Origin of the sequence: Marinomonas sp. 5E14-1 (genome assembly GCF_039939215.1) — a bacterium.
In the GTDB taxonomy this organism is placed as follows: domain Bacteria; phylum Pseudomonadota; class Gammaproteobacteria; order Pseudomonadales; family Marinomonadaceae; genus Marinomonas.
On record NZ_JBDXMW010000003.1, the window covers coordinates 115,344 to 173,014 of the forward strand.

General features: G+C 41.5%; 61 protein-coding genes. 20 read left to right on the top strand and 41 right to left on the bottom strand.

Features of this window, described 5'->3' with window-relative positions; translation table 11 throughout:
* Positions 1 to 16: 16 nt before the first annotated feature.
* From ABFY09_RS03515 to ABFY09_RS03525, 3 genes are all read right to left on the bottom strand, one after another.
* Positions 17 to 397, bottom strand: coding sequence for a VOC family protein (locus ABFY09_RS03515; RefSeq protein WP_347982910.1), 381 nt, complete (start codon positions 395 to 397; stop codon positions 17 to 19).
* 123 nt (positions 398 to 520) lie between these two features.
* Positions 521 to 1,012, bottom strand: a complete 492-nt coding sequence (gene ilvN, locus ABFY09_RS03520; RefSeq protein ID WP_347982911.1) for an acetolactate synthase small subunit — start codon at positions 1,010 to 1,012, stop codon at positions 521 to 523.
* 2 nt (positions 1,013 to 1,014) lie between these two features.
* On the bottom strand, positions 1,015 to 2,727 hold the full coding sequence (locus ABFY09_RS03525) for an acetolactate synthase 3 large subunit (RefSeq protein ID WP_347982912.1): 1,713 nt from the start codon (positions 2,725 to 2,727) through the stop codon (positions 1,015 to 1,017).
* A 441-nt stretch (positions 2,728 to 3,168) separates the two neighbouring features.
* On the opposite strand from ABFY09_RS03525, the gene ABFY09_RS03530 reads away from it, so the two are divergent.
* The 5 genes from ABFY09_RS03530 (at position 3,169) to ABFY09_RS03550 (ending at position 7,378) form a co-directional block, all read left to right on the top strand.
* On the top strand, positions 3,169 to 3,429 hold the full coding sequence (locus ABFY09_RS03530) for a hypothetical protein (RefSeq protein WP_347982913.1): 261 nt from the start codon (positions 3,169 to 3,171) through the stop codon (positions 3,427 to 3,429).
* A gap of 9 nt (positions 3,430 to 3,438) precedes the next feature.
* Positions 3,439 to 4,518: a tRNA epoxyqueuosine(34) reductase QueG gene (gene queG / locus ABFY09_RS03535; protein ID WP_347982914.1), complete on the top strand. Its 1,080-nt coding sequence runs from the start codon at positions 3,439 to 3,441 to the stop codon at positions 4,516 to 4,518.
* A gap of 102 nt (positions 4,519 to 4,620) precedes the next feature.
* Positions 4,621 to 5,631: a GTP 3',8-cyclase MoaA gene (gene moaA / locus ABFY09_RS03540; protein ID WP_347982915.1), complete on the top strand. Its 1,011-nt coding sequence runs from the start codon at positions 4,621 to 4,623 to the stop codon at positions 5,629 to 5,631.
* 12 nt (positions 5,632 to 5,643) lie between these two features.
* On the top strand, positions 5,644 to 6,183 hold the full coding sequence (gene moaB / locus ABFY09_RS03545; RefSeq protein ID WP_347982916.1) for a molybdenum cofactor biosynthesis protein B: 540 nt from the start codon (positions 5,644 to 5,646) through the stop codon (positions 6,181 to 6,183).
* Position 6,184: 1 nt separating this feature from the next.
* Positions 6,185 to 7,378: a molybdopterin molybdotransferase MoeA gene (locus tag ABFY09_RS03550; protein WP_347982917.1), complete on the top strand. Its 1,194-nt coding sequence runs from the start codon at positions 6,185 to 6,187 to the stop codon at positions 7,376 to 7,378.
* 60 nt (positions 7,379 to 7,438) lie between these two features.
* Here the strand turns inward: ABFY09_RS03550 and ABFY09_RS03555 are convergent, their stop codons facing one another.
* Both ABFY09_RS03555 and serB read right to left on the bottom strand, forming a co-directional pair.
* Positions 7,439 to 8,353: a LysR family transcriptional regulator gene (locus ABFY09_RS03555; RefSeq protein WP_347982918.1), complete on the bottom strand. Its 915-nt coding sequence runs from the start codon at positions 8,351 to 8,353 to the stop codon at positions 7,439 to 7,441.
* An 83-nt stretch (positions 8,354 to 8,436) separates the two neighbouring features.
* Positions 8,437 to 9,348, bottom strand: coding sequence for a phosphoserine phosphatase SerB (gene serB / locus ABFY09_RS03560; RefSeq protein WP_347982919.1), 912 nt, complete (start codon positions 9,346 to 9,348; stop codon positions 8,437 to 8,439).
* Between the two features lie 145 nt (positions 9,349 to 9,493).
* Here serB and ABFY09_RS03565 point away from each other — a divergent pair, with 145 nt between their 5' ends.
* Positions 9,494 to 10,945 carry an AhpA/YtjB family protein gene (locus ABFY09_RS03565; RefSeq protein ID WP_347982920.1) on the top strand — a complete coding sequence of 484 codons (1,452 nt, stop codon included), beginning with the start codon at positions 9,494 to 9,496 and terminating at the stop codon, positions 10,943 to 10,945.
* An 80-nt stretch (positions 10,946 to 11,025) separates the two neighbouring features.
* On the opposite strand, the gene rpoS is transcribed toward ABFY09_RS03565, so the two are convergent.
* The 11 genes from rpoS to ABFY09_RS03620 form a co-directional block, all read right to left on the bottom strand.
* Complete coding sequence (rpoS, locus tag ABFY09_RS03570) at positions 11,026 to 12,024, bottom strand: RNA polymerase sigma factor RpoS (RefSeq protein WP_347982921.1); 999 nt, start codon at positions 12,022 to 12,024, stop codon at positions 11,026 to 11,028.
* Between the two features lie 31 nt (positions 12,025 to 12,055).
* The gene (locus tag ABFY09_RS03575) at positions 12,056 to 12,922 is read right to left on the bottom strand and encodes a peptidoglycan DD-metalloendopeptidase family protein (RefSeq protein ID WP_347982922.1); all 867 of its coding nucleotides are present in this window, start codon (positions 12,920 to 12,922) and stop codon (positions 12,056 to 12,058) included.
* 16 nt (positions 12,923 to 12,938) lie between these two features.
* Entirely contained in the window at positions 12,939 to 13,859 is a 921-nt protein-coding gene (locus ABFY09_RS03580; protein ID WP_347982923.1) for a DUF368 domain-containing protein, read from the bottom strand.
* Positions 13,852 to 14,538 (bottom strand): protein-L-isoaspartate(D-aspartate) O-methyltransferase, encoded by a 687-nt coding sequence (locus ABFY09_RS03585; RefSeq protein WP_347982924.1) that lies wholly within the window; start codon positions 14,536 to 14,538, stop codon positions 13,852 to 13,854. The genes ABFY09_RS03580 and ABFY09_RS03585 overlap by 8 nt, the downstream gene beginning before the upstream one ends.
* Positions 14,514 to 15,260, bottom strand: coding sequence for a 5'/3'-nucleotidase SurE (surE, locus tag ABFY09_RS03590; protein ID WP_347982925.1), 747 nt, complete (start codon positions 15,258 to 15,260; stop codon positions 14,514 to 14,516). Before surE ends, ABFY09_RS03585 begins: the two co-directional genes overlap by 25 nt.
* Positions 15,238 to 16,332 carry a tRNA pseudouridine(13) synthase TruD gene (locus ABFY09_RS03595; RefSeq protein ID WP_347982926.1) on the bottom strand — a complete coding sequence of 365 codons (1,095 nt, stop codon included), beginning with the start codon at positions 16,330 to 16,332 and terminating at the stop codon, positions 15,238 to 15,240. The genes surE and ABFY09_RS03595 overlap by 23 nt, the downstream gene beginning before the upstream one ends.
* Entirely contained in the window at positions 16,329 to 16,850 is a 522-nt protein-coding gene (ispF, locus tag ABFY09_RS03600) for a 2-C-methyl-D-erythritol 2,4-cyclodiphosphate synthase (RefSeq protein WP_347982927.1), read from the bottom strand. Before ispF ends, ABFY09_RS03595 begins: the two co-directional genes overlap by 4 nt.
* Positions 16,851 to 16,868: 18 nt before the next feature.
* Positions 16,869 to 17,582 carry a 2-C-methyl-D-erythritol 4-phosphate cytidylyltransferase gene (ispD, locus tag ABFY09_RS03605; RefSeq protein WP_347982928.1) on the bottom strand — a complete coding sequence of 238 codons (714 nt, stop codon included), beginning with the start codon at positions 17,580 to 17,582 and terminating at the stop codon, positions 16,869 to 16,871.
* Positions 17,579 to 17,857: a septum formation initiator family protein gene (locus tag ABFY09_RS03610; RefSeq protein ID WP_347982929.1), complete on the bottom strand. Its 279-nt coding sequence runs from the start codon at positions 17,855 to 17,857 to the stop codon at positions 17,579 to 17,581. The genes ispD and ABFY09_RS03610 overlap by 4 nt, the downstream gene beginning before the upstream one ends.
* A 107-nt stretch (positions 17,858 to 17,964) precedes the next feature.
* A complete protein-coding gene (gene eno, locus ABFY09_RS03615; RefSeq protein ID WP_347982930.1) occupies positions 17,965 to 19,260 on the bottom strand; it encodes a phosphopyruvate hydratase in 1,296 nt (431 codons plus the stop codon).
* Positions 19,261 to 19,311: 51 nt separating this feature from the next.
* Positions 19,312 to 20,946 (bottom strand): CTP synthase, encoded by a 1,635-nt coding sequence (locus ABFY09_RS03620; RefSeq protein ID WP_347982931.1) that lies wholly within the window; start codon positions 20,944 to 20,946, stop codon positions 19,312 to 19,314.
* Between the two features lie 351 nt (positions 20,947 to 21,297).
* Between ABFY09_RS03620 and ABFY09_RS03625 the strand changes: the two genes are divergently transcribed.
* Positions 21,298 to 21,975, top strand: a complete 678-nt coding sequence (locus ABFY09_RS03625; protein ID WP_347982932.1) for a P-loop NTPase fold protein — start codon at positions 21,298 to 21,300, stop codon at positions 21,973 to 21,975.
* Positions 21,976 to 22,015: 40 nt separating this feature from the next.
* Here ABFY09_RS03625 and ABFY09_RS03630 read toward each other — a convergent pair whose 3' ends face one another.
* Positions 22,016 to 22,306 (bottom strand): DUF6482 family protein, encoded by a 291-nt coding sequence (locus tag ABFY09_RS03630; RefSeq protein WP_347982933.1) that lies wholly within the window; start codon positions 22,304 to 22,306, stop codon positions 22,016 to 22,018.
* Between the two features lie 127 nt (positions 22,307 to 22,433).
* Here ABFY09_RS03630 and ABFY09_RS03635 point away from each other — a divergent pair, with 127 nt between their 5' ends.
* Positions 22,434 to 22,619: a hypothetical protein gene (locus tag ABFY09_RS03635; RefSeq protein ID WP_347982934.1), complete on the top strand. Its 186-nt coding sequence runs from the start codon at positions 22,434 to 22,436 to the stop codon at positions 22,617 to 22,619.
* A 213-nt stretch (positions 22,620 to 22,832) separates the two neighbouring features.
* On the opposite strand, the gene ABFY09_RS03640 is transcribed toward ABFY09_RS03635, so the two are convergent.
* Positions 22,833 to 23,477, bottom strand: coding sequence for a hypothetical protein (locus ABFY09_RS03640; RefSeq protein WP_347982935.1), 645 nt, complete (start codon positions 23,475 to 23,477; stop codon positions 22,833 to 22,835).
* Positions 23,478 to 23,592: 115 nt separating this feature from the next.
* Complete coding sequence (locus ABFY09_RS03645; protein ID WP_347982936.1) at positions 23,593 to 24,399, bottom strand: Bro-N domain-containing protein; 807 nt, start codon at positions 24,397 to 24,399, stop codon at positions 23,593 to 23,595.
* 346 nt (positions 24,400 to 24,745) lie between these two features.
* Between ABFY09_RS03645 and ABFY09_RS03650 the strand changes: the two genes are divergently transcribed.
* Both ABFY09_RS03650 and ABFY09_RS03655 read left to right on the top strand, forming a co-directional pair.
* Positions 24,746 to 25,081, top strand: a complete 336-nt coding sequence (locus tag ABFY09_RS03650; protein WP_347982937.1) for a site-specific integrase — start codon at positions 24,746 to 24,748, stop codon at positions 25,079 to 25,081.
* Positions 25,066 to 25,725 carry an integron integrase gene (locus tag ABFY09_RS03655; protein ID WP_347982938.1) on the top strand — a complete coding sequence of 220 codons (660 nt, stop codon included), beginning with the start codon at positions 25,066 to 25,068 and terminating at the stop codon, positions 25,723 to 25,725. Before ABFY09_RS03650 ends, ABFY09_RS03655 begins: the two co-directional genes overlap by 16 nt.
* 158 nt (positions 25,726 to 25,883) lie before the next feature.
* On the opposite strand, the gene tilS is transcribed toward ABFY09_RS03655, so the two are convergent.
* From tilS to rpsB, 18 genes are all read right to left on the bottom strand, one after another.
* Entirely contained in the window at positions 25,884 to 27,194 is a 1,311-nt protein-coding gene (tilS, locus tag ABFY09_RS03660) for a tRNA lysidine(34) synthetase TilS (RefSeq protein ID WP_347982939.1), read from the bottom strand.
* A gap of 86 nt (positions 27,195 to 27,280) precedes the next feature.
* Entirely contained in the window at positions 27,281 to 28,228 is a 948-nt protein-coding gene (gene accA / locus ABFY09_RS03665) for an acetyl-CoA carboxylase carboxyl transferase subunit alpha (protein ID WP_347982940.1), read from the bottom strand.
* Between the two features lie 87 nt (positions 28,229 to 28,315).
* On the bottom strand, positions 28,316 to 31,792 hold the full coding sequence (dnaE, locus tag ABFY09_RS03670; RefSeq protein WP_347982941.1) for a DNA polymerase III subunit alpha: 3,477 nt from the start codon (positions 31,790 to 31,792) through the stop codon (positions 28,316 to 28,318).
* Positions 31,793 to 31,796: 4 nt separating this feature from the next.
* Positions 31,797 to 32,384 (bottom strand): ribonuclease HII, encoded by a 588-nt coding sequence (gene rnhB / locus ABFY09_RS03675; protein ID WP_347982942.1) that lies wholly within the window; start codon positions 32,382 to 32,384, stop codon positions 31,797 to 31,799.
* Positions 32,385 to 32,395: 11 nt separating this feature from the next.
* Complete coding sequence (gene lpxB / locus ABFY09_RS03680; protein ID WP_347982943.1) at positions 32,396 to 33,550, bottom strand: lipid-A-disaccharide synthase; 1,155 nt, start codon at positions 33,548 to 33,550, stop codon at positions 32,396 to 32,398.
* A gap of 64 nt (positions 33,551 to 33,614) precedes the next feature.
* Positions 33,615 to 34,391 (bottom strand): acyl-ACP--UDP-N-acetylglucosamine O-acyltransferase, encoded by a 777-nt coding sequence (gene lpxA, locus ABFY09_RS03685; protein ID WP_347982944.1) that lies wholly within the window; start codon positions 34,389 to 34,391, stop codon positions 33,615 to 33,617.
* Positions 34,392 to 34,397: 6 nt separating this feature from the next.
* Positions 34,398 to 34,829, bottom strand: a complete 432-nt coding sequence (gene fabZ, locus ABFY09_RS03690; protein ID WP_347982945.1) for a 3-hydroxyacyl-ACP dehydratase FabZ — start codon at positions 34,827 to 34,829, stop codon at positions 34,398 to 34,400.
* Positions 34,830 to 35,867, bottom strand: coding sequence for a UDP-3-O-(3-hydroxymyristoyl)glucosamine N-acyltransferase (gene lpxD / locus ABFY09_RS03695; RefSeq protein WP_347982946.1), 1,038 nt, complete (start codon positions 35,865 to 35,867; stop codon positions 34,830 to 34,832).
* A 3-nt stretch (positions 35,868 to 35,870) separates the two neighbouring features.
* Positions 35,871 to 36,365: an OmpH family outer membrane protein gene (locus tag ABFY09_RS03700; protein WP_347982947.1), complete on the bottom strand. Its 495-nt coding sequence runs from the start codon at positions 36,363 to 36,365 to the stop codon at positions 35,871 to 35,873.
* A gap of 22 nt (positions 36,366 to 36,387) precedes the next feature.
* Positions 36,388 to 38,703, bottom strand: a complete 2,316-nt coding sequence (gene bamA, locus ABFY09_RS03705) for an outer membrane protein assembly factor BamA (RefSeq protein WP_347982948.1) — start codon at positions 38,701 to 38,703, stop codon at positions 36,388 to 36,390.
* Between the two features lie 10 nt (positions 38,704 to 38,713).
* A complete protein-coding gene (gene rseP / locus ABFY09_RS03710) occupies positions 38,714 to 40,060 on the bottom strand; it encodes an RIP metalloprotease RseP (RefSeq protein ID WP_347982949.1) in 1,347 nt (448 codons plus the stop codon).
* Positions 40,057 to 41,232 (bottom strand): 1-deoxy-D-xylulose-5-phosphate reductoisomerase, encoded by a 1,176-nt coding sequence (gene ispC / locus ABFY09_RS03715; protein WP_347983064.1) that lies wholly within the window; start codon positions 41,230 to 41,232, stop codon positions 40,057 to 40,059. Before ispC ends, rseP begins: the two co-directional genes overlap by 4 nt.
* On the bottom strand, positions 41,232 to 42,035 hold the full coding sequence (locus ABFY09_RS03720) for a phosphatidate cytidylyltransferase (protein WP_347982950.1): 804 nt from the start codon (positions 42,033 to 42,035) through the stop codon (positions 41,232 to 41,234). The genes ispC and ABFY09_RS03720 overlap by 1 nt, the downstream gene beginning before the upstream one ends.
* A 2-nt stretch (positions 42,036 to 42,037) precedes the next feature.
* Complete coding sequence (locus tag ABFY09_RS03725) at positions 42,038 to 42,769, bottom strand: isoprenyl transferase (RefSeq protein ID WP_347982951.1); 732 nt, start codon at positions 42,767 to 42,769, stop codon at positions 42,038 to 42,040.
* Between the two features lie 49 nt (positions 42,770 to 42,818).
* Positions 42,819 to 43,376, bottom strand: coding sequence for a ribosome recycling factor (gene frr / locus ABFY09_RS03730; RefSeq protein WP_347982952.1), 558 nt, complete (start codon positions 43,374 to 43,376; stop codon positions 42,819 to 42,821).
* A gap of 7 nt (positions 43,377 to 43,383) precedes the next feature.
* On the bottom strand, positions 43,384 to 44,106 hold the full coding sequence (pyrH, locus tag ABFY09_RS03735) for a UMP kinase (protein WP_317003301.1): 723 nt from the start codon (positions 44,104 to 44,106) through the stop codon (positions 43,384 to 43,386).
* 129 nt (positions 44,107 to 44,235) lie between these two features.
* Positions 44,236 to 45,096 carry a translation elongation factor Ts gene (gene tsf, locus ABFY09_RS03740; protein WP_347982953.1) on the bottom strand — a complete coding sequence of 287 codons (861 nt, stop codon included), beginning with the start codon at positions 45,094 to 45,096 and terminating at the stop codon, positions 44,236 to 44,238.
* 84 nt (positions 45,097 to 45,180) lie between these two features.
* Positions 45,181 to 45,915: a 30S ribosomal protein S2 gene (rpsB, locus tag ABFY09_RS03745; protein ID WP_347982954.1), complete on the bottom strand. Its 735-nt coding sequence runs from the start codon at positions 45,913 to 45,915 to the stop codon at positions 45,181 to 45,183.
* Positions 45,916 to 46,234: 319 nt separating this feature from the next.
* Here rpsB and map point away from each other — a divergent pair, with 319 nt between their 5' ends.
* The 5 genes from map (at position 46,235) to ABFY09_RS03770 (ending at position 52,589) form a co-directional block, all read left to right on the top strand.
* Complete coding sequence (map, locus tag ABFY09_RS03750) at positions 46,235 to 47,092, top strand: type I methionyl aminopeptidase (RefSeq protein ID WP_347982955.1); 858 nt, start codon at positions 46,235 to 46,237, stop codon at positions 47,090 to 47,092.
* 82 nt (positions 47,093 to 47,174) lie between these two features.
* A complete protein-coding gene (gene glnD / locus ABFY09_RS03755) occupies positions 47,175 to 49,868 on the top strand; it encodes a [protein-PII] uridylyltransferase (RefSeq protein ID WP_347982956.1) in 2,694 nt (897 codons plus the stop codon).
* A 6-nt stretch (positions 49,869 to 49,874) separates the two neighbouring features.
* Entirely contained in the window at positions 49,875 to 51,071 is a 1,197-nt protein-coding gene (gene dapC / locus ABFY09_RS03760) for a succinyldiaminopimelate transaminase (protein WP_347982957.1), read from the top strand.
* 32 nt (positions 51,072 to 51,103) lie between these two features.
* Positions 51,104 to 52,141: a 2,3,4,5-tetrahydropyridine-2,6-dicarboxylate N-succinyltransferase gene (gene dapD / locus ABFY09_RS03765; RefSeq protein WP_347982958.1), complete on the top strand. Its 1,038-nt coding sequence runs from the start codon at positions 51,104 to 51,106 to the stop codon at positions 52,139 to 52,141.
* 103 nt (positions 52,142 to 52,244) lie between these two features.
* Positions 52,245 to 52,589: an ArsC family reductase gene (locus ABFY09_RS03770; RefSeq protein ID WP_347982959.1), complete on the top strand. Its 345-nt coding sequence runs from the start codon at positions 52,245 to 52,247 to the stop codon at positions 52,587 to 52,589.
* Here ABFY09_RS03770 and ABFY09_RS03775 read toward each other — a convergent pair.
* Positions 52,586 to 52,783, bottom strand: coding sequence for a hypothetical protein (locus ABFY09_RS03775; protein WP_347982960.1), 198 nt, complete (start codon positions 52,781 to 52,783; stop codon positions 52,586 to 52,588). The genes ABFY09_RS03770 and ABFY09_RS03775 overlap by 4 nt on opposite strands.
* 79 nt (positions 52,784 to 52,862) lie before the next feature.
* On the opposite strand from ABFY09_RS03775, the gene dapE reads away from it, so the two are divergent.
* The 4 genes from dapE (at position 52,863) to panD (ending at position 55,154) form a co-directional block, all read left to right on the top strand.
* On the top strand, positions 52,863 to 54,008 hold the full coding sequence (dapE, locus tag ABFY09_RS03780; RefSeq protein ID WP_347982961.1) for a succinyl-diaminopimelate desuccinylase: 1,146 nt from the start codon (positions 52,863 to 52,865) through the stop codon (positions 54,006 to 54,008).
* A gap of 12 nt (positions 54,009 to 54,020) precedes the next feature.
* On the top strand, positions 54,021 to 54,287 hold the full coding sequence (locus tag ABFY09_RS03785) for a hypothetical protein (protein ID WP_347982962.1): 267 nt from the start codon (positions 54,021 to 54,023) through the stop codon (positions 54,285 to 54,287).
* Positions 54,288 to 54,291: 4 nt separating this feature from the next.
* Positions 54,292 to 54,666, top strand: coding sequence for a hypothetical protein (locus ABFY09_RS03790; protein ID WP_347982963.1), 375 nt, complete (start codon positions 54,292 to 54,294; stop codon positions 54,664 to 54,666).
* 107 nt (positions 54,667 to 54,773) lie between these two features.
* Positions 54,774 to 55,154, top strand: coding sequence for an aspartate 1-decarboxylase (gene panD / locus ABFY09_RS03795; RefSeq protein ID WP_347982964.1), 381 nt, complete (start codon positions 54,774 to 54,776; stop codon positions 55,152 to 55,154).
* Positions 55,155 to 55,232: 78 nt separating this feature from the next.
* On the opposite strand, the gene tpx is transcribed toward panD, so the two are convergent.
* Complete coding sequence (gene tpx, locus ABFY09_RS03800; RefSeq protein ID WP_347982965.1) at positions 55,233 to 55,730, bottom strand: thiol peroxidase; 498 nt, start codon at positions 55,728 to 55,730, stop codon at positions 55,233 to 55,235.
* A 42-nt stretch (positions 55,731 to 55,772) separates the two neighbouring features.
* Positions 55,773 to 56,243, bottom strand: a complete 471-nt coding sequence (locus tag ABFY09_RS03805; RefSeq protein WP_347982966.1) for a cold shock domain-containing protein — start codon at positions 56,241 to 56,243, stop codon at positions 55,773 to 55,775.
* A gap of 279 nt (positions 56,244 to 56,522) precedes the next feature.
* On the opposite strand from ABFY09_RS03805, the gene ABFY09_RS03810 reads away from it, so the two are divergent.
* Positions 56,523 to 56,735, top strand: coding sequence for a SlyX family protein (locus ABFY09_RS03810; protein WP_317003289.1), 213 nt, complete (start codon positions 56,523 to 56,525; stop codon positions 56,733 to 56,735).
* A gap of 54 nt (positions 56,736 to 56,789) precedes the next feature.
* On the opposite strand, the gene ABFY09_RS03815 is transcribed toward ABFY09_RS03810, so the two are convergent.
* Positions 56,790 to 57,584, bottom strand: coding sequence for a class I SAM-dependent methyltransferase (locus ABFY09_RS03815; RefSeq protein WP_347982967.1), 795 nt, complete (start codon positions 57,582 to 57,584; stop codon positions 56,790 to 56,792).
* Between the last annotated feature and the right edge of the window lie 87 nt (positions 57,585 to 57,671).

Genomic DNA, 57,671 nt, shown 5'->3' on the forward strand with positions numbered 1-57,671 from the left:
AACTCGTTTTCAAAACCTATTTAGAGGAGTGCAAACCAAACCTATTTCCTTCTGTATCAAAAGCCATAGAGATAAAACCATATTCATCAATAGACATCTTAGTTTGATTTACCTTACCGCCAGCGCCTTCCACTCTGGCTTCTTCTATAGAGCAGTCTTCACATGCAAAATAGATCAAAGTACTGTTTTGTCCAACAGGAGCGCCATCCATTTTGACCAACGCCCCTGTGGCACCATAACCTTCCATATTAGAAGGAAAAGCGAGCATCTTGATATTCTGATTATTTGGATCACCTAATACTTCTAACTCGACATTTAAAACCGACTCATAAAAGGCTTTTGCTCTCGACAAATCATCTACATAGATTTCGAACCAAGCCACTGGATTCTTCTTCATAATGCGCCCCAACTGTTTTAATGGTTCATTTATTCTAGAAGGCTTTTCTGTCTTCCGACAAAAATGGACACAAAAAAGGCCGCTCAATGAGCGGCCTTTCATTATCATCTCTGGTAAAAGTGATTACAGAGACAAGATTTTTTCACCACGAGCAATTCCTGAAACACCGGTACGAACTACTTCAAGTAAGTGTGTTCCACCAAGTGCTTGTAGGAAGCCGTCTAGTTTGTCGGATTCACCAACGATCTGAACAGTGTAGATAGATGGTGTCATGTCAACAATGTTGCCACGAAAGATGTCTACTGTACGTTTAATCTCAGCACGTTGTGCACCTGTAGCGCGGACTTTAACGAGCATCATTTCACGTTCAATATGTGCGCCTTCGGTCAGGTCTACCAGCTTCACAACGTCAATAAGTTTATTCAATTGCTTAGTGATTTGCTCCACAACTTGATCTGAACCAAACGTTGTCAAAGTCAGACGAGACAAAGTTGGGTCATCTGTTGCTGCTACGTTCAAAGATTCAATGTTAAAGTTTCGTTGAGAAAACAAACCAACAACGCGCGACAAAGCACCAGGCTCGTTTTCCATTAGTACAGAAATAATATGTCGCATAATTAGGTTCGCTCCGTTTTGCTCAAGAACATATCGCGCATTGCACCTCGTGGTACTTGCATTGGATATACATGCTCGTCTGGATCTACATAACAATTAATGAAGACAAGCTGGTCTTCCATTGCAAACGCTTCTTCCATTTTTGCATCTAACTCGTCTTTTCCACGGATCTCTACGTACTTATGACGATAAGCGTCCATCAATACTTTGAAGTCAGGTAATGATTCCATATAAGAATTTGAGTAACGACCCTCATAGTTCATGTCTTGCCATTGGCGAACCATGCCTAAGTAACCATTGTTCAAACATAGAATTTTCACCGGCAAACCGTATTGCAAGCAAGTCGACAGTTCTTGAATGTTCATTTGGATACTGCCTTCACCTGTGACACAAACAACGGTTTCTTTAGGGAAACTCATTTTTACGCCCATAGCCGCAGGAAGACCAAAGCCCATTGTTCCTAAGCCGCCGGAATTGATCCAACGATTTGGCTTGTCGAATTTGTAATATTGCGCTGTAAACATCTGATGCTGACCTACATCAGAAGCCACATAAGCATCACCGTTTGTTGCTCTCCAACAAGCCTCGATAGCCGCTTGTGGTTTGATTTTTTCACTCTCGGTATCGTAACGACCGCCATGAACAGCCCGCCACTCTTCAATTTGTTTCCACCAAGTAGCTAGAGTTTCTTCATTAAGACTTTTACCTGATACCAACGACAGCATTTCTTCTAACACTTGCGTAACTGGTCCAACAATTGGCACATCCGCACGAATCGTTTTAGAAATGGCAGCAGGATCAATATCAATGTGAATGATTTTCGCACCCGGACAGAACTGATCTGGATCATTTGTTACACGGTCATCAAAGCGTGCGCCAACAGCAAGGATCACATCGCTGTGATGCATAGTCATGTTGGCTTCATAACTGCCATGCATACCAAGCATACCGACAAATTGACGGTCTGTTGCAGGGTAGCAACCCAACCCCATTAAGGTATTAGTCACAGGAACATTTAATGATTTTGCAAGATTCACTAATAATTCAGATGCACCGCCCATAATTACGCCGCCACCGGCATAAACAATTGGACGTTTGGCTGCTAGCAGAAGCTCCATGGCTTTTTTGATTTGCCCACTATGACCTTTTGTTGGCGGTACATAAGAACGCAAAGCAACCGTTTCTGGATAAGTGTATTCGTATTTTTCATTTGGCATACACATGTCTTTTGGCACATCAATAACAACAGGACCAGGGCGACCACTCGTTGCGATGTAATAAGCTTTTTTCATGATACTAGGAATTTCAGAAGGATGCTTCACAGTAAAGCTGTGTTTCACGATAGGACGTGACACGCCAACCATGTCTGTTTCTTGGAAAGCATCTTCGCCGATCAGGTAACTCATAACCTGACCACAAATAATTACCATGGGAATGGAATCCATATACGCCGTCGCAATACCAGTTACAGTATTCGTCGCACCAGGACCGGAAGTTACCAGTACGGTTCCTGCCTTACCTGTTGCACGGGCATAACCATCTGCCATGTGAGTTGCCGCTTGTTCATGTCGAACTAAAACATGTTTCACATCTGACTGACGATGCAGGGCATCATAAATGTGTAATGCGGCACCACCTGGATAACCATAAATGTATTCTACTCCCTCATCTTTGAGAAAGCGGGCGATCATTTCACCACCGGATAATAACTCCACCTTGTTACCCTCTATAGTATTTATCTGTCTTATATTTTATGAGTGCGCGTATTGTAACCGCATACGATAGACAGATTAAAGTTGATAGAACGAAGTTTGCTGAACTAACTGAGGTAACTTGTAAAAAAAGCACGCTCAAAATGCAAGAAATCGCAGTTTTTACACTGTCCGCGTGTTTTCGCGAGGGAAAGTAAAAAATAACCGCATTAGGCAATTTTCTACTTGTGTGTTTCAGAATCATTCTGATTGAAATGAGCTAGTGGCTCAAAAAGACTTATCGACGGGGTGTTGTCGATTTTATTAACGGCCAATTTTCCCTGTATCCTGATAACTTGTCAACCGAATGTACGCAAAATAACAATCCATAAAAGCACGATAAAAACTTGCTCTAGGCTAGACTTCATGGTGTCATAATCAAATATTTTATTGAGGAGTTTTATCATGGCGAATGAGCTAAACCAACAACGCATTATTGACGAGTTCTTACGCTGTTTTCGTAAACTACTTATGGATCCTCAACTGGCAGGTGAATTGGTTCGTATTGCCAAAGAAAACATCAATGAGCCAGATGCTTACCAAAAAATTGCTGAGGAAGTCTCTAACCAAACGACCCTGAAAATTCAGGAAAACCATACGGAAGCAGATCGTATGTTCATCAAGCTTCTTATGGATGTCGTCAAAGGAGACGCGTTACTTTACTAAGGCATTCCCTTGTTACCTTCATCTTTTTCCAGCCCCAATGACCTAAAAACTCTCGTCGACGACATAAAAACGTGGGCGCAAGAGTTAGGTTTTGCCGAAGCACGCATTGTAGAACCTGAGTTAAGCCAATATAAAGACGACTATAAAAAGTGGCTTGCTCAGGATTATCACGCTGGCATGGATTATCTTGCCAACCATGGCGATATGCGTTTTCACCCTGAACAACTTCACCCCGGCACGCGCCGTGTTATCTCTTTGCGCATGCACTATTTGCCACAGTCTGTAGAAACGGTTGAACGCTTAAAAACCAAGAACAAAGCTTATGTGGCACGCTATGCATTGGGCCGTGATTATCACAAATTAATTCGTAAACGCTTAACTCAATTAGCCAAGAAAATTGAACAAACGGTTGGTGAACATGGTTATCGTGCTTTTGTCGACAGCGCACCCATTCTAGAAAGACAAATTGCTGAACAAGCGGGTATGGGATGGATTGGTAAAAATACTTTATTACTCACTCCAAAAGCCGGTAGCTGGTTTTTATTAGGCGAAGTGTTCACAAACTTACCACTTCCAGTCGATCCACCGACTCAGACTCGCCATTGTGGAAGCTGTACCGCTTGCTTAACTCAGTGCCCTACCGACGCCTTTGTTGAACCTTGGGTTTTAGATGCGGGCAAATGCATTTCTTATTTAACAATTGAACATTCCGGCCCAATTCCAGAAGAATTAAGAAGTAAAATGGGGAATCGTATTTTTGGTTGTGACGATTGTCAGTTGGTTTGCCCTTGGACAAAATTCGCCAAATACACAGGAGAAGATGACTTTCAGCCAAGACACAATTTGGATTCAGCGGATCTTGTTACTTTATTTAGGTGGGACGAAGCAACTTTCCTAAAAAATACAGAAGGCTCACCTATTCGACGCACAGGTTATGAAAACTGGCAACGCAATATCGCCGTTGCTTTAGGCAATGCGCCTACCAGTGAGCTAACGATTAGTACATTACAAAACGCTCTTTCCACCTCATCTGAGCTGGTAAAAGAGCATGTTATTTGGGCACTTCAGCAACATCAAAGCTCGCTTTAATCTTTTGAAATAACGACAAAAAATAACGCCTATATCCTTCTACATCTTTGCTTAATCAGCCGTTTTTTGCTTTGATAGAAGCTTATATTGTGAGGTATTTTTTTGATAACGGACGCCCTTATCGATCCCTTTGGTCGAAAAATCGATTACTTACGCATTTCGGTCACCGATAAATGTGATTTTCGCTGCACCTACTGCATGGACGAAGACGTGACTTTCCTCTCAAAAGAGCAAGTTTTGTCTTTGGAAGAAATCGTACATGTAGCAAAAACTTTTATTCGTATGGGAACCAAACACATTCGAATTACTGGCGGCGAACCTTTAGTTCGAAAGAATGTACTTTGGGCGTTAGAGCAAATTGCCAATACTGAAGGTTTAGAGGAACTAACCATCACAACCAATGGCTCTCAGCTTTATAAAATGGCACAGAGTCTTTACGACATTGGCGTTTCACGTATCAACATTAGTTTGGATACCTTAAAAGCAGACCGCTTTTTCACCTTAACCAGAAAAGCCAAATTCCAACAAGTTATTAAGGGAATAGAAGCTGCGAGCAAACTCCCTTTCAAACGGTTAAAAATCAACAGCGTCATGATGAAGAATCATAACGATGATGAGCTGTATGATCTCACCAAATTTGCACTAGATCACAACATGGACATCAGTTTCATTGAAGAAATGCCTCTTGGTGTTATTACTGACCACAATCGTGCTGAAACCTATTTATCCAGCGATGATGTTATCGACGCATTAAGCAAGCATTACACATTAACGCCAAGCAATATCAAAACAGGTGGTCCTACTCGCTACTATCACGTTGCTGGATCAAGCCATAAAGTCGGTGTAATTTCACCTCACAGTCATAACTTCTGCGATACCTGTAATCGAGTTCGGCTCACTGTCGAAGGCCGTTTATTACTTTGCTTAGGCAACGAACACTCAAAAGATCTAAAAAGCGTCATTCGCAGCAGCATGCAAAATGACGCATTAGACAGTTCAAAAGAATTAGAGAGCGCCATTATTGAAGCATTGGCACTCAAACCCCAACAACATCATTTCAACCTAAATGAAGCCCCTCAAATATTGCGTTTTATGAGCGCAACAGGAGGCTAAAGAAGGAATCTCATGGCTAAGACACCCACTCCATTTCGTCCATTAAACATCAGCGTGTTAACCGTATCTGACACTCGAACTATTGCCGAAGACACGTCCGGCAATGCACTTATTGAATTACTCACAGAAGCTGGCCACACACTTGCAGAAAGAAAGCTGGTAAAAGACGACGTTTATCAAATGCGTGCGGTTGTTTCCAATTGGATTGCAGATAAAGGCGTTCACGCTGTCTTGATCACTGGCGGCACTGGTTTTTATTCACGAGACAGCACACCGGAAGCCATGACGCCATTATTCGATAAAACCATCGAAGGTTTCGGAGAGTTATTCAGACACATTTCTTATGGCGAAATCGGCACCTCCACGATTCAATCTCGCGCAGTGGCCGGACTAGCAAATCAAACACTTGTTTTTTGTTTACCCGGCTCTACAGGCGCCTGTAAAACAGCTTGGAATGGCATTTTAAAAGAGCAACTTGATGCTTCTCACAGACCTTGTAACTTTGTCAGTATGCTAATCGGGCCTTATGAGTCCGCTCAACACGGGGCTTAATATGTCGACTTTACTCGCCTTCGAAGAAGCACTTAAAGCCATCGAAGACAGCGCAAGCCTGCGTGTTTCAGATGAAGTGATTACTTTGCCTAATGCAACAGGCAGAATCCTCGCTAAAGATATTGTCGCCCATATTTTTGTGCCGCCTTATGACAACAGCGCAATGGATGGCTATTCATTGGCGGCTAAAGACTGGCAAGTAGGCAAAAGCTTTGTGATTAGCCAGCGAATTCCTGCAGGGCAACACCCAACACCTCTTGAGGCAGGTACATGTGCACGTATTTTTACTGGTGCAAGCATTCCTGAAGGTGCGGATACTGTTGTCATGCAAGAAGAGACTCAAACAGTTAACGGTAAAGTTATTTTTAACCAGCAACCGCCGAGCCAAGATAATATTCGTCCAAAAGGCCAAGACATCAAAGCAGGACAAACAGTCGCTAAAGCAGGTCAGAAATTAACGCCGATGCATATTGGCTTGCTTTCCAGTTTAGGTATTACGGAAGTCAGCGTATATAAACCGCTGCGTGTGGGCATACTCACGACCGGAGACGAGCTTATTCCTGCTGGAGAAAACTTAGCACCAGGGCAAATTTTTAACTCGAATGGGCCAATGTTAAACGCTTTGGTCACTCAAGCTGGCCACCTAGTTTCTCAATGCCTTCATGCTGCCGATACACCAGAAGACACAGAAGCAACACTTAAAACCTTAATGGCTTCGTCTGATGTGATTCTATCTTCAGGAGGTGTTTCCGTTGGTGAAGAAGATCATGTAAAAACGGTGCTTGAAAAGCTGGGCACAGTGCATCTATGGAAAATAGCGATTAAACCGGGCAAACCTTTGGTTCATGCTTCGCTTGATGGTATTCCCTTTATTGGTTTACCTGGCAACCCTAGTTCAACACTTGTGACTTTCCACTGGTTTGCAAGGGTGCTACTTTCTGTCTGTTCTGGGCAAGTTGCTAACCGTCCTCAACCTTATTTGGTTGATGCAGGCTTCAACCGTACAAAAATCATCCAGCGAGATGAATTCATACGTGTTGCTATAGGCGATGATGGCTTAGCTTATGCTCATCCACAACAAAGTTCTGGTGCTTTGCTGGCGGCTTGTGAAAGCATAGGCTATCTGCATATTAAAGCCAACACGCCGATTGAATACGGGTGTTCATACTCATTTTATCCCTTCAATGGTTTTTAATTCATCATGCAAACCGAACCAAACGCCTATCAAGTGAAACTCACTAGGCGTTTGTATCACTCAAACATCTATAAAGGCTTGTCTTAATAATCCTCTAAACCAGATATGAGCGGCATCATTTTGAAAACGCTCATGCCAAATCATCGAATAGTCAAATTTTCGTGTTGCGAATGGCAATTCATAGAGAGTCATTTCAGAAGTGCCTTCCACCATATCTTCTGCAAATAGTCGCGGCACAGTGAGCAATAAGTCACTGCCCATTACCATTCTTGCAGCAGGAACAAAGTTGGGTAGATGAACGGCTACATTTCGCTTGTGGCCCATTTTATCCAACTCTCTGTCCACCGCAAAAGACTCTCGACGACCCAATACAACTTGCACATGATTCGCTTCTAAGTAGTTATCCATGGTCAATTCCCCTTGTATAGCAGGATGCCCTTTACGAGCTAAACAAACCATTTTGTCACTTTGCAAACGCATGGCACGGATGCCAGCTGGCGGCTCTTTTGAGAGCACCGAAACAGCAAGGTCAATGTTTATTTGATCCAAATCCATTACCATCTCTTCATTCCAAGACTTCACATCTAGGATCGCGTCTGGTGCTTGTTGGCGGAATTGATCAAGAATTTTAGGTAGCACCGTTAAGGTACCAAAATCTGTGGTTGATAAAACGAATCGTCTCTGGCTGGTATGCGACACAAACTCGCTAGGTTGAATTAGGCTTTCTAAGCCTTTTAGCATTTCTTTTAAAAGCGGCGCTAAAGTTTGTGTTTTAACCGTGGCAGATAAACCGTGGGATGTTCTTGTGAATAAAGGATCGTCAAATACTTCTCTTAAACGGGACAAAGAACGACTCACCGCAGGCTGAGACACCTTAAGCCGAGTCGCTGCTTTTGTCACATTGAGCTCTTCAGTTAATACTTGAAAAACATACAACAAATTCAAATCAATATCAGATAGCTTTATCTCCGACACAGTATCACCTCAACTCATATTGTTATCATTATAACTAAGAATCATAACAAGCTTTTCAAGGTGACACTAACAGAAGCAAAGGTTTAGGCTAATACAGCTCGAATCTCTTCAGATGTCATGCCTAATAAGTACAAAATGCCATCCAAACCAAGATTATTCATTGGGCACGGCGCTTGTTTACGAACCAAAGGTTTCGCGTGCAAAGCAACACCTAACGCAGCATGATTCAACATTAAAAGATCGTTCGCGCCATCACCACAGGCAATGGTTTGGTCCCAGCTCACTTTTTGCTGCTCAACAATATTCGTCAAGAGCAACTTTTTACGCTCGCCATCAACAATTGGCCCCAAGTGCTTACCCGTTAGGGCATTATCTTGAATTTCTAATACGTTAGCGTGCACTTCTGACATGCTATATTCCGCCTGAACTCGATCGGCAAAATAGGTAAAACCACCCGATAAAATAGCAGTATGCCAGCCATAGTAATTCAATACCTTCATCAAAGACGAAATACCATCCATGTGTTGAATTCTCTTGTAAACACCGTCCATCACATCACTACTTAAACCCTTTAAAAGCGCAAGACGCTGGACAAAGCTTTCTACGAAATCAATTTCACCACGCATTGCACTTGCTGTTACTGTTGCTATTTGCTCACCAATGCCAGCATCCACAGCCAATTCATCCATCACTTCAGCTTTAATTAAGGTGGAATCCATATCAAATACCGCAACACCCGCTTTGCGTATATCTAAAAATATGGATTGGAAAATATGATCTACACCCGTTTCATCAGACAAAGCCAACAGTTCAGCTTGCAGAATCGCCTTGTCTGCAACAGAGCCTTGTAACGCGATTTGAATTACTGAGATAAGGTCTTGATCGTCAGTTAATACTTTTGGCGCTCCCGCCAATCCACGCTTACCTAACCATGCGCTAAATTGTTCTAGATATTCAGGGTTCAAAGAACCAATAAGTGTGATACTGGCAGACATAAGCGCTCCTAATTCAATAAGACGCCTACTATAACAAATCGTTTTCTTTTCGCTAAGCACCTGTTCTACTTTAAAGAATTCAGAAAATAGCCGTTATGATGTGTATACTTTAAACATTGTTCTATGAGTTGCCTAAAGGAAGTGAATGGACACCCAACCTAAAACCAGAGTAATTGCTGCATTAATTCATAAAAAACTGAGCGCCACCATTGTTAATGTTGCCGCATTTGTTTCTCTTATGATTCTGACAGTGTGTATTTTTTGGTACACCATGACTCACGCTCTAGGTAATTATTTATCTCAGCAAACTGAGGTCTTAGGTAGTAGTTTAGCCACTCAGGCGGCTTTCAACGCGACACAATCCATCCTGACGAATGACCTATTAAGCTTAAATGTGCTGCTAAATCGATTAGTCGTCGACGACAATATCCTTAGCGCTCGTGTTTATAACAAAAAAGATGAACTCCTTGCAGAAGCCAACAGCGGTTCGGCATCCAGCTTATCTGAGCAAGATCTCCGTCCAAATGAGCAACGCAGAGTGTACAGCTCCAGCATCAAATTCAGAGATGAGATTGTTGGGCACGTTTTAATTACTTTGGATAAAACCCCAGCACAAGCGACACTACAACATCTCAACAACCTATTAATTGGTGTGGCTATTTTCACCAGCGCCATTGCCCTATTATTCGTCACCCTATTAACTCGATGGCTATTTGCTCCGGTTAATCATGCAAAAGAAGCTCTAAACTCCTATCAGCGGGGAGAAAACACATACCCTCTTCCATCGCCAATTTATATAGAAGCAAGAGAATTGTGCGAAACCATTCATCAAGTTCAACAAATGAAGCACTCTAAAAAATCACTTGAGAAAGCCGCTAAAACCAATACAACAGAACAAGACAGTAACCCAAAAACTGAGTCTGTAGTGGAAGCCGAGAAAAAGGCACAATTTGAAATCAACTTCGACGCTATATTTGAAGAATCAAAACAACGCAGCTGCTTGCTTTATTTTAATATTATCAATATTGAAGAATGGCACGAAAATATGACGCCATTACAGGTCGCTAATCTATTAACGCCAATCTACCGTGCAATTTTTCAAGCAAGTGAGGCTTATCAAGGTCAGGTTCATCAATATGAAAATGACTCGGCCATCATACTTTTCAGCGCCATCAACAGTGAAGATAACCTCTACACAAACGCGGTAAGCTCAGCACAGCTCTTCTTAGAGCTCATCGGAAAGTTACTGGAAAACGAATTGTATTCAGACACACCAAAGCTGAATTTCCACCTAGGTCTTCATCAAGGCAACCCACATATCACAACCATGGTAAAAGAAAATGTTTTTGAACCTGAGAAGATTGAAACACTATTGAAGAGTGTTCGTCAGCTTAGCCAATCAGAAAGCATGAACAAGCTTGTTGTCAGTGATGATATTTTCACCTTGTCCTACATTCAAAACAGAGTGTTTACCGGGCTTCCTGAAATCATAGAAGTGGATGACAGCGAAGTATTGGCGTATGAAGTGAAAGGCATGTCAGATAAATACAAAAAACAGATTCAAGCCCATGTAGAAAAAATAACCCATGTAGAGTAAGTTTTAAAATAAAAAACCACATGATGAAAGACTCTAAAAGAATATTCCATCATGTGGTTTTTCGGTTTTAGCTTAGAAAATTAATGATCTAAGCTAATCACATCATCTAAAGAAAGACCTTCTTTATCCATTATTGAACGAAGTTTTCGTAGGGCTTCCACTTGAATTTGACGAACTCGTTCACGAGTTAAACCTATTTCAACACCCACATTTTCAAGTGTGCTTGCTTCATGACCACGTAAGCCAAAGCGACGAGTAATCACATCTCTTTGTTTTTCACTCAACTCATCCAACCAATGTTCGACGCCTTGTAATACATCACCGATTTGTCGTTCCGCTTCAGGGGTTTGCTGATGCTCATCAGCCAAAACATCTACAAGACTCTTATCATTGTTTTCTCCACCAAATGAAGAATCAATAGAACTAACACGCTCATTAAGACGTAACATCTTCTGAACGTCCTCAACAGGACAATCAAGCATAGCCGCAATTTCTTCTGGGCTTGGTTCATGGTCAAGCTTCTGGGTTAGCTCACGAGCTGCTCTTAGGTAGACATTGAGTTCTTTTACCACATGAATAGGCAATCGAATGGTTCTGGTTTGATTCATGATGGCGCGTTCAATGGTTTGACGAATCCACCAAGTAGCATAAGTTGAGAAGCGAAAGCCACGCTCAGGATCAAACTTTTCAACACCTCGAATCAGCCCTAAGTTACCTTCTTCAATAAGATCTAATAACGACAGGCCTCGATTAAGGTAACGACGAGAAATCTTTACAACAAGACGTAGATTACTTTCGATCATACGCTTACGGGCTTTCTCATCCCCTTTTAACGCAAGACGAGCATAGTAAACTTCTTCCTCAGCGGTTAACAGAGGCGAAAAGCCAATCTCGCTCAGATACATCTGAGTCACATCTAAATTTCGTCCGCTATCTGTCTCTGCATATCGAGAGTTAACAGCTGACTCAAATTCTTCATCAATGGCATTTTCATCATAATTATCAACAGACGTATTAAAATCAAAATCTGCTGAACCAATTACTTTTTGAGTTTCCTTTTCTACATTTGCCAATTTCATGTCCCCTCCTTAATTCGCTTACACCGCTTAATTATTTTTTGGGTAAAACACTTACTGGATCTATTGGCTGTCCATCTCGACGCACTTCAAAATGAAGCAAAGGTCGATCCTCACCTTTACCACCAATCACTGCCAAAGAATCACCAGCCTTAATATTCTGTTTTTCCTTAACCAGAATTCTTTCGTTGTAGGCGTATGCACTCAAATAAATATCGTTGTGTTTAACAATGACTAAGTTCCCATATCCTATTAAACCACTGCCAGCATAAACAACCGTACCACTGGCTGCGGCTTTTACCAAAGCTCCCTTTTCTGCTTTGATGTCTATACCTTTACTACTAACACCGGCATTTGAAAACCCTCTTATTACAGACCCATCGACAGGCCACGACCAATCACCTACAGGTTTGTCATCTTTTGTATCTGTAATTGGCTCTCTGACCACGGCTTTAGGTGTACCTGTTGTTGCCGTTTTCGACGGTGTTTTTTTCACTTCTGTAGGAGTTGATGTCCTTGTTTTTGCAGTGCTATTTGATACTTCAGCAATAGCACTCTTAGCACCTGAAAGTTTAATTTTTTGATTAGGGTAAATTACATATGGAGCGTCAATTCGGTTGAATCGCGCCAGTTCTCGATAATCCAAACCGTAGCGGAAAGCTATAGAAAACAAGGTATCCCCGCCTTGCACTCGGTGATATCCAGAAGAAGGAACGGAAGCAACTCGTGCATTATTTGAGGAGTAAGATGCGTTATTTTTATCTGAATAGTGCAGTACTTCATAAGAGCACCCCGTTAATAAAAAGCATAACAAAACCAGCTGATAAAAAATATTTATCCGCTTTATTTCGCCACATTTTTTAAAAGAAACACCTAAGATATTTTTTACCTCAATTATCATTTTCGGTTAAATATTTCTATTTGTCCGAGTTTCGTAAAAATATGTAAGAAATAAGAATCACGCTCAAAAAGCCTACCAAAACAAACAGCACCGGATACGCAAAACTTGTCAAAAAATGAAAATTTGGAACATCCCAAGGTAATACTAAACAATCTTTAAGTGGTATTTTTTTACCAGAAAAAAGCCCCCACTCCGTCACTACTTTCCACGGCCACACCTTTACCAGCGCCCCAAGCATAACACCAGTAAGAGCAGCCAAAGTCATGAACCGCACCCTATTCAGCAAATAATTCAATATTTTAGAGAAGCTTAGCAAGCCAATTAATGCTCCTGCAGAGAAGACACTGATAACAAGTAAGTCAAAACTCTTAATAGCAGACAAAATAAAACCATACATACCCATTATTAACAGTAAAAAGCTCCCTGAAATACCAGGTAAAATCATTGCGCAAATCGCCACCATTCCTGAGAAAAACACCATTGAGAGCGATGTATCAAATTGCGTCGGAACTAATAAGGAAAGACTCATACCAACGCCAGCACCTAGCATCATTATTAAAAAGTGCCGCCAGTTAAACTCCTGTATTTGATTGATAAGTAACTTTGCAGAAGCCAAAATAAGACCAAAGAAAAAACTCCATAAATAACTTGGATAAACATCTAATAAATAGGTTACGAGCCCGGCCAATATAAAAACACTGGTTAAAATCCCACTTCCAAGTAACACTAAAAAAATGCCATCAAAATACAACCAAAGCGCTTTAAAATCTGCCTTTAAAAGCAGTTTTACACTGTCTTTATTCACTCTACTTAACGCTGAAATTAAACGATCATAAACACCTAAAATAAAAGCAATCGTACCACCGGATACACCAGGTACAACATCGGCAGCTCCCATAAGCAAGCCACTCAGATAAATTTTTAGCCCTTTAGGCATGTTCCGTTCCTTCTAGTAAAGGCACAAAGTGTGCTGACTCTGTACCTAGGCATTTCCAACGATCACCTTCTTTTCTCCAACAACCTATTTGTGGCGTTGGGTGATCAATTGGCATAATTAAAATACCTTTTTGTTTTAAGCAATTAGTTAACGGGAGCGGTATTTTACTTGCCATTGCAGTAATAATAACGGCATCCATTTCAACTTTATTAGGCCAACCTGCCTGTCCATCACCAAATAAATATTCGACATTGTTCACTCCCATCAAAGAGAGTCGTCCTTTGGCTTGTTCGTGAAGACGTTTCTGACGCTCAACCGTATGCACTTTATTGAAAAAATGAGCCAGAATGCGAGTCTGGTAACCAGAGCCTGTCCCCACTTCTAATACGCGACCAAGGCGCGCATAAGACAATAACCATTCAGTCATTCTCGCCACAGTGAGTGGTTGGCTGATGGTTTGGTTGCGCCCAATTGGCAAAGAGGTTGCAGAATAAGCAAGATGAGAAAAAGCAGGTTCGACAAATTCATGTCTAGGAATGGCTTCCATTAAAGACAACAAGGCTTCATGAGAAATCCCTTCATCCTTAAGTTGCTGAACCATTTTAGAAGCCCTAGGTTCGGTATGTGTAATTAATCCATTAAGATCATGTTGGCTCATAACGCTAATGTGTCTGTCCATTTTTTAAGAGGTGATTGTGCATCATAGCAAGTCATATCCGTATGAATTGGAGTAATCGAAACATAACCATTTTCGACAGCCCAAAAGTCTGTGCCATCAGAGCTATCATGAGGCTCAGATAACGCACCAATCCAAAAACTAGGCAAACCTCTAGGATGTTGTGCCGAAATCGGTGCTTGAGCTTGATGACGATAACCAAGACGAGTTACCTGCAAGCCTTTCAGTTCTTCGTAAGGAAGATCCGGGACATTGATGTTCAGCAAAATGCCCGCTGGCAATACAAGAGTATGTGAATCGTCTAGTAACTGAAGAATCACCTTCGCAGCCGTATCGAAGTGTTGATTCCCCACTAAAGAAACCGCCAACGCAGGACGCCCAAGATGACGCGCCTCCATTGCCGCCGCAACTGTCCCTGAATAAATAACATCATCTCCTAAATTAGGCCCATGATTGATACCCGACACAACAAGGTCGACATGACCATCAATCATGCCAGACAAAGCTAAGTTCACACAGTCCGTTGGCGTTCCATCAACTCGATAGCTGTGCTCTGCCACTTCTACTGGCTGTAAAGGTCGCGTTAGCGTTAATGAATTACTCGCACCACTACGGTTGCGATCTGGTGCTACGGTTAAAACTTCATATTGCTGCTCTAGATTTTTTACTAATGTTTGTATGCCAAGAGCATCAATACCATCATCATTCGCGATCAATATTCTCATGGTGTTTCTCTATCGACTTATCGGTAAAATCTATCATTTCGCGCAATATACTAGTCGCAAAACAGCCTTTAGGTAACGAAAACTCCACGATCAATTGTGTATTTTCTTCTGTTTCTTTAAGCAGTTCCCAAGCCATATTCATGGGCACAAGGCGAGCCAAGCGGCTATCTCTTGAAAGATCAAAACCCAACAGAGCCTCAGCTAAATCCCAATTATCAGCTAAAGAGTCTTTAATGGCTTTCTCTCGTTGAGGGCCCGTTCCTGCTTCCCAGCCTTCACTGATTAATGGCAGAACAGGGCTAATTTCCCCTCGCATCACACTTAGGTAAATTAGCGCACTTAAATCTTTCGCGCGGAACTGCTCATCTTTACGCTGAAATTGCGCGATATCGCCATCACATAAACGAGACCACATACCATTTTCAACTTGATCACTTAACGCTTGGTTAAAGCACCAAGAACGTATGGCGGATAACCAAAACGATTCAGTCTTGGAAAGTTTCCGACGACTTTGTCGCCCCTTTAATACAAAGCTCTTACCGTTAACTAAATTATTACCGCTAATACCAAAACGCTGAGGGCCGTAATAATTAGGGACACCACCTTCTTTTATTAGATGTAAACGGCTTTCAAGATCATTCAAGTCGCCAGCGATGCCGCGTAAGCGAATCACAAAACGGTTTGACGTATGCGCTCCTGTACGAAGTTTTTTGGAATGCCTAAGCTGTGCAATAACACGCACATTTTCCGGTTCTCTAAAGGCTTCTTGAATACTGGAAAGATCAGGTTCTTCATTCAATACATGCAAGCAGAACCATTGACGCGTACAAGCATGACGATCTTTCACGCCACTGTAAGTCACTTTATTGGCTGCAATGCCAGCAACCTGAGCTAGTCGTTTGGCAAGGAAGTCTGTATTAACACCTTCTTTTTCGACGAAAACAAAGCAGAATTCACCTTTTCCATCTGGCTCGAAACCTAATTGCTCTTCTACATAAAAATCCTGAACATGTGCCTTCAGGTCACCTGTCGCAATAGGTTTAGACCAAGCATATCGCCATTCAGTGTTCATACTTTACCTTGACTAGAATGCTCTAGATTAAATTGAGCTTGTTGGAAAATGAGCGCAACCGCTTCAACTGCGATGCCTTCTTTGCGCCCTGTAAAACCAAGCTTTTCTGTTGTGGTTGCTTTGACATTAACAACACCAATATCTATCGCTAAATCTTCCGCAATATTAGCTCGCATCGCATCAATATGAAGACGCATTTTAGGAGCTTCAGCAATAATAGTAATGTCTACATTACCAACTAAAAAGCCTAATGCCATCACTTCCTGATAAGCACATTTTAATAATACACGGCTGTCTGCTCCAGCAAACTCAGCATCAGTATCAGGAAAAAGTTTACCTATATCACCCAAAGCCGCAGCACCAAGCAAAGCATCGGTTAGCGCATGCAAAGCCACATCGCCATCTGAATGAGCAACCAAACCTTGCGAATAAGGAATCGAAACACCACCTAAAACGATATGGTCACCTTCACCAAATTTGTGAACATCAAAACCATGACCAATTCGAAATGGCATCATAATAACAACTCCTGAAAATTAACTGTCTTTTGTATTGGAAGAATGAAGATAAGAAAATAGTGCTTCAGCAATTAATAAGTCTTCTGGCAAAGTCACCTTAATGTTACTATTTTCTCCCATTAAGAAATCTGGATGATACCCCATAAACTCCATTGCAGAACATTCATCTGTCACAGCAAGGCCTTTTCTCTGAGCTTCTAGTAAAGCCTGTCGAAGTGCGTCTATGGGGAATTTTTGAGGCGTCTGAGCCAACCATATTGAGTTCCTATCTAATGTTTTATCAATAGACAAAGACTCGGCCAATTGCAGTTTAACTGTGTCTCTTGCTGGCATAGCCAAAAGTGCGCCCTGCTCAGATTTATGAGCGATCACCCTATCTAATGCAGCATGAGTTAATAAAGGTCGAGCAGCATCATGTACTAGAACGTCTTGCGTGGCATCAGTAAGATTCGATAAAAAATCCAAACCTTTTAATACAGTATCACTGCGTTCTTTACCGCCCACAAACGAATGCACACCCGTATGATGAAACCACTTAGATTCCGACCAATAAGCATCATTCTGACCTATGCCGACGGCCACGCCTGAAATGGCGGGGTGCGATAAAAAAATAGTAATGGTTCGATCTAAAATACTTTGCCCAGCAAGCGGTAAATATTGTTTAGGGCAATCGGCCTGCATGCGTTGCCCAACACCTGCGGCGGGAATCACTACCCATAAAGATTGCGTCATTTTTTATTCACCATCCGATAAAAAACCTCACCATCTTTAATGTATTGCAGCTCTGTGCGAACATGCTCTTCCACCGCTTCTTCACCAAGACGAAGGTCTTCGACTTGGGCTCTAAGCGCATCATTTCGATGTTTCAAACGCTGATTTATGCGTTCTTGGTAAGCAATTTGTTTTGCCAATTCCTCTTGTCTCTTTATCCCTTGATCACCAAAGTACAAATGATAGGCTTGGTAACCAACAGCACAGGCAAAAAAGGCCAGTAACAAACGCGTCATAACATCCTCAATGACTAAAAAAAGATTCCCTTATATTAAGGGAATTGAGTTAAAAAAATATAAAAAAAGGGAGAACAAAGTTCTCCCTTTTTCAAATCAAGGTAATGTTACGCCTGACCTTTGATCTCAGAAAGACCTTTATAAGGAGCTTTGCCACCTAATTGCTCTTCGATACGCAACAATTGGTTGTATTTAGAAACACGGTCTGAACGGCATAGAGAACCCGTTTTAATTTGACCTGCTGCTGTACCAACAGCCAAATCAGCGATAGTCGCGTCTTCAGTTTCACCAGAACGGTGAGAAATAACCGCAGTGTAACCTGCAGCTTTCGCCATTTTGATCGCTTCTAGTGTTTCAGTCAAAGAACCAATTTGGTTAAATTTGATCAAGATAGAGTTTGCGATACCTTCATCAATACCACGCTTAAGGATCTTAGTGTTCGTTACGAACAAATCGTCACCTACTAGCTGGATTTTGTCGCCAAGAATTTTAGTTTGGTAGGCAAAACCTTCCCAGTCAGATTCATTCAAGCCATCTTCGATAGAAACAATTGGATAAGCTTCACAAAGCTCAGCCAAGTAATCAGAGAAACCTTCTGAAGTGAATACCTTACCTTCACCTTTTAGGTTGTACTGGCCATCTTCGTAGAATTCAGAAGCCGCACAGTCCATCGCTAATGTGATGTCTTTACCAAGCTCGTAACCAGCTGCAGATACTGCTTCTTTGATAACAGCCAATGCTTCTGCGTTGGAAGCAAGGTTGGGTGCAAAACCACCTTCATCACCAACCGCTGTATTCAAACCACGAGCACTTAATACTTTTTTCAATGCGTGGAAGATCTCTGCACCATAACGCAATGCTTCGCGGAAGTTAGGCGCACCAACTGGCTGAACCATAAATTCTTGAATATCAACATTGTTGTCCGCGTGCTCGCCACCATTGATGATGTTCATCATAGGAACAGGCATGGAATAAACACCTGGTGTGCCGTTGATGTCAGCAATATGAACATATAAAGGTACTTTCTTAGAAACTGCTGCTGCTTTTGCTGCCGCTAAAGAAACCGCCAAAATAGCATTTGCACCAAATATAGATTTGTTTTCTGTGCCATCTAGATCGATCATGATCTTATCAAGCTCAGCTTGAGCAAGTGCATCTTTACCAATCAAAGCGTCACGAATTGGACCATTTACAGCCGCAACCGCTTTTAATACGCCTTTACCTAGGTAACGACTTTTATCACCGTCACGTAATTCCAAAGCTTCACGAGAACCTGTAGATGCACCAGATGGAGCACACGCAGAACCCACAGAACCATCCGCTAGAATTACGTCTGCTTCTACTGTTGGGTTACCACGAGAATCTAGAACTTCTCTGCCTTTAATATCAACGATCTGACTCATAACAAACCTCTTTAAATATATGAAAAATCACAAACTGCTTGTTTGATCTGTTTATTTTTCTTTTCCTGCATACTTCAACGCTGCATGAACAAAGGCGCTAAATAAGCCATGTCCATATCGTGGGGTTGAAGTAAACTCTGGATGAAACTGGCAAGCAACAAACCAAGGATGATCAGCAATTTCCACCATCTCAACCAATGAGTTATCTTCTGAACGACCAGAAATCGTTAAACCTGCTTTCTCTAATGCAGAAATATAGAAGTTATTTACTTCATATCGATGACGGTGACGTTCTTTAATCACAGCTTCACCATAAGCTTCAAACGCTTTAGTGCCTTCTGCTAGATTACAGTTCTGTGCGCCAAGACGCATCGTACCACCTAGATCAGATTGCTCTGACCGGATTTCTTTAGAGCCTTCTGAGTTCGTCCATTCTGTAATCAGACCAACAACAGGGTTCTCTGCTTTTAAGTTAAATTCTGTACTGTGAGCGCCAGCCAGTTTTGCAACATTACGAGCAAACTCGATAACCGCAACCTGCATCCCCAAACAAATGCCTAAGTAAGGCACTTTGTTTTCACGAGCATATTGGGCTGTAAGGATCTTACCTTCTACACCACGTTCACCAAAACCACCAGGAACAAGAATCGCATCCATTCCTTTTAGGCATTCAGTGCCATTTTCTTCAATGCTTTCAGAATCAATGTAATGCAGCTTCACTTTCGTTCTAGCATGAATACCAGCGTGATCCATCGCCTCAATCAGAGACTTATAGGCATCCAACAACTCCATGTATTTACCAACCATGGCAATATTGATTTGCTTCTCTGGATTCAATTTGGCTTGCGTAACCTTATTCCAAATATCCAGATTTGGCATATTGCAATCTAGATTGAAGTATTCAACGATCAAGCTATCTAAGCCTTGGTCGTTTAGCATCTGAGGAATACGGTAAATCGTATCCGCATCTGGAAGGGAAATAACCGCACGCTCTTCAACACTTGTGAAAAGCGCGATTTTCTTACGTTCTGGCGCTTCAATAGTCACTTCAGAACGACAAATAAGAATGTCTGGCTGAATACCGATCGAACGTAATTCTTTAACAGAATGCTGAGTTGGTTTGGTTTTAGTTTCGCCTGCAGTACGAATGTAAGGAACCAAGGTCAAATGCATAAACATCGCACGACGAGAACCCAACTCGACTTTTAACTGGCGAACTGCTTCCAGAAAAGGTTGAGATTCAATATCACCAACTGTGCCACCGATTTCAACCAACGCCACATCTGATCCTTCAGCACCAGAAATAACACGTCGTTTAATTTCGTCTGTAATATGAGGGATAACCTGAACCGTTCCACCTAAATATTCACCGCGACGTTCTTTCTTCAAAACGTGCTGATAAACACGGCCACTAGTGAAGTTATTGCGCTTGCCCATTTTGGTCGAAATAAAACGTTCGTAGTGACCAAGGTCTAGATCGGTTTCAGCGCCGTCTTCTGTTACATAAACTTCGCCGTGCTGGAAAGGACTCATGGTACCTGGATCGACGTTAATGTACGGATCCAACTTTAACATGGTAACTTTTAGCCCACGAGATTCAAGAATGGCTGCTAAGGATGCTGACGCCAAACCTTTACCAAGAGATGAAACGACACCACCTGTAACGAAAATATATCGTGTTGCCATGAGTGTTTAACCCGCCTTAAAATAGAAAAAAATAGATTTGATGGCACAGAAAAATGCACCTTCAGGACGGGGGAAAATAATAACACCGCGCGCCCTTTCACTCAATGTAAAACAACACTGTTTTATACAGCACAAACCATTAGTAATACAAATACTATCAAAGCTCTCCCATCAACTCCAAGCTAAGATTGCCTTATAACAACAAAGTATTAGTCTATGGTCTTTTTTGCGCACCAAGTGATGACTCGACCATTAGAGAAAAAGCGTTTTTTGATTTCTTTTCGACTTACGAGCAATGCTAATTTAGAGTAGCTTCACTCTACTCAGGCTCAGCTAAAATTAGGAACAGCTATGGCACCGCCACCACTGGAACACGTCTACTGCAACTCAGCAGACATCAAACAAGCTTTAGAAAAACTACAAAGTGCAGCGAATAAGCCACATAGAACCCTGATTGGATTAACTGGCGGGCCTGGTTCAGGCAAAAGTACATTAGCGGAATACATAACGTCTTATTTCTCAGAGCATCAACAACAAGTCATTAGCCTATCAATGGACGGCTTTCACCTTTCCAAAGCTCAGCTCAATGAACTCCCCAACCCAGAAAAAGCCTTTGCAAGACGAGGTGCACCTTGGACATTTGATAGCCATGCTTTTGCAGAACGCATCAAAAGCATTCATCAAAGCTATCAAACAAAAGATGTTTTATGGCCTAGCTTTGACCACAGCATAGGAGACCCAATTGAAAATGACATACTCATAGATAAAAGCACTAAAGTCATCTTGGTTGAAGGGTTGTATTTGCTTCATCCACAAGATGGCTGGCAAAACGCCAAGCCATTATTTGATGAACACTGGTTCTTGGATATACCAATCGAAATTGCCACAGAACGATTAGCAAAACGCCATATGGCAGCATGGAGGTTTAGCCATGAACAGGCAATGGACAGAATCCAACAAAGCGATGGACTCAATGCAGAATTAGTTCTATCAACCAAAGACCAAGCAAACTGGCTTATACAGAATTAGTCTTACCTCCAACGATCAAACAAAAGCAAATCGGTGAATACTATAAAGTGCCAAGCGGTACTTCTAAACAATTCGTCAACTCCCTTGTTGGCTGACCAACCATTTCGTCATAAGCACTCTGTTGTCGAAGCACCATAGCACCCACTTGCTTATCCTTAAACAACTCCTGCAAATCTTGTTTATTATGACTCGTGAGGAACTTACCTTTGCCATCTAAAAGGAACACTTCCTCACCATTCATCATCACAGACACTTGATACAAATTTGGCGCCAGTGAATGAATCACCACCTTCTCAAATGACAGCACACTTTGAAGCTCTTTGACCTGCATCTTGACTCTCTCCCTTATAGATTTAATCTCGATGCAGTCTTTTACGTTCAAAACACCAAAATGGTTCACAGATAGAAAGCCTGCAGCACATGACTACAATGCACTACCGATTTATAGGAAATAAGTTATGACAACGGCAAGTATTACGCCGCCGCACCACCATTACCCTTGTTGTAGCACCCATCATAAGCCGTTAAATCAAGGTGTTTTACTTAAAGGAATAGGCAACAATATGGGAAAGCGTGCATTCAAATATACTGGGGATAATTTGTTGTGCGAACTCAATCGGAATGGATTTACTTTAGCAGAATAAGTCAGGTTTGACTTCTTGTATAAAAAAGAGCCATCACGTTCAACTGTAGCGAATAATAGTAATTAGATAACAGAGCATAAAAAGAACACAAAAATGTTCTTTTAGGAGAAATTCTACAGCCTCAACGTCCGCATAAGCGGACAAAAATTGTTGGTTATAATGTGGAGCGAAGCGTAACCTAACCAACTGTTTTAGTTCCGTTTAAAGCGCTTGTTATGAGTAAATTTCTCGTATCGCGTCAATTAACCCGTATACAATTAATGGGTTATCTACTCGTGCTTCTGGGTGGCAATATGCAATGACATACTTCTTTGGTGCTCTTTCATACCACCAAATTCCACGATTAGTCCTCTTCCATTCATATTCATTAAGCCCCGCAGTATCCTTAAATAAGTCACCTGTCCCTCCACATATGGTAATATCAGGGTTATATAGAGAAAACTGTTTCTCAATAAAGCTACGATCTTCATTAGCTACTTTATTAAGAGAAGCTTTATCTGTTGTGTAAGTACCTGGCGATTTTTTTAAATTCATTGCGCATATTGATTTTAAAGAAGACTGTCTGTCTGCTTCATTAATCTCATCAAACTCTTGCCACGGTATATCACGATTTATATTTCTAATTCCGTTTATCCAGCGAACAACATTATTCCATGTTTGAGATCTTGCACCTTCAGCTAGAAACGCTCTTAAATCCCAACCACCTCCATCGGGATCATTAACTTCTTTTAATACAATGCATATTTTTGTGTCGGAATATAAGTAATCCTGTTCAGAAACTAAGCCATCTGAAACAAAACCTTTTCTATTTCCTTTCCATTCATCAAAAAGGCTATTTTCTGCATTAGTTATCGACATGCTAATCCTTTACTCATAACGCTTTGCTAAGCGACAATAAAACAGTTGGCTAAAATTAGCGAGGAACGAGCAAAAGCCAACTGTTTTTTGTCCGTTTAAGCAACTTGTTAAGTTTCTATTTCTCAATATTTTTAGAAAGTGCCTTTTTAATTTTCACAAGACCTTCACCTAAAGGTGGTAATTCAATTTTAAGTTTTGTTAGTCCCAGTTCAAACTTGCCTCCCGACACAATAAGGGCCACAACTAATGCGATTGATATTCCAGAAAAAACTATTTCAATAGGGTTACGCCTACTGATATTAATAAATGATAACTCTTGCTCTGGTGATAATTCATAACTCGATATTTTATTGAAATCTTGCAAACTAACATTAGAAAGAGCATCCATTACTTTTGATGACTCTTCACTAGCTTTGATAAACTCTTTCTCTAACAAAGGAATAAAATCAGTTGAGCAATTACATTTTAATACTATAAATTTATAAACAGAATTCAGATCATTTAAAAAAATACTGAAATCCGTTAAAGAGATAGCGCCCCCATCAGTATTAATAATTACTGTAAAGAATGATTCCTTTGATGGTGGTGGATAAACACCAAATTTAGTAAGTGAAGGTACAACTTCATGATGTAACCAGCGAATTAACTTTTTAGATCTCGGGCTATGATTATTTGCTAACAGTCTATAAATACCTGGTTGATTTACAAAGTACTCATCCTTGTAAGTCGTATATTCATCACTATCCAAACTAGAAATTACAGACTTTATAAAGGATGAATTGTAATTTTCGTATTTGCATTCATCTAAAAAGGAGAAAAAGCTTTTCAACGAAAAATATAGCTGCCCATTAAAATTATGAATATAAAATTCATTATTTACACCTAATTCATCTAAATAATTGACAGGGAATTCTGGCACCATACTCTCCTTGAAACTTAACATTTCAATAGTGCGCATGCGCGTTTACACATTTTAAAAACTCTCTAAATATCTCTACAACTAACTGAATTTTCAGTATTTTAGAAAGATATTCACAAAAATAAAAACTGGCTAAACGAGCGTGCGCGTTATTCCTTTTATCCCCAGCGCGTTATCTCAGCGCTAGAGATCCTTATGCATTGATACTAAAAGACTATTTATTTATCTACCAGTATAAACATGCAAATCCATGATTATTTTTTAGAAAAAACGAGCAAAGAATTGGCCAAACAAAAAATATACTGTATATTTACACAGTATTTCATTTTCTATCCACAAGGAGTGTGTGATGCCTTCAAGCCCTTTTCTTAACTCTATTCGTAATGAACTTCGATTACGAGGCTACAGTCTTAAAACTGAAAAGTCATATCTGTATTGGATTAAATATTTCATACGTTTCCACCAACTAAAGCACCCGGCCAATATGGGTGCAGAAGAAGTTCGTACTTTTCTTTCTTTCCTTGCTGTAGAAAAAAATGTCGCTATCAACACTCAAAAATCCGCTTTAAATGCATTGGCTTTTCTTTATAACAAGCTGTTAGATCAACCATTAGGAGATTTAGCCCTAAATTCAAATAATAAGTGCAGCATGCGAAGCAAGACCGCCGTTTGCCAATTGTTTTAGCACCTAGTGATATTCAGAAAATACTCAGTGTTTTAAACGAGAGGGATCATTTAATCTTCTCTTTACTTTATGGTTCAGGATTAAGAATTAGCGAATGTTTAAGGATTCGTATTCAAGACATCAACTTAGATCAGGGAAGTCTAAGTGTTCGATGCAGTAAGGGAAATAAAGACAGAACAACGATCTTAAGCCGTAAATTAACAGAGTCTATCAATAAGCAGAAAAGCCATGCTCAGAAAATCCAACAAGAAGACAATTCACAAGGTTATGGCCCTTCTTTACCTTTTGCTTTAGGTAAAAAATACCCAAACGCTTTTCGTCAATTCAATTGGATGTTTTTATTTCCATCCATATCAATCTGCTCACACCCTGTTACTGGCGAATTATGCCGTCACCATTTGCATGACTCCGTTCCTCGTAAGGCATTAAAAAAAGCCGTAGCAGAAGCGAAGATTTTAGAAAAAAGAGTGAACTGCCATACATTTCGTCATTCCTTTGCAACCCATTTATTAATGGCAGGACGAGATATTAGAACGGTGCAAGAATTACTTGGCCATAATGATGTTTCTACCACTCAAATCTATACTCACGTTATTGGGCAGCATTTTGCTGGCACTGACAGCCCTATTGATCAGCTATTATGATGTCTAAAAATAAAGCAATTTAAAAATGACATTTCGATGAGGTAGGCGCTTCTTTACTAAAGGAGAGCTTCGAGGAAGAATGTCCTTTTAAAATCTCCAAACACTATAACACCATCTTCCGTCTCCCCCTTGAGAGATAAGGAGAAGAAGCTTGTTTGTTACTTCTTTTTAAGCAAAGGAAGGCGTTCCGAAGGTTTCCATTCGACTTTGCCTTGCCAGTCTGGATGTGCCCAAAGGTTGCCGATTGCAACGAGTTCGTTGTGTTGATAAATATAAGGTAAGTGTTCTCGCCACCAGCTGGGAATTCTTTGGTCATTTAGCCATTTTTTTAGGGAACGTGTTTTGCCATTTGGAAGAATGAGGTTCACGCCATGAGGGCGAGTTCCGAGTTCACAATCTGCTGTGCCGTGGACGGTGACAAGATCAAACGCTCGAACGAGTCTTTGCCCTTCTTGTAATTTTCCCAATACGACAGTTTGATCCAAAGGCAAGAGGTATAAGCAGTTTTGGTGGCGTAATAATCGGTGCTTCAATAGCTGCATTTCGGGCTGTTTATCTTCTGCACTGAAGAAGGTCGCATCTAGGTTTTTCAATTGAGCGTGAGGCACAGAGATATCGGATCGTGCTAGAAACTCTCGCAGCCAAAATTGTCTTTCTTCGGTCGGTAAGTCTGCAATGTCATGTAAGGCAAGGCCGCCAAACTCATCACACCATAAAGCTAATTGACGCTGAGCAAATCGGCTCAAGATGGCATAATCCGTTTCTATCCGCTTGGTCGTGGAGACGATATTAGATTCCATATTAGGAAAACGTTGTTGAGCCTGTGGCACCAAGCTATGCCTGATAAAATTACGAGAGAAGCTCTCATCCACATTGGATTCATCAACAATCCATTGCAATTCATGATGCTTGGCATAATGCTCTATGTCGGCTTTTGAAAGCGATAAGAATGGACGAAGTAAACGCGCGTCTTGCTGACCAATAGAACGTTGCTCAGGAATGCCAGACAAGCCTTTCCCACCCGTACCACGCAATAAACGAAACAAGACAGTTTCCACTTGATCACCGGCATGGTGGGCTAAAAGTAAAATATCATTATCTGACATAACACTTTCAAAGACTTGATAACGAGCATTACGGGCTGCATCTTCTAGCGAGGCTTGCGTTTCCAGCTGGACACGCTGAGCAACAAAGCGTACCTCTAGCTGTTGACAAACCGTTTCACAATGAACCAACCAATCGTCCGCATTATCACTCAATCCATGATGAACATGGACAGCCGCCAATTTCTTTCTTTGTGAACGAGAAAGCTGCGCTACAACCGCATGCAATAAGACATGAGAATCGACACCACCACTAAAGCCAATCCAAACCGTTTCTGCTTCAGAAAACACGTAGTCCAACCACGCTTGATTAAAGCAAAGCGGAAACGAAGAATGAATCGGATTAGGTAGCATTTGTTTCATCATAACTCTTTAAAAAAGCGATCATGTGTTCTCATTTTCAAAAACAAAAAAGCCCCCTGAAATAGGAGGCTTTTCTAACGCATAAGAAATTATAAGCCGTAAGACATCAAACGGTTATAACGACGAGCCATCAACTCTTCTGTCGTTAATGCTTCCATTCGATCCAGTGCCGCTAAAACATTTTCTTTTAAGCTGTGTGCAATCTGCTCATGAGCAATGTGTGCACCACCTAATGGCTCAGGAACAATTGTGTCCACAAGACCTAATTCTTGAAGGCGCTGCGCCGTGATGCCCATCGCTTTAGCCGCGTCAGACGCTCGATCAGCACTCTTCCAAAGGATAGAAGCACAACCTTCAGGAGAAATAACAGAGTAAGTGCCGTATTGAAGCATCATCAGCTCATCACAAACACCAATTGCCAATGCGCCACCAGAACCACCTTCACCGATAACAGTAGAGATAATTGGCGTTTTCAAGCGAGACATAACCGCTAGGTTGTAAGCAATAGCTTCACTTTGACCGCGCTCTTCTGCACCAATACCTGGATACGCCCCAGGTGTGTCGATTAAAGTCACAATAGGCAAACCAAAACGCTCTGCAGTTTCCATTAAGCGTAATGCCTTACGGTAACCTTCTGGACGAGGCATACCAAAGTTACGCAAAACTTTTTCTTTTACTTCACGACCTTTCTGATGACCAATAACCATCACAGAACGACCGTCTAAACGAGCGATACCACCGACAATTGCGCGATCATCGGCATAATGGCGATCGCCATGCATTTCTTCAAAATCTGTGAATGCGTGCTTGATGTAGTCCAAAGTGTAAGGACGTTTTGGATGACGTGCTAACTGAGAAACTTCCCACGCCCCTAGATTGCTAAACAAGCTTTTTGTTAAAGCTATCTTTTTATCTTCAAGACGACTGATTTCATCGCTGATATTAAGTTCGTTGTCGTTACCGACTAGACGCAACTCTTCAATTTTTTGTTCAAGTTCAGCAATAGGTTGTTCAAAAGGGAGATAATTTAAATTCATGTTTAATTACACTGTTGTTTGGTTGCCATCAAATTCAAAACAAAAGGCTTATTGCCACTCGTTCATTGCGTTAATAATTAAATGCGACTAAGTATACACTAACTGAACGTTTTGTTTACCGTATTGTTTCTGAAGTTGGTGAATTAATTCGTCATCTGGACGAACTTTCCACTCATTTCCTAAACGAATATCGCCACAAGCCTGCGGCGTGTCAAACCCTATCACTACGTCACAACCATCCCCGCGGAATGATGACATGTAGTTTGCAAGTGTTTGTATCTCTGTTGGTGTTACCGTCTCAGAAGTCCAAGTAATTCGCAATGCCTCAACATAACGAATTCGGGCTTGAGCAATATCAAGAACATTTCGGGCGATAACCTTTTGTCCACCTCGAAACTCATCAACGGAAATTTCGCCTTCCACCACAACCACTTCATCTTTAACAATAACGTCTTTAAAGGTGTCGTAATTATCAGGGAAAACGGTCACTTCAATTCGAGCAGAGCGGTCATCTAATGTAACGAAGGCGATGTTACCACCTTTTTTACTTTTGGTAATACGTAAGTCAACAATCAACCCTGCCATGATTTGCGTATCGCCACGCTTCGGCTGTAAGTCAACAATTTTAGAGCGAACAAAACGACGAATTTCTTTTTCATATTCGTCAATTGGGTGCCCCGTTACATACAAGCCCAAAGTGTCTTTTTCACCATCTAAGCGCTGTCGCGGAGGCCATTCATGCTGAATACCAATGTCTCGATAAGCATCTTCAGTGCTTTCCTCAACCGCCACGCCAAATAAGTCCACCATACCAGCGTCTTGGTTTTTGGCATCTTGAACAGCACGTTTTAATGCTTCATCAATGCTCGCAAATAAGGTTGCTCGGTTTGGACCAATGGTGTCAAAAGCACCCGAGCGGACAAGTGCCTCCATGACACGTTTATTAATTTTGCGTCCAACACGTTGGCAGAAATCAAAAATATGTTCAAAAGGCCCCTCTTTACGAGCTTCAACAATAGCTTCAATCGGCCCTTCACCAACGCCTTTTATTGCACCTAAACCATAAACAATGGCGCCTTGCGGATTAACCGTGAACTTATACACAGATTCGTTAACATTCGGCAGTTCTAATACCAATTTCATTGAACGACATTCTTCAATGAAGATAACGATTTTATCTGTGTTCTGCATATCTGCCGATAATACCGCGGCCATGAAAGGAGCAGGATAATGGTTCTTTAACCAAGCTGTTTGATAAGAAACCAAGGCGTAAGCGGCTGAGTGAGATTTGTTAAAACCATAGCCCGCGAACTTCTCCATCAGGTCAAATATGTTGCCGGACAGATCTTTGTCTATGTTGTTTTTAAGCGCCCCTTCCATAAAGATTTGACGCTGTTCCGCCATAACTTCGGGCTTTTTCTTACCCATGGCTCGACGCAATAAATCGGCGCCACCCAGAGAAAACTTAGCCAAGACCTGAGCAATCTGCATTACCTGCTCTTGATACAGGATAATCCCGTAAGTCGGTTCCAAGACTGGAATCAGGTCATCGTGTTGATAATCTGGGTGTGGGAAAGCCAACTCTGCTCTACCGTGCTTACGGTTGATGAAGTCGTCCACCATGCCTGAGCCCAAAGGCCCCGGACGATACAAGGCCACCAAGGCGATAATGTCTTCAAATCGAGATGGCAAAAGCTTCTTGATAAGTTCTTTCATACCACGTGATTCCAGCTGGAATACCGCGGTTGTCTCTGCTCGCTTCAAAAGGTCGTAGGTGGATTTATCTTCCAGATCAATCAAAGCGATATCTAATGGAGGCTTACCTTCTAATGCGTTGATGGTGTCAATATTCTTAACGGCCCAGTCAACAACTGTAAGCGTTTTCAACCCTAAGAAGTCAAACTTAACCAGTCCCGCTTCTTCTACATCATTTTTATCGTATTGCGTCACCAGCCCTGAGCCGTCTTCTTCACAATACAAAGGCGCGAAATCAATGAGCTTGGTTGGAGCAATAACCACACCACCGGCGTGCTTACCAAAGTTACGCACCACACCTTCTAAAGACATGGCCATTTCCATGACTTCTGCTGCGTCTTCATCACCAGAAATAAATTCTGGCAATGCAGGCTCTTCTTCCAATGCTTTTTTCAGCGTCATACCTATTTCAAAAGGAATCAGCTTAGACAACTTATCGCCAAGGCTATAAGGCTTACCTTGTACACGAGCAACGTCTCGCACCACGGCTTTCGCCGCCATGGCACCAAAGGTAATAATCTGTGAAACCGCATCTCGACCATAAGTTCGAGACACATAATCGATCACTCGGTCTCGGTTATCCATGCAGAAGTCGATATCGAAATCCGGCATCGAAACCCGTTCAGGGTTCAGGAATCGTTCAAATAGAAGATCGTATTCCAAGGGATCCAAATCCGTGATCTTGAGCGCATAAGCCACCAATGAGCCTGCACCCGAGCCTCGACCCGGCCCAACAGGAATACCGTTGTCTTTCGACCATTTAATGAAGTCCATTACAATCAAGAAATAACCAGGGAATCCCATTTGGTTAATAATGGTTAATTCAAAGTCCAAACGATCCCAATATTCTTGGCGGCGTTTTTCTATTCTCTCACCGTATTTTTTGGTCAGAAAATCAAAGCGCTCTTGGAGTCCATCGTAAGATAACTTGTTAAAAAACTCTTCCATCGTCATACCCTCTGGAACGGGGTAATCAGGCAAGAAATACTCTCCAAGTAAAACATCGACACTACAGCGCTTGGCGATCTCTATCGTATTTTCAATGGCTTCTGGAATGTCTTCAAACAGTGCCGACATTTCTTCCGGCGTTTTAAAGTATTGCTCTTCTGAGTAACGACGTTTACGGCGCGGGTCATCCAATGTCACACCATCGTGAATACACACTCGAGCTTCATGGGCTTCAAAGTTTTCGCGCTTTAAAAATCTCACGTCATTGGTTGCCACAACAGGACAATCTAATTCGGCTGCCAAGGGTATTACGTCATGAATATAATTTTCTTCGCCGGCACGGCTCGTTCGCTGCAACTCAATATAAAAGCGATCAGGAAAAACTGACATCCAGTGCGCCAAACGCTGCTTAGCTTGCTCTTGGCCACCTTTTTTTAACAAGATGCCTATGTCACCAAAACCAGCACCAGACAGCGCGATCACATCCTCACTGCAACCTTCAATCCATTCACGGCGAACAATAGGACGCCCTTCTGATTGACCTAATTGATAGCCTTTAGAGATCACATCTATGATGTTTTTGTAGCCTTTATTTGACATCGCCAACAAGGTAAGACGGTAGCGGCTGTCTGTTTCCTCGTCTTCTTCCACAACGACATCTGCGCCGCAAATAGGCTTAATCCCTTTGTCCATTGCCCCTTTATAAAAGCGGACAAAACCACAAAGGTTATTTTCATCGGTAATTGCAGCCGCGGGCATGGACATCGCTTCTGTCGTGCCTAACAAGCCTTTTATTTTGACCAAGCCATCAACCAAGGAAAACTCAGTATGAACTCGTAAATGTACAAACGATGCAGACAAAATATTATCCTTCAAGAATCTTTTTTACTGGGCCAAAACTGCGTCTATGAATAGGGGTAATACCATGCAAACGGATTGCCTCTAAATGCAAAGCCGTTGGGTAACCTTTATGTTTTTCAAAACCGTATTCTGGGTAGGTCTTCGCTAGCTCAACAATTGACCTGTCACGGGTCACTTTAGCTAAAATCGACGCAGCAGAAATAGCCGCTTGTCGAGCGTCCCCTTTAACAACAGCTTCTGCAGTACAAGGTAAATTAGGAGGAAGACGGTTTCCATCCACCAGCACATGTTCAGGAGACACAGATAACAAAGCGACAGAACGAGACATAGCCAACATGCTTGCGTGAAGAATATTTAACTCATCTATTTCGTCAATACTGGCACTGGCGATGGCGTACGCTAGGGCTTTTTCTTGAATCTCATCAAATAAAGCTTCACGTTTTTTTTCACTTAACTTTTTGGAATCTGCCAAACCAGCAATAGGGTTATTTGGGTCTAAAATCACAGCGGCAGCAACAACTTCACCCGCGAGCGGCCCTCGCCCAGCTTCATCTGTGCCAGCGACCAAGTCGCCAAAGTACATTTGACTCATAAAAGGCTCTATCATCTGTTCTTTTCATCCAACATAGCAACAATGGCTTTCGCGCCTGTCTCGCCTGCATTTTTACGTAGCATTTGATGCAAAGCTAAATATTTAGCCTGTATCGCTTCATTTGCTTTAAACGTTTTCCATGTTTCCAACAAGGATGCAGCGAGATTCTCTGGCGAAGCATTTTCTTGCAATAATTCTGGAACCAAAGCTTCATTAGCCAATAAATTTGGCAGAGAAACATAAGGCACCTTAATCATTCTAGATAAAATAAAATAGGTCAGTTTATTTACTCTATAAGACACCACCATTGGACGTTTCACCAACATAGCTTCCAATGCGGCTGTTCCTGACGCCAATAAAATCGCATCCGATGCAGCCATTACAGTCCGAGATTGGCCATCAATTAGAATCGCATCCGTGTTTGCTTGTTGAAGAATCTCGGTAATCTGCTGACGGCGCTCTGCATTGGCCGCAGGGATAAGAAATACCGCATTTGGCTGTTTTTCTTTAATTTGTTTGATCGTATCAATGAACAAAGGCGCCAAACGAGAAACTTCACCTTCTCTAGAACCTGGCAAGACAGCAAAAATAGGAGCACTTCCTACATCAACACCCAGCGTTTTTCTGGCGATATCTACATCACTGACTAAAGGTATCTCGTCGGCTAAAGTGTGTCCGACACAAGTTACAGGGATATCATGTTGATGATAAATTGGCAGCTCAAATGGGAACAAAGCCAACATTAAATCAACTGATTTTTTAATACCAAAAATACGTTTCTGACGCCAAGCCCAAACAGATGGACTGACATAATGCACTGTTGGAATGCCTTGTAATTTAAGCTTTTTCGCCAGCGGCAAATTAAAATCTGGAGAGTCTATTCCAATGAAGGCTGTCGGAGGGTTTTCAATACAACGGTTATATAAATCTTTACGGATACCCAAAAGCTCTCGTAAACGACCAAGAACCTCAACCAATCCCATAACAGATAAACGATCCATAGGAACTATGCTATTTAACCCCTGAGCTTGCATCAAAGGGCCACCAATACCTTCAAAAATCGCTTCAGGTTGCAATGCTTTTAGATGGGCAATGAGGTTAGCACCTAATATATCGCCTGACGCTTCACCAGCGACTAAAACATAGCGAGTTGTCGAAGATGTCATTGTATAACCTCTAATAATAAAAAACCCCGAAGCAGTCCGGGGTTTTCTTTGAGAAAATCACCTGTTACCTAACTATTCCACGCTTAGATTGACGAATAGAGGAAATGAAACTGATGACTTCAGGTATTTGAGAGAACTCACCCTGCTCAAGGCTTTCTAATGCTATTTCTAACGTTAAACCTTTTAGATAAACCGTTTTGTAAGCCATTTTTAAGGCACGAATAACTTCTTTTGGAACACCTCGGCGGCGCATACCTTCAAAGTTCATTCCATGTGCTTTTGCAGGATCACCGGAAACCATAACGTAACAAGGAATATCCTTGACCACCATGGAACCCATACCGCACATACTGTAGGAGTTCACCTGACAAAACTGATGAACACCAGTGTAACCACCTAAAATAGTGTTATCGCCTACATGAACATGACCAGCTAAAGCGGCAAAGTTGGCCATAATATTATTGTTACCAACAATACAATCATGACCGACATGAGTGCTCGCCATAAACAAGTTATTGTCACCAATTTGAGTCAGGCTGTTGTCTTGAATCGTACCTCGGTGAAGAGTGGCATTCTCACGAATGACATTTCCATCGCCAATAATTAATTGCGTTGGCTCACCTTTGTACTTTTTATCCTGATTCGCTTCACCAACAGAAGCGAATTGATAAATCTCATTATTACATCCAATTGTAGTATGACCATTTATAACAACATGCGATTTAACGACTGTGCCAGCGCCAATTTTAACGTCTGGACCGATCACACAAAATGGACCGATCTCTACACTAGAATCAATCTCTGCTTTCGAATCAATTAAACTCGTTGGATGTATTGCCACTATACCCTACCTGTCTGCACACATAATCGTCGATGAACATACAAGTTCACCTTCAACCGTCGCTTTACACTCAAACTTCCAAATACCACGTTTTTCAGTCAGAATTTTTGCTTCAAGTTGAACACGGTCACCCGGCACAACTGGACGCTTAAAACGTGTTTTATCAGATCCTACAAAGTAATACATAGAACCATCTTCCGGCTTTTTATCCATAGTTTTAAAACCAAGGATTCCAGCCGCTTGCGCCATCGCTTCAATAATCAATACGCCTGGCATGACTGGGTCATCTGGAAAATGTCCATTAAAAAATGGCTCATTTACCGTTACATTCTTATAAGCAACAATGGACTCATTTAAATTTAATTCAACGACACGATCTACCAATAAAAACGGATACCTGTGAGGTAAGTATTGGCGGATTTCTTTCACGTCCATCATTTATTTATCAACCTTCTCTAAAAACTTATTAACTTGTTGTTTCAATTGTAAAAACTGCTTTGCCATTTCATCAATTCGTCTGACTCTGGCTACTGTTCTACGCCATTTAGCTGTTGGCTCCATCCCCATACCAGATGAATATGACCCTTCATCTTCAATAGAGTTACTTATCATACTCATACCAGTAATGTGTACGCGATCCACAATCGTTAAATGACCTGCGATACAAACACCACCAGAGATAGTACAAGAGGAACCAATTTTTGTGCTGCCAGCAATCGCCGTGCTTGCTGCAATCGCCGTATTATCACCAATTACGACGTTATGAGCAATTTGAACTTGATTATCTATTTTGACGCCGTGACCAATTTGAGTATTTTCAATTGCACCACGGTCAATGGTTGTACTTGCGCCCACTTCTACATTGTTACCAATATTAACTGAGCCCAACTGATCAATTTTTTCCCAACCTGTTTGAGTAGGAGCAAAACCAAAGCCATCCGCACCAATAATTGATCCACTATGAAAAATGCAAGACTCCCCGATAACGACATCATGATAAAAAGTAACATTAGGGTACAAACGAGTGCCTTTACCTACTTGGGTTCCTCTACTGACAACACAGCCAGCACCAATAATGCAGTCATCAGCAATCACTACATCATCATCGATTGATACATTTGGACCAATGACAACATTCTCACCAATTTTCGCATTGACTGAGACAACAGCGCTATTATGAACACCAGACCAGCCTTGAGGAATTGGTGTGAATAAGTGAGAAAGCTGAGCAAACGCTAAATAAGGGTTAGGAACAACTATTGCGTTTTCCACTAACTGAGCAAGCTCTTCATTTTTCACAAGAACAGCACCAGCTGAAGTCAAAGCTAATTGGCTTTGATACTTAGGGTTTGCTAAAAAACTTAACTCTTTATGAGTCGCATTTTCTAATGTTCCCAATTTATCAATAACAAGGTTAGCATCTCCTTTAACAACACCTTGAACCTTGTTAGCCAGCTGCTCTAGCGTATACCCCATAGATTAATTGTCCCTATTTATACGTTCTACTAATTCGTTTGTAATGTCAGCGTCTTGGTCTGCATACAAACTTAACTGTCTATTCAATACTAAGTTTAGACCACGTTCTTCTATTAAAGACTTTAGTGCAGCTTCAGCTTTTGGTGTTAAAGATTGAACCAATTGCTGCTCTAATTCTTTCGCCTGACGCTGCATGTTTGCTGCCATAGAGCGCAGTTTGTTTTGTTGTTCTGCAAGAGCCTGTCTACGCTTGTTAAACTCTTCTTTCGAAAGTGTTAGTTCATCACGCTTTAGCTCTTGAGCAGATGTTTCAAGTGCTGATTGCTCTTGTTTTAAACGCGCATCCATCTCTGCAATTTTTTGTTTAGGCTCTTCAGCCGCTTTTTGCCCCATATTACTTTGTAATACAGCGGCTCTAAAGTCGACCACAGCCACTTCAGTGGCATATAGGTTAGCGGCAAAAAACACACTAACTAAAATACTTATTACATGTTTCATGTTTATCTTCCTAAATTATAAATTAAAAAGTTGTACCTAAACGGAACTGAAAGAAGTCTGTATCATCGTCACTATCAGCATTTAATGCTCTAGCAATATTGAATGACAATGGCGCAATAGGGGTTATCCATGTCCAACTTAAACCGATACTGTAACGGAATTCATCAGCTGAAATACCCGCAGTACAGTTCTCACTCACGATATAACAAGAATCCGTAAATACATTACCGCCATCTAAGAAAAGAGCTGTACGAACAGATTTATGGTCTTCAACCATAGGCAGCGGGAAAATAATTTCCGCGGTACCTACCATCAAAATATTCCCCCCCATAGCGTCGCTATCATTATCAGAGTCATCATCATAAGTATTCTGAGGACCTAACGAAGAAGAGCTATAGCCACGAACAGAGCCGATACCACCAGCATAATAATTCTCATAAAATGGCAAATATTCGCTGTCTCCATAACCATTACCATAACCAAAGCGCCCTTTAACATGGAACAGCCAGAGGTTGGAATTATCGATATTCCAATATTTCTCGGAGGTTACACCGACTTTATAGTATTGCTGATCACTTCCTGGTGTCGCCACTCGTAAACTAACACTGGTTGCGTAACCGTTTGTTGGCAGAATACCACCTATAAGATCACTATCTGAGTACACAGCAGATGCGATAAAGTCATTAAATTCATTACCATAAGTATCAACAAAGTATTCAGATTCTAGTGACGGATCATCACTTAGATCAATACTGGTATTTTGGACTGCAGCACTAAATGTCACACTTTCAGTATCAGATATAGGGTAACCATAGCTAAGCTCTAACCCAGCCTTATCTAATTGATAGTCTTCAATATCATCAGAATCATAATCACTGGATTGATAATAAAGCTTTGCGCCTCGGCTCACGCCATCAACAGTAAAGTAAGGGTTTCTGTAGGTAATCGAATACAAGGAGTAATCACTTGAACGCGAAGCATTAAATGCTAAGCGGTTACCCGTTCCTAAGAAGTTTGATTTAGAAATACCAAAACCAAAGATAAAACCATCATCATCCGAGAAACCAATACTGGCATTAATGCTTCCCGATGGTTGCTCTTGCACAACCACTTCAATATCAACTAAGTCAGTGGTACCAGGAACTGGACGCGTTCTTAAATTAACACTACCAAAGAAACCTAAACGCTCAAGGCGGCGCTTAGAAGACTGTATTTTTGAGTGAACAGCCAATGCACCCTCAAACTGGGTCAGTTCCCTACGTAAAACTTCATCTTGTGTTTCACTGTTACCACTAAAGGTAATACGACGCACATAGACTTTTGGCCCAGGTGTAATTTGATAACTAAGATTAACGGTATGATCATCTCGTTTATCAGGAATAACATTTACATTCGTAAAGAGGTAACCATTGTTTCCAAGTTCTGTAGAAATGTCTTCAATAATCTTGGTCACTTCACTACGAGAAAACGCATATCCTTTTTTATGGGAAATGTGTTTCCACACCTTGTCTTCTGAAATAGGTAAACTACCACTTAAAGACAGCTCGTTGACGAAATAAGGCTCGCCTTCATCGACGTTAATCACAATGTATACATCGCGTTTATCCGCAGACAAACTTACCTGACTAGAAACCACGTCAAAATCTAAATAACCTTTATCTAAGTAAAAACTTTTTAAGGTATTTATGTCGCCTTCGATTTTAGCTTTTGCGTATTCGTCAGCAGAGCTGAAGGGATTCCAGTAACCAGTCTCTCTTGCTTCAAAATCTTTCGTTAGCTCTTCATCATCAAAGGCTTTGTTACCAACAATATTGATGTGAACAATTTTAGCAGTCTCACCTTCATCAATATTGATCAAGATTCCGGTACGATTACGAGGCATTTCTTCAACAGATATATCCACTTTGGCACTGTAACGACCAAGAGCATAATATTGACGCTGCAACTCTTGCGCGATTTGATTTAGCGTTTCGGGTTTATAAATTTCACCAATTTCAAGACCTGATAACTTAAGCCCTCGCTCTAGGTCTTCAGTATTAATCAGATCATTTCCCTCTATGGTTAAATTACCAATAGAAGGACGTTCAACGACATCAAAAACTAATATGTCATTTTCTTCATAAACGTTAATGTCACTAAAATAGCCTGTATTAAAAAGAGAACTGATCGCCTGATACACTTTATCAGAGTCATAAGACTTCTCTTCGTCAAACCCAATTACATCAAATGCTCTAGCGGATGGCATTTGTACTAAACCATCGATTCGGACATCCTCGACGGCTTTTGCAACACTCTGCACGCTTATTAAAGCCAAAAATACTGCTGAAACGACTTTCACACATACCTCTCTACAAGCGGGCAATATCATTAAAAATGGCAATTGCCATCATAGAAAATAAAAGAGAAGCGCCGACACGATATGCCACATTCTGGATCTTTTCAGAAACAGGTTTACGACGGATCGCTTCAATACCAAAAAACAACAAATGCCCACCATCTAACATTGGGATAGGCAGTAAATTAAGCACCCCCAAACTAACACTGAGATAAGCCATAAATTTTAAAAAAGATTGCAAACCAGAGTCTGCAGACGCACTTGCTACTTTTGCAATCGTTATCGGTCCGGACAAGTTATCAACTGATATCAGTCCTTGTAACATTTTCCCAACAGAGGAAACCGTCAAAGATACCATCTTAGAGGTTTGTGCAACACCATAAAAAACCGAATCCACAATTCCATAATGGCGCTCCCTGATAAGACTTTCATCCCATTCAGGTGGTACAACAGCCAACCCTGCATACCCAACAAGCTCACCATTTCGCTCTGTTGACTTAGGCAATAACAGCAATTCTTTAGAATTGCCTTCTCGTTGTACCGTTACTAGCAGCTCCTTGTTTGGGCTTGCTTGAACCAAAGCAACAACTTGATCCCAACTTGAAATCGAATCACCATCTATTTCAACAATCGTATCGCCTGCTTCGAAGCCAGTGGAATAAGCCGCCCCATTTTCAACAACTTGATCAATTACAGGAAGGACTTTTGGTTGCCATGGAACAACCCCAAAAGCTCGTATCATATTATTAGGTTCATCTCCGACTAACCACTGGTTTAGACGAACCTCCTCTTCTTGCTGAGAAAGCAAACCCTCGGCTTGGTAACGAACGATAATGGTTCTTGTTTGCCCAATCAAGCCCGCTAACGCTAAATTTACATCTTCCCAAGAATCCACCGCCTCACCAGCAATGGAAATCAGCTCATCTTCCGCTTGAATACTCGTCTGAGCTAAAGGTGTATTTGGTTCAACACTTCCTATCTTGGGTGCAACAGATTGAATCCCCAACATAGCGACAATCGCGTAAATAAACGCAGCCAAAATAAAGTTAGCAATCGGCCCAGCAGCAACAATAGCAATGCGCTGCCATACTGTTTTGTTATTAAAGGCTTGATTCTTTAAACCCTCGGGAACATTTCCTTCGCGCTCATCAAGCATTCGGACAAATCCCCCAAGTGGTATCATAGCAAGGGTATATTCTGTTCCCGTTTTACCTACATGGCGATAGATAGGCTTACCAAATCCGACCGAGAAACGCAGTACCTTCACACCACATCGACGAGCAATAAAATAATGGCCAAATTCATGAAAGGTAATCAGAACACCTAATGAAATAACAATAGAGAGGATATTTTGAATCATGAAACACTACCGTCAGAAATATACTTTTGAGCTAAAGAACGTGCTTGAGCATCCGCTTCAAAAACATCTTCAATTGCATCAATAGCAACAATATTCGTAGAAGAAAGCACTTTTTCATTAAAACGAGCAATATCAAGAAAAGAAATTTTTCGCTCCAGAAAAGCATCGACTGCGACCTCGTTCGCTGCATTTAAAGCCGCCATTGCAGAGCCACCAGCAAACCAAGCATCTGCGGCTAGTTGCAAATTAGGAAAGCGAGTTAAATCAGGAGCTTCAAAGTTTAATCGGGCCACGTCAACCAAATTCAAGGGATCAACTTGCGTCTCAATACGATCAGGCCAAGTCATCCCATAAGCAATGGGAATTTTCATATCTGGATTGCCCATTTGTGCAATAACGGAACCATCTCGATAAGACACCATAGAATGAATAATACTTTCTGGGTGAACCACCACCTCAACATCATTCGGAGTGACATCAAATAACCAACAGGCTTCGATTAGCTCAAGCCCTTTGTTCATAAGAGTTGCTGAATCGATCGATATCTTCTGCCCCATGGACCAATTTGGATGTTTACATGCCTGTTCAGGAGTTACAGAAGACATCTCGCCCAAAGACCAAGTTCTAAAAGGTCCACCAGATGCAGTAAGAAGAATTTTAGATATGTCTTTTTTGTGGGCGCCTTGGGAAGTTTGAGGCAAGCTTTGATAGATCGCGTTATGCTCACTATCGATGGGCAGAAGCACGACGTTATGGCGCGCGACCTCATCCATAAACAACTTACCGGCTGTCACCAAAGACTCTTTATTTGCCAACAAAGTTCGCTTACCTGCTCGAATCCCTGCCAAAGTCGGCTTAAGACCAGCAAATCCCATGATCGCGGCCATAACTTGATCAACAGCTGAATCAGAAGCAATGCTATCCAAAGCATCACTTCCCCATTCAAATGAAGTTGGCAAGCCCACACACAAAAGAGCCAACTCCTCACAGGCTTTCTCTGTTCCCATAACGACTCTTTGCGGCTTAAAGCGATGACAAATCTCCGCCATTTTAGCTACATTTTCATTTGCTGATGCACAGATCAAGGAAAACTTATCAGGATGCTGAGCAATAATATCTAGTGTACTCTGACCTATTGAGCCCGTTGCACCTAGCAAACAAATCCCCTGCATTAAAGCCATCCAGCCAAACTCAATAACAACACATAAATAGGCGCTGCTGCAGTCAAACTATCAACTCGATCCATGACACCGCCATGCCCAGGAATCAAGCGACTTGAATCTTTCAAAGACTCATGACGCTTAAACAAACTTTCAGTCAAATCACCTAAGACCGAAACTGACGAAGTCAACAGAGCAATCAAAGCCAACACAAGCCACTGGGAAACGATAAAGTCACTATAAAAAGCAAAAAACATAACGCCTAACTGAGTTAAAGCCAATCCGCCAATGACGCCTTCCCATGATTTACCAGGACTAACAAACTTAGCAAGCTTACGTTTTCCAAATGCACGACCAGCAAAGTAAGCGCCAGAATCTGCCCCCCAAATCAATCCCATGAGAAGCAAAACCCACATTACAAAATCATCAGTTTGCCTTAAGACAACCAAAGCACACCAAGTAGTCAGTAAGACCAATACACCAAATAAAAGACGACTATTGGTATGACGCCATTGCAGTAAATCGGGGTAGCGTACAACCCAATACAAGGCAAGTAACCACAAAAGAGGCGCTAAATTTAAAAGTAACGCCTGTGCATCAAATGCAAAAACAACAAAGCACAAGACACCAATTAATACAGCAAAAAGTACGCGACCAATTTGATTTAGCACACCAGACAAACGAGCCCATTCCCAACCCGCTAATAAAACCACACCAACCATTGAGATAATAAAGCTAGATTCTTGCAATATAAAAACAGCACAAACAAACAAAACAGCCATAACAATGGCACTTAAAACCCGTGGGAGTAACATGCTTAACGACCACCATAACGACGTTGACGATTTTGATAAATATGCAATGCTTCATCAAAATGTTGTTGATCAAAATCCGGCCATAACACCGGCAAAAAGACAAACTCAGAATACGCAGTTTGCCATAATAAGAAGTTGCTAATTCGTTCTTCACCAGATGTTCTTATTAACAAATCTGGCTCAGGTAAATCAGCCAGTTGTATACATTCACCTAATGATGATTCATCCACTTCATCTAAAGACAATTCACCTAACAAAACTTGCTCTGCTATTTTTTTAGCGGCTTGAGCAATATCCCAGCGCCCACCATAATTTGCAGCAATAACAAGTGTCATTTGATCATTGTCTTTTGTTGCTTCAACTGTTTCCGCAATTTGTCGTTGCAAACTGTCACTAAAAGCAGAAGTGTCACCTATTATCTCAAGTCGAATTTTATGCTCATTCAGTCGCTTTAACTCTTTTTTAAGAGAGCGCATAAACAAGGCCATCAAGCCATCAACTTCTATTTTAGGGCGTTTCCAATTTTCGCTAGAGAAGGCAAACAACGTAAGCACCTTCACTCCAGATCGAGCTGCCATTTCTACAGTACGGCGAACAGCGGCAGCACCAGCAGTATGACCCGCTATGCTTGGGAGATGTTTTTTCTTCGCCCAACGATTATTACCATCCATGATTATGGCAATATGCGCAGGCACAACTACAGATTCAAAATCATCGCCAACCAATTCAGACATATTTATTCCTAGCCTATAAAAAAAGCGAGCCGAAGCCCGCGTTTTTTTATTAAATTTCCATCAAATCTTTTTCTTTTGCGGCCAGACGCTCTTCAACTAGAGCTACGTACTTGTCTGTAATTTTTTGCACTTGATCTTGTCCACGACGCTCATCGTCTTCAGAAATCTCTTTTTCTTTCACAAGATCTTTCAGGCCACCGTTAGCATCACGACGAACATTACGAATAGAAATTCGGCCATTTTCAGCTTCATTTTTTGCTTGCTTGAAGTAATTCTTACGAGTTTCTTCCGTTAAAGCAGGCATAGGAATACGAATAAGGTTGCCGTTGGTTGCAGGATTCAAACCAAGGTCCGACTTCATAATGGCCTTTTCAATTTCAGGAACCAAGTTATTTTCCCAAGGAGAAATACCTAAAGTGCGAGCATCTTCAACAGTAATGTTTGCAACTTGGCTCAGTGGTGTTTCAGAGCCGTAATAATTCACTTTAACGGAATCAAGAATACTTGGGTGCGCACGACCCGTACGAATTTTTTTAAACGCAGACTCAACAGAAGAAACCGCTTTACCCATACGCTCTTCTGCATCTTTAAGAATTTCGTTAATCATAACTTCCTCACTTAATCAGTGTACCTTCACTACCACCAACCATGATATTCACCAAGGCACCTGGCTTGTTCATATTAAATACGCGTATCGGCATACCGTGGTCACGAGTTAAACAGAATGCTGTTAGATCCATGACTCCTAGCTGCTTCTCAATCACTTCGTCATAACCCAATGTATCATACTTAACAGCATCAGGATCTTTCATTGGATCAGCTGAATAAACGCCATCCACTTTCGTTGCCTTCAATACAACATCTGCATCAATCTCAATGCCGCGTAAACAAGCAGCAGAGTCAGTTGTAAAGAACGGATTCCCCGTACCAGCAGAGAAGATAAGAACATCACCTTCTTTCATTAATCGCATAGCACGACGTCGGTCATAAGGTTCAACAATACCTGTCATGGTAATAGCGGACATAACACGAGTAGCAATATTTGCTCGTTCCAATGCATCACGCATTGCCAAAGCATTCATTACCGTTGCTAGCATTCCCATGTGGTCGCCAGTTACGCGGTCCATTCCTGCTTCGCTCAACGCTTGGCCACGAAATAGGTTACCACCACCAATAACAATACCGACTTCAACACCAATACCACGTAATTGACCGATCTCTAGGGCGATACGATTCAACACTTTCGGGTCGATACCAAAGGACTCGTCACCCATTAAGGCTTCGCCACTCAGTTTAAGCAAAATTCGCTTATATTTTGGACTCTTTTCTTTTGACATACCAACCTCCGGCAATGGTTCATTTCCTTAATAACTTAGACCGATACAATCAACCCAAATCATTCTTACCTTTCATAAAAAGGGGCAGTCAAGCTGCCCCTTTTCTTTGCAAGACATCACAACTAAAGATTAGCCTTTAAGTTGAGCCGCCACTTCTGCAGCGAAATCCACTTCAGCAACTTCGATACCTTCACCCACTTCAAGGCGAATGAAAGAAGAAACTGTTGCGCCAGCGTCTTTTACAAGCTGACCCACTTTGATTTCTGGGTTCTTAACGAAAGGCTGTTCAACCAAGCTGTTCTCAGCCAAGAACTTCTTCATACGACCTACAATCATTTTATCAACGATTTCTGCAGGCTTACCAGCCATGTCTGGCTGAGCACGTACGATTTCTTCTTCTTTCGCCAAAACATCAGCAGGCATGTCTTCGCCACGTACAACACGAGGCGCAACAGCAGCAACATGCATAGATACGTCTTTAGCTAGTTCAACAGAACCACCTTCCAACTGAGTCAATACAGCGATTTGACCATTACCGTGTAGGTAACCACCAACTAAACCACCTTCAATGATAACTGCGCGGCGAGGTGTAATGTTTTCACCAATTTTTTGAACTAGAGCTTCACGAGCATCAAGCATTTCACCTGAGATCACTTTAGCCATATCGGTTTCTTTCGTTGCAAAAACAACGTCAGCAACTTTGTTCGCAAAAGAAACAAAACCTTCATCACGAGAAGCGAAGTCAGTTTCAGAGTTTACTTCCACAAGAACACCGTAAGAAGCATCATCAGCAACACGCATGATGATAGTACCTTCAGCTGCAGTACGGCCCGCTTTTTTAGCTGCCTTCATGCCACTTGATTTACGTAGTTCTTCAATTGCCACTTCGATGTCAGCGTTAGCAGCGACAAGTGCTTTTTTACACTCCATCATGCCTAGACCAGTACGATCACGTAGCTCTTTTACCAATGCTGCAGATACTGCGGCCATGTTAAATCCTCTTTTACTAATTCAAATTTAAAAAAGGAGGTAAGAAACCTCCCTTTAGAAACTAGAACAAACTAGAAAGTTTGCTTACGCTTCAGTAGCTTCGCTTACTTCAACGAATTCGTCAGCATTTCCAGCAGTCGTAGCACGACCTTCTAGAACTGCGTCAGCGAAAGCGCCAACGTATAACTGAACAGCACGAATCGCATCATCGTTAGCTGGAATGATGTAATCAACACCATCTGGATTACTGTTAGTATCAACGATACCGATAACAGGAATACCTAATTTGTTTGCTTCTTTAATAGCAATACGTTCGTGGTCAACATCAACTACGAACAATACATCTGGAAGGCCACCCATATCCTTGATACCACCCATAGAAAGCTCAAGTTTCTCAAGCTCACGAGTACGCATCAAAGCTTCTTTTTTAGTTAGCTTTTCGAATGTACCATCGGACATTTGAGTTTCAAGCTCACGAAGACGCTTGATAGATGCACGAATAGTTTTGTAGTTAGTCAACATACCACCCAACCAACGGTGGTTTACGTATGGCATACCAGAGCGAGCAGCTTGCTCTTTAATAGTTTTAGATGCAGCACGCTTAGTACCAACAAACAAAACCTTGTTTTTGTTCTCAGCCATTTTCTTAACAAGCTCAAGAGCTTCATTAAGTGCAGGAACAGTGTGCTCAAGGTTAATGATATGAATCTTGTTACGAGCACCAAAAATGAAAGGCTTCATTTTTGGGTTCCAATAACGAGTTTGGTGACCGAAGTGTGAACCAACCTGTAGAAGGTCGCGCATAGAAACTGTAGGCATTTTACTATCCTTTATATTTGGGTTATTTATGCTTACCAGCTAAAAGCATCAGTCAGATAAGGTTTAAGGCAACCTATGACACCCCAGACACTCTTATTTAATTGCGGCAAGATCGTTGATTTAATAAATTCACTTATCTCAAGAAAGACCCTGAGCAAGCGGGCGTTTTATACCATATCCGAGCCAAAACCAAAAGACTTGGTCGCTTTTTTTTACGCATAATTACGATGAGTTTTTTCAACGAGGGAGGCGATTCTACCGTACAACTCATGTAGAATATGCGGCAACTTATTAGAACCTATTTTAAGATACGTACATTATGAGCAACGAAACACTACTAAAGATCAAAGAACTCACTACAAATGGTCGCGTAGAAGTTCCTTCTTGGACTCCTCGCCCAGCATCTACACGCTTTACTGACATTAGCGATATTGAAGGCATGCGCACAGCAGGCAAGCTAGCCGCTGATGTATTGATCATGCTAGAAGAATTTGTTGTACCTGGCGCTACCACAGAGCAAGTCGACATCATTGCACACAATTACATTGTGCAGGAGCAAGGTGCTATTCCTGCTCCGCTCAACTATCACGGCTTCCCAAAATCTTGCTGCACGTCTGTTAACGATGTTATTTGTCATGGCATCCCAAATGATAAAGCATTGAAAAAAGGTGACGCAGTAAATATTGACATCACCATTATCAAAGATGGTTACTACGGCGACACAAGTAGAATGTTCTTTGCCGGCACGGCTCTTCCTCATGCGGAACGACTAGCTAAAGTAACGCAAGAATGTCTCTACCTTGCAATCGACCTTGTGAAACCTGGCACTCGTTTAGGTGACATCGGCGCAGCCATCTCTGCACATGCCCATAAACACCATTATTCAGTAGTTGAAGAATATTGCGGCCACGGCGTCGGAACCACATTCCATGGCGAACCTCAAGTGGCCCATTACGGCAAAGCTGGCACTGGCGCCATTCTAGAAGAAGGGATGACATTAACCATTGAACCTATGATTAATGCTGGCAAGAAACAAGTAAAACACACAGGCCCTGACAACTGGATTGCAAAAACCAAAGACGGTCGCTTATCCGCTCAATATGAACATACTTTATTGGTAACAGCTGACGGCGTTGAAGTACTCACTCGTCGCCCAGAGGAGAAACGCTTTTCATAAAAAAGCGTTTCTCAGCACCCAAGCAAAAATTTGACTGGTTATATTATTTAAATACATTTAATTGATTCTTCGAGGCTCCTGTATGGATTTCCCTGCTTTTCCAGACGCTCCACCACTCCTCACCCAGGAAGAAAAACAAGAACTGGCTCAACCTAATTGCTCCATCGTTCGCTACAAAGCCATTATTGAAGAAAAAACCAGTGTTTATAATGACCTTTTTCACTCTCTTTATCCGATCGAAAAACTGGTCAAAGGCTTGTCATCTTTTTTCGATGAAATATTACAAGCCGCTTGGACAGCAAAGGGATTAAACAACGAAAACCACGTTAGCCTAGTTGCCGTTGGCGGCTACGGTCGAAGCGAACTACATCCAAAGTCAGACATTGACCTTCTCATCCTAATCGAGAATGAAACATCTGCCCCTAAAGACAAACTCGAAAACTTTATTACTTTCTTATGGGACATCAATTTAGACATCGGACACAGTGTTCGAACCATTGATGAATGTACTACCCTCGCAGAGCAAGACATTACTATCATTACCAACTTGATAGAATCTCGTACTTTGACTGGACCATCTAACCTACTCACTCTGTTACAACAAAATATTGAAACAGACAAAATGTGGGATGGACATTCCTTTTACCAAGCCAAGCTTGCCGAACAAAAGCAGCGTCACGCAAAATATCAAAACACAGCCTACAACTTAGAACCCAACCTAAAAGAATGCCCAGGTGGACTTCGCGATATGCAGGTCATTGACTGGGTTGCTAAACGCCATTTACACACTCACAGACTTAGCGCCCTTATCGAAAAAGAATTCTTATCTGAAGATGAATACATACAATTAAAAGGTGCTGTTAGCCATCTATGGCGTGTGCGCTGGGCTTTACACATTGTGGCAGGACGCAAAGAAGATCGCCTTCTTTTTGATCATCAGCGCACACTAGCTCAGCTGCTTGGCTTTGATGACGACGACTTAAAACGCAACGTAGAACGCTTCATGCAGGGCTATTATCAAAGCGTTGCCGCCATTCAACAGTTAAACGACTTGTTACTGCAACACTTCGAAGAGTCTTTTCTGGCTAACGATGAAGTCAACACAGTAGAAATACTCAACGACCATTTTCAAATAGCAAACGGACAACTTGAAGCTCGCTCAGAGACATTATTTCAAGACAATCCGTCCTGCATGCTGGAAATCTACGTTTTATTTGGTACCCACGAAAACATCAAAGGCATTCGCTCAAATACCATGCGACAACTTCGAGACAATCTAGAACTTGTTGATGAAAGCTTCCGAAGTGACAAAAAGAATAACAGCTTGTTCTTGGACATTATTGCAAGTCGCTACCGCTTAAGTAGTATTTTAAGGTCCATGAAACACCTAGGACTTTTAGGGCGCTACCTTCCAGAATTCGGCGCTATTATTGGACAGATGCAACACGATCTATTCCATATTTATACAGTCGATGCTCACACATTACAGCTAGTCGAAAACTTACGTCGTTTATGGCTACCAGAATACAAACAAAAATTCCCTATTTCATCGCAAGCCATTCGCCATATTTCCAAAGTCGAACTGATCTATATCGCAGGCTTGTATCATGACATCGCCAAAGGTCGAGGAGGAGATCACTCGGAACTAGGTTGTGTCGATGCCCAAGCCTTTTGCGAGCAACACAGCCTATCCAAGCGAGATACGGAACTGGTGGTTTGGTTAGTCCGAAACCACTTGTTTATGTCTGTTACAGCACAACGTAAAGACATATCTGACCCTGAAGTTATTTGGGAGTTTGCCAACTACGTTAAAGACCAAGAACATCTAGATTATTTGTTTATCTTAACCGTAGCGGACATCAATGCCACTAACCCAACCATGTGGAATAGCTGGCGCGCCTCGCTTATGCGCCAGCTTTATTTGGAAACAAAACGCGCTTTACGCCGCGGACTTGACTCCCCTATTGATGCTGAAATGATCAGCGATGAACACAAACAACGCGCATTAGAAATCATGATTGAGCGCAATCTAGACATCATCGAAGCTGAGAATATTTGGAACACAATAGAAGACGAATACTTTATTCGCTCCAATGGGGATGAAATTGCTTGGAATACAGAAGCCATTTTGAAACACCAGCCAAGTGATAAACCACTCATTGCCATTACACCTCTGGGCGGACGTAACTTCTCTGGCGCAAGCAAAATTTTCATCTACACGCTCATTAGCAAACATTTATTTGCTGTGACGGCCGCGACTTTTGAGCAACTTGGATTAACTATCCTAGACGCAAAAATAAGCCAAACCAGCAATAATTATACGCTAGATAGCTTTGTTGTTATGGACAGCACCGAAAACGGCACAGATCTACATCTCGACAGAGATAAGATCAACCTCATTCGAAACACCTTGATGGAACAACTGGAAACACCGTCTTTGTACGAAAGCGTGGTACAACGACACACACCAAGAATCCTAAAAATATTCAACTCTCCTGCAACAGCGCATTTTGTGAGCCAACCAGAAGAGGTTTGGTCTGCATTGGAAATCACTGCGCCGGACCGTCCAGGTTTACTTGCGCTAATTGGTCAGTTCTTTATGAACAACAACATCATGCTACACAAGGCCAAAATCGCAACATTAGGTGAGCGAGTAGAAGATACCTTTTATATCACAGAAGAAAATGGCAACCTCATTACAGATAACGATCGTATGAACGACATTTGTACATTATTAAAAGAGAAAATAGACCGTTTCTCAAAAGCGATGGATTAAAGACATATGAACTCTCTTATACATTCTTTGCACCCGTATCCGTTTCAAAAGCTTGCAGAGCTATTGGAAGGAGTCACACCAAATCCAGATAAAAAGCTGATTAAATTAACCATTGGCGAACCACAACATGAAGCACCTCAAGTTGTCTTAGATACGTTAGCCAAAAGCCTGAATGGCGTCAGTAAATACCCTGGAACAAAGGGTGAACTGTCATTACGCAGTGCGATTAGCGAATGGGCCAAACGTCGTTTCTCTCTTGAGAGCCTAGATCCTGAAACAGAAATACTCCCAGTATCCGGTACTCGAGAAGCGCTTTTTGCAATCACTCAAACACTTGTTGGTGAAAAAGATCAGCCTTTGGTTATTAGCCCAAACCCTTTCTATCAAATCTACGAAGGGGCTGGCATTCTTTCAGGTGCAAAACTTCATTTTCTTCCTTGCAGCTCAGACACCAACTACAAAGTCGATTACCAGCAAGTCAGCGATGATATCTGGAAGCGCTGTGAAGTGCTTTTTGTTTGTTCACCAAACAATCCAAGCGGCACAGTTACAACGCTTGAGGAATACGCCTTCCTAATCGAAAAAGCAAAGACCTTTAACTTTACGATTGTCGCAGATGAATGCTATTCCGAGATTTATTTTGGAGATCAGGCTCCATTAGGGTTACTCGAAGCATGCACAATGCTTGACAATACAGATTATAAACACTGCCTGATTTTTCAATCTCTTTCTAAACGCTCTAACCTACCAGGTTTACGCTCTGGCTTTGTTGCAGGCGATGCCAGCTTATTAAAGCCGTTTTTGCTATACCGCACTTATCAGGGCTGCGCTATGCCGGTTCACCATCAAGAAGCTTCCATTGCCGCTTGGAATGATGAAGTTCATGTCGCGAAGAACCGCGAGATCTACACCCGCAAGTTTGATTCTGTACTCGAAATACTGTCTCCTTTTATGGCCGCCACCAAACCGGAAGCAGGCTTTTACTTATGGCCAAAAGTAGGCATAACAGACGAAAAGTTTTGCACTGCTCTATACAAAGAAGAAGCAGTATTAGTGTTACCTGGAAGCTATTTAGGCAGGGATGTAAACGGCGAAAATCCTGGTAGCCAACATATTCGAATGGCACTTGTTGCAGAAGAATCTGAGTGCGTTGAGGCAGCTGAGAGAATCAAAGCTTTCCTTACTCGCAACAACCTTAAATAATTTTTAGTTACAACACTCAGCTGGAGAACTACATGAGTAATTCAATTTTCGCATTCGGTCTAGGTATCGGAGCACAAAACAAAGAAGGCAACTGGTTAGAGGTTTTCTATTCAGCACCAACACTTGGCGCGGAAAAAAGCACACTAGATGCTATTCTAGAAAGCACAAACTATGAAGGTGGCAACAGTACACTTGTTCTAGATGAAAGCGACCTAAACCGCCTACACATGAATCTTCTTAAAGCTGGCAACATTGAACAAGCTGAACTGGCTTCTCGCTTAAAAGCCTCTACTCAGCCTGTTGTTTTGTGTGTTCTAGCCACCGACGAAGCACCACAAAATCCAGCTGAAGTATATTTGAAGCTGCAATTGATTTCACATCGTCAAGTACAACCTCACAACACAGTTTTAGATGGCATGTTCGGCCTACTAATTAACACGGCATGGACAAGCGAAGGCCCAATTGATGTTCGCGAATTGGCAGACCGTCAATTAAGCGCTCGCATGGAAGGTTGCACTATCGAAGTTTACAGCGTAGATAAATTCCCCAAAATGCTGAACTTTGTCGTACCAACTGGCATTCGCGTTGGCGATGCAGCGCGCATCCGTTTAGGCGCTCATTTGGGCGAAGGCACAACAGTTATGCATGAAGGTTTCGTAAACTTCAATGCTGGAACATTAGGCACAAGCATGGTTGAAGGCCGTATTTCTGCTGGCGTTGTTGTTGGAGACGGTTCGGATCTAGGTGGCGGCTGCTCAACAATGGGAACATTGTCTGGTGGCGGCAACATTGTCATTGGAGTGGGTGAAAAGTGCCTAATTGGTGCTAACGCAGGTATCGGTATTGGTCTTGGTGATCGCTGTACTGTTGAATCTGGCCTGTACATCACAGCCGGCTCCAAAGTCGCAGTATTAGATGAAAACAACCAAGTTGTTTCTACTGTCAAAGCACGCGACCTTTCTGGGCAATCTGACCTTCTTTTCCGTCGCAACTCAGAAACAGGCGCGATCGAGTGCAAAACAAATAAAACAGCCATTGCCTTAAATGAAGCGCTTCACGCAAATAACTAAGCAATACAAGCTACGAATAAAAAGTGCCTGGCTTTTTCAAGTCAGGCATTTTTCTAACTTATTCATTCATCAGTTATAACTAAACCTATGTAGAGAGAGAAATATGATTGATATTTACGGTATTAAAAACTGCGACACTATGAAAAAAGCGTTTCGCTGGTTAGAAGAACATAAGATTGAATACCGCTTTCATGACTATAAAAAAGAAGCCTTAGAAGCCGGAACAGCAAAAGCTTGGATGGATGAGTTAGGCTGGGAAAATGTTATTAATAAACGTGGAACCACTTGGCGCAAATTAGATGAAGAGACGAAAAGCGCAATGAATAACGAGCTGGCTATAGACACAATAATCAACCAGCCCTCAATGATAAAACGCCCTCTTATTATAGCGAATGGCGAAATCTATTTAGGCTTTAATTCAGACGAGTATTCTCAGAAATTGCTTTAACGTAATACTGGCGTATAAATTCGAGGAGTTGTTTTAGTTGGTACAGTCGGTATCACTGTCGGTGTATAACCTGCAGAAGATACATCTGAACGAATCACTGGTACAAAAAAGGATTCTTGAACGACAACAGGCTTATCTATAAGAGCGCATCCAACATTAAGCAAACCCAAAAAAACAACAACACCTAACTTCATAATTCCACCTTTATATGAATCTCCTGTTATAGTAGCAGGTTCTTCCATAAGGTAGCGAAAACCAACACAAAGGTAAAGAATGTCTAACTTGTCACCCACACTAAAACTCGCCATAGATCTTATCTCTCGCCCTTCTGTAACGCCAGAAGATGCTGGTTGCCAAGATCTAATGATCAGCCGATTAAAAAATATTGGGTTTGAGGTTGAATACATGCCATTTGGTGATGTGAAAAACTTCTACGCAAAACGTGGCACCACTGGTCCAAATTTATGTTTTGCTGGACATACGGATGTTGTTCCAACAGGCCCTGAAAACGAATGGAAAGTACCTCCCTTCTCACCAGAGATTGTTGATGGCATGCTATTTGGACGTGGCGCGGCGGACATGAAAGGCAGTTTGGCAGCCATGGTGACAGCTGTAGAAGCCTTCATCCATGAGCATCCAGATCACCAAGGTCAAATTTCATTCCTTATTACCAGTGATGAAGAAGGCCCTTTTGTTGATGGCACTACTCGTGTTGTCGATACCTTAATGGAACGCGATGAGAAAATAGATTGGTGTATTGTTGGTGAACCTTCTAGCACAAAGACGCTAGGGGACATTATTAAAAATGGTCGCCGTGGTTCATTTAGCGGCGATTTAACTGTTTATGGAAAACAAGGTCATGTTGCTTATCCTCACCTAGCTGAAAATCCAATTCATTTGGCCGCACCAGCACTAGCTGAAATGTCGAGCACGCATTGGGATGACGGTAACGAATTCTTTCCGCCAACCAGCTTCCAGGTCTCCAACATACAAGCCGGAACTGGTGCAACGAACGTGGTTCCAGGGACATTAAACGCCCAATTCAACTTCCGCTTTTCTTCTGAGCTCAGCTTTGATGCATTAAAAGTACGCGTGCTAGAAATTCTGGACAAACATAATTTACGTTACGACATTGAATGGACCTACAATGGCTTGCCATTCTTAACTCGTCCAGGAAATCTAGTTGATGCTATCGTAGAAGCAGTTCAATCCACAGTTGATATTACTCCCGAACTTTCTACGTCTGGAGGTACATCTGATGGTAGATTCATTGCGAAAATGGGCACTCAAGTAGTCGAGCTTGGCCCTATCAATGCAACGATCCACCAGATAAATGAGTGCGTAGACGCTGAAAGCCTAAACAACTTATCGCTCATTTATACTCGTATTCTGAAAAACCTATTTGTGCAAAACACATAAACCAAGATTAGAATGAAAAGCACTCTGCATAAACGGATAATGAAACTCGGAGAAAATCCTAAGCTTGCCTTGATCAAAATGATTCAAGGCGGACTTATGTTTGTATTCGGCGTGCTCATTTTAATGATTGCAGATCGGATTTTACAGCCATCTATTAGCCAAGAAATCATCGCATTATTAGGGCTAATGATTGCAAGCGTTGGCTTAATATGGACGCTCGTAGGCTATTTATCTATGAGCGTGCTTAGGATTTATTACATGATTAAAAAGAAGGATTAACAGGATGCAAACAGATATTGAAATCTATACATTATCCTGCCCAACAGAAAAAATCATAACCTGGCTTGAAGACACTTTCACACTTGTGAAAACAAGTACACCATCGACATTATGCACAAAGGTGTCTGTTTCATCGAATGATAACATCATCGACATTACTATTTTGGAACAAGCCGCAGGTAAGCGCTTTACTTCCATCTGGTTTGATTCAGATAAAACACCGTGGGAAAATGATATATGCTGCGCTAGAGATGCATTTCAAGCTCTCGATTGTGAAATCCGTTGTAACTTTCAAGGATGGGAAGAAGATGGAGATCAAGACCCAGATCAGTGGTGGCGAATAGGCCCACATGGAGAAGGCCCTTTTATCTGGGAATAAAGGTACGAAGTCATAGAAAACTCGTAATCAAAGCATCAATCACAAACTCAGATTGATATTTTCATGACTTAATAATAACAAGCAAACGTAATATAGAGACTTAACACATGCAAATTACACTCCTTAAAGGCAAGCTTCACATGGCCAGCGTTTCCCAAGCAGAGCTTTGGTACGACGGTTCATGCGCCATTGATAAAGACCTTGTAGAACTTGCAGGCTTTAGAGAGTTTGAAAAAATCGACATCTACAATGTTGATAATGGTGAGCGTTTTCACACTTATGTTATTTTGGCAGAAGCGGGCTCTGGCACTATTTCAATGAATGGTGCGGCAGCAAGAAAAGTCCAAGTAGGTGACCGAGTCATTATTGCAGCGTATGGACAAATAGAAGAAGCCGAAGCTGGCAACTTTAAACCTAAGTTGGTGTATTTAAACAAAGACAACAATGTTGAAAGAACCACCAATACTATTCCCGTACAGAAAGACTAAACTCAATTACCAATACATAAAAACAAAAAGGCCAGCCTCTACATCTTAGAAGCTGGCCTTTATTTTCTCTTTATACTTTTATGCTAATACAGCTAAAGCAGCATCGTAATTTGGCTCATCTGCTGTTTCTGCAACCTGCTCAGTATGAATAACGATACCGGTTTCATCAAGAACAACAACCGCACGAGACAAAAGACCAAGTAGCGGCCCAGTAGAAAAACTTAGTCCGTAATCTTCACCGAATGTTGAGCGGAAGCTAGAACCTGTATCAACATTGTCTATCCCTTCAGCACCACAAAAGCGCGCTGCCGCAAAAGGTAAATCTGCTGAAATACAAAGAACATTAACGCCCTTTAGTGCGACAGCCGATTCATTAAATTTACGAACAGATGTTGCGCATGTAGGAGTATCGATAGAAGGAAAAATATTTAATACTAATTTCGCACCTTTATAATCTGCTAGCGTTGCAACAGACAAATCAGTTTTAACTAACTCAAACGCTGGCGCAGCTGAACCTACAGCAGGAAGTGAACCTGCTGTTTCAAATGGATTGCCTTTAAGTGTAACAGTAGCCATACATAGTCTCTTAAATATATTAAGCAATAAAGCGGTAATTCATTAACCGCGGATAATAGAAACGTTTTCTGCTTGTTTACCTTTTTCACCTTCTGTGACATAAAAGCGAACCAGCTGACCTTCAACAAGAAAGCGGCGACCACGGCCACGAATAGCACGGTAATGAACAAAAACATCATCACCATTTTCCATTGTTAAAAAGCCAAAACCTTTAGAAGAGTTAAACCACTTAACCGTTCCTTGTTCACGATCATCATCTTCGTCTTCTTCAGACTCAGAATCACCACCAGCAATGCGAACTTGGCTTACCATAGCACCGACATAAACAGACACTAAAACAAAACCAAAGTAGACTAGAAAGTTGGTTCCCATTTCTTCTTTCAAAACCCCAGCAATAAGCAATGGGACAATCAAAGCAATAACGAGACTAACGACAAATGCGCGCAACGAAAAAAAACCGGAATTAGCAGAAGAACCTTTACCATGCGAAACATTATCATAATGATCATTCATAACAGTATATCTCTTATCAAATTAAATATTATTGTGAAAGGAGCCCTTTAGAGGCTCCGTATTAGTACAAAAATGTAAAAATAAACATATTTACTAAACTCTTCCTGAAATTGCATGTGAAGCTAAAGAAGATAGTAGTAAAATCTTTATTCACTTTAATACGAGCAATTTTCACGCCATCTCTCTACTAAAATGGTCTCAATTAGAGCAAACAGCAAGCGCAGAACAGCTTATAAAATACGAATTTAGGAAACTAAGGTTAACACACAGAAGGTAGCCATGAACACCTCACAAATCAACCAAAGAATAGACGAATTAGAATTTAAAATTCAATTCCAAGAAGACACAATTGACAGTTTAAACCAGGCATTAATTACACAACAAAAAGATATAATTTTAATGAAAGAAAAACTCATTATGATGGGAAAACAATTAGAATCTTATCGCCAACAACAAAGTATTCATGAAGGCGAAAGACCACCCCATTATTAACAGTATATTTTTACTAAGACTAAAGTGCTTTTAGGCTATATAAACCTTTATAGCCTAAGGCAATAAACCCAAAGACTTCAATGCATATACGTCAAAGCGTCCAGATTTACCTTCAAGTAGATATGTTGGTTCAGTATTATTTAAAAATGGAGCACCTTTAGGGCGTTTAACCACTACTCTGTATTCTGCTAGCTGCATCGCGAAGGGTAAAAGCTCGTCTGCATCCGTATCTTGACCAACCAAATCACGAAAAAAAGCCATTTCTTTTTTGGCTGCCGCCGAAGATTTTTCCATGTGCGGATACATAGGATCAAGATAAACAACATCAAATGACTGATTTTCAATGCCTCGAATATCCGTATCTAGTAATACCATTCTCTCTATTATCTCAGCCACTTGATGATGAAAAGAGCCGCGGTATAAGCCATCTTGCAGCATAGCTCGGACAAAGCCCACTCGTTCACACAATGAAACAGTGCAGCCTAGACAAGCCAACACAAAAGCATCTCTTCCCAAGCCTGCCGTGGCGTCCAATACAGACAAGTTGGAAGCTTTATTCAAACCCACTGCTTTTGCTATATCTTGTCCTTTTCCTCCACCGAACCGTCTTCTATGATCAACAGCACCGGAGGTAAAATCGACAAGTACTGGTTTAGGTGCCCCTTTGCCCGTTTTCGCAATAGAGATACCTTCTTCGGTTTTCAACAATAAATATTCATAGTTAGAGACAGATTTAATATGCTCTTTAAGAGAGTAAAAAGGCAGCTTTAGTCTTTTAGCCAATAATTTGACGTCTGCTTCTAAACAAGCATCGGTTGTCGCTACCGCAATGGAATCCAACAAAAGCACTTCTCTCCAAGGTAATCAAAAATCAAAAATAAAAAATGAATAAGAAACTTATTTATACGATGCAATATAAAATATATTGATAAAAGA

Excerpts from the sequence above, each read along its gene's own strand:
- ABFY09_RS03635 (WP_347982934.1), top strand. The coding sequence starts at position 22,434 with ATGACAACGGCAAGTATTACGCCGCCGCACCACCATTACCCTTGTTGT.
- tsf (WP_347982953.1), bottom strand. The coding sequence starts at position 45,096 with ATGGCCGCAGTATCTGCAGCATTGGTAAAAGAGCTACGTGATCGTACT.
- ABFY09_RS03625 (WP_347982932.1), top strand. The coding sequence starts at position 21,298 with ATGGCACCGCCACCACTGGAACACGTCTACTGCAACTCAGCAGACATC.
- ABFY09_RS03630 (WP_347982933.1), bottom strand. The coding sequence starts at position 22,306 with ATGCAGGTCAAAGAGCTTCAAAGTGTGCTGTCATTTGAGAAGGTGGTG.
- surE (WP_347982925.1), bottom strand. The coding sequence starts at position 15,260 with ATGAGAATATTGATCGCGAATGATGATGGTATTGATGCTCTTGGCATA.
- frr (WP_347982952.1), bottom strand. The coding sequence starts at position 43,376 with ATGATTAACGAAATTCTTAAAGATGCAGAAGAGCGTATGGGTAAAGCG.
- ABFY09_RS03775 (WP_347982960.1), bottom strand. The coding sequence starts at position 52,783 with ATGAAGTTAGGTGTTGTTGTTTTTTTGGGTTTGCTTAATGTTGGATGC.
- lpxD (WP_347982946.1), bottom strand. The coding sequence starts at position 35,867 with ATGGGGTATACGCTAGAGCAGCTGGCTAACAAGGTTCAAGGTGTTGTT.
- ilvN (WP_347982911.1), bottom strand. The coding sequence starts at position 1,012 with ATGCGACATATTATTTCTGTACTAATGGAAAACGAGCCTGGTGCTTTG.
- tpx (WP_347982965.1), bottom strand. The coding sequence starts at position 55,730 with ATGGCTACTGTTACACTTAAAGGCAATCCATTTGAAACAGCAGGTTCA.
- ABFY09_RS03720 (WP_347982950.1), bottom strand. The coding sequence starts at position 42,035 with ATGTTACTCCCACGGGTTTTAAGTGCCATTGTTATGGCTGTTTTGTTT.
- ABFY09_RS03700 (WP_347982947.1), bottom strand. The coding sequence starts at position 36,365 with ATGAAACATGTAATAAGTATTTTAGTTAGTGTGTTTTTTGCCGCTAAC.
- serB (WP_347982919.1), bottom strand. The coding sequence starts at position 9,348 with ATGTCTGCCAGTATCACACTTATTGGTTCTTTGAACCCTGAATATCTA.
- ABFY09_RS03640 (WP_347982935.1), bottom strand. The coding sequence starts at position 23,477 with ATGTCGATAACTAATGCAGAAAATAGCCTTTTTGATGAATGGAAAGGA.
- tilS (WP_347982939.1), bottom strand. The coding sequence starts at position 27,194 with ATGATGAAACAAATGCTACCTAATCCGATTCATTCTTCGTTTCCGCTT.
- ABFY09_RS03585 (WP_347982924.1), bottom strand. The coding sequence starts at position 14,538 with ATGGACAGACACATTAGCGTTATGAGCCAACATGATCTTAATGGATTA.
- ABFY09_RS03620 (WP_347982931.1), bottom strand. The coding sequence starts at position 20,946 with ATGGCAACACGATATATTTTCGTTACAGGTGGTGTCGTTTCATCTCTT.
- moaB (WP_347982916.1), top strand. The coding sequence starts at position 5,644 with ATGGCTAAGACACCCACTCCATTTCGTCCATTAAACATCAGCGTGTTA.
- ABFY09_RS03610 (WP_347982929.1), bottom strand. The coding sequence starts at position 17,857 with ATGACGCGTTTGTTACTGGCCTTTTTTGCCTGTGCTGTTGGTTACCAA.
- ABFY09_RS03550 (WP_347982917.1), top strand. The coding sequence starts at position 6,185 with ATGTCGACTTTACTCGCCTTCGAAGAAGCACTTAAAGCCATCGAAGAC.
- ABFY09_RS03565 (WP_347982920.1), top strand. The coding sequence starts at position 9,494 with ATGGACACCCAACCTAAAACCAGAGTAATTGCTGCATTAATTCATAAA.
- ABFY09_RS03805 (WP_347982966.1), bottom strand. The coding sequence starts at position 56,243 with ATGAATGATCATTATGATAATGTTTCGCATGGTAAAGGTTCTTCTGCT.
- glnD (WP_347982956.1), top strand. The coding sequence starts at position 47,175 with ATGGATTTCCCTGCTTTTCCAGACGCTCCACCACTCCTCACCCAGGAA.
- ABFY09_RS03650 (WP_347982937.1), top strand. The coding sequence starts at position 24,746 with ATGCCTTCAAGCCCTTTTCTTAACTCTATTCGTAATGAACTTCGATTA.
- ispC (WP_347983064.1), bottom strand. The coding sequence starts at position 41,232 with ATGCAGGGGATTTGTTTGCTAGGTGCAACGGGCTCAATAGGTCAGAGT.
- ispF (WP_347982927.1), bottom strand. The coding sequence starts at position 16,850 with ATGATGCCATTTCGAATTGGTCATGGTTTTGATGTTCACAAATTTGGT.
- map (WP_347982955.1), top strand. The coding sequence starts at position 46,235 with ATGAGCAACGAAACACTACTAAAGATCAAAGAACTCACTACAAATGGT.
- ABFY09_RS03530 (WP_347982913.1), top strand. The coding sequence starts at position 3,169 with ATGGCGAATGAGCTAAACCAACAACGCATTATTGACGAGTTCTTACGC.
- ABFY09_RS03810 (WP_317003289.1), top strand. The coding sequence starts at position 56,523 with ATGAACACCTCACAAATCAACCAAAGAATAGACGAATTAGAATTTAAA.
- pyrH (WP_317003301.1), bottom strand. The coding sequence starts at position 44,106 with ATGTCAAAAGAAAAGAGTCCAAAATATAAGCGAATTTTGCTTAAACTG.
- ABFY09_RS03725 (WP_347982951.1), bottom strand. The coding sequence starts at position 42,769 with ATGTCTGAATTGGTTGGCGATGATTTTGAATCTGTAGTTGTGCCTGCG.
- ABFY09_RS03785 (WP_347982962.1), top strand. The coding sequence starts at position 54,021 with ATGAAAAGCACTCTGCATAAACGGATAATGAAACTCGGAGAAAATCCT.
- ispD (WP_347982928.1), bottom strand. The coding sequence starts at position 17,582 with ATGACGCAATCTTTATGGGTAGTGATTCCCGCCGCAGGTGTTGGGCAA.
- rnhB (WP_347982942.1), bottom strand. The coding sequence starts at position 32,384 with ATGAGTCAAATGTACTTTGGCGACTTGGTCGCTGGCACAGATGAAGCT.
- ABFY09_RS03645 (WP_347982936.1), bottom strand. The coding sequence starts at position 24,399 with ATGGTGCCAGAATTCCCTGTCAATTATTTAGATGAATTAGGTGTAAAT.
- rseP (WP_347982949.1), bottom strand. The coding sequence starts at position 40,060 with ATGATTCAAAATATCCTCTCTATTGTTATTTCATTAGGTGTTCTGATT.
- ABFY09_RS03790 (WP_347982963.1), top strand. The coding sequence starts at position 54,292 with ATGCAAACAGATATTGAAATCTATACATTATCCTGCCCAACAGAAAAA.
- fabZ (WP_347982945.1), bottom strand. The coding sequence starts at position 34,829 with ATGATGGACGTGAAAGAAATCCGCCAATACTTACCTCACAGGTATCCG.
- ABFY09_RS03575 (WP_347982922.1), bottom strand. The coding sequence starts at position 12,922 with ATGATAATTGAGGTAAAAAATATCTTAGGTGTTTCTTTTAAAAAATGT.
- rpoS (WP_347982921.1), bottom strand. The coding sequence starts at position 12,024 with ATGAAATTGGCAAATGTAGAAAAGGAAACTCAAAAAGTAATTGGTTCA.
- dapE (WP_347982961.1), top strand. The coding sequence starts at position 52,863 with ATGTCTAACTTGTCACCCACACTAAAACTCGCCATAGATCTTATCTCT.
- panD (WP_347982964.1), top strand. The coding sequence starts at position 54,774 with ATGCAAATTACACTCCTTAAAGGCAAGCTTCACATGGCCAGCGTTTCC.
- rpsB (WP_347982954.1), bottom strand. The coding sequence starts at position 45,915 with ATGCCTACAGTTTCTATGCGCGACCTTCTACAGGTTGGTTCACACTTC.
- ABFY09_RS03595 (WP_347982926.1), bottom strand. The coding sequence starts at position 16,332 with ATGAACACTGAATGGCGATATGCTTGGTCTAAACCTATTGCGACAGGT.
- ABFY09_RS03515 (WP_347982910.1), bottom strand. The coding sequence starts at position 397 with ATGAAGAAGAATCCAGTGGCTTGGTTCGAAATCTATGTAGATGATTTG.
- eno (WP_347982930.1), bottom strand. The coding sequence starts at position 19,260 with ATGAGTCAGATCGTTGATATTAAAGGCAGAGAAGTTCTAGATTCTCGT.
- ABFY09_RS03770 (WP_347982959.1), top strand. The coding sequence starts at position 52,245 with ATGATTGATATTTACGGTATTAAAAACTGCGACACTATGAAAAAAGCG.
- ABFY09_RS03580 (WP_347982923.1), bottom strand. The coding sequence starts at position 13,859 with ATGCCTAAAGGGCTAAAAATTTATCTGAGTGGCTTGCTTATGGGAGCT.
- lpxB (WP_347982943.1), bottom strand. The coding sequence starts at position 33,550 with ATGACATCTTCGACAACTCGCTATGTTTTAGTCGCTGGTGAAGCGTCA.
- accA (WP_347982940.1), bottom strand. The coding sequence starts at position 28,228 with ATGAATTTAAATTATCTCCCTTTTGAACAACCTATTGCTGAACTTGAA.
- dapD (WP_347982958.1), top strand. The coding sequence starts at position 51,104 with ATGAGTAATTCAATTTTCGCATTCGGTCTAGGTATCGGAGCACAAAAC.
- dapC (WP_347982957.1), top strand. The coding sequence starts at position 49,875 with ATGAACTCTCTTATACATTCTTTGCACCCGTATCCGTTTCAAAAGCTT.